General features: G+C 44.1%; 52 protein-coding genes and 1 tRNA gene (2 of these 53 only partly in view). 28 read left to right on the forward strand and 25 right to left on the reverse strand.

All coding sequences use genetic code 11. The features are described from left to right. The 5 genes from LJ658_RS06685 to LJ658_RS06705 form a co-directional block, all read right to left on the reverse strand. On the reverse strand, window positions 1-21 hold the start of the coding sequence (locus LJ658_RS06685) for an ABC transporter permease (protein ID WP_230545701.1). 1089 nt of this gene lie to the left of the window's left edge; 21 of the gene's 1110 nt are visible here — the first part of the coding sequence; it begins with the start codon at window positions 19-21; the stop codon falls past the left edge of the window. Window positions 22-149: 128 nt separating this feature from the next. Further along, the gene (locus LJ658_RS06690; protein ID WP_230545702.1) at window positions 150-1280 is read right to left on the reverse strand and encodes a glycosyltransferase; all 1131 of its coding nucleotides are present in this window, start codon (window positions 1278-1280) and stop codon (window positions 150-152) included. After that, window positions 1264-2238, reverse strand: coding sequence for a hypothetical protein (locus LJ658_RS06695; protein ID WP_230545703.1), 975 nt, complete (start codon window positions 2236-2238; stop codon window positions 1264-1266). Before LJ658_RS06695 ends, LJ658_RS06690 begins: the two co-directional genes overlap by 17 nt. Window positions 2239-2474: 236 nt before the next feature. Beyond that, window positions 2475-3614 (reverse strand): lactonase family protein, encoded by a 1140-nt coding sequence (locus tag LJ658_RS06700; RefSeq protein WP_230545704.1) that lies wholly within the window; start codon window positions 3612-3614, stop codon window positions 2475-2477. 112 nt (window positions 3615-3726) lie between these two features. Next, entirely contained in the window at window positions 3727-5220 is a 1494-nt protein-coding gene (locus LJ658_RS06705; RefSeq protein WP_230545705.1) for a pseudouridine synthase, read from the reverse strand. Window positions 5221-5452: 232 nt separating this feature from the next. On the opposite strand from LJ658_RS06705, the gene LJ658_RS06710 reads away from it, so the two are divergent. Next, window positions 5453-6226, forward strand: coding sequence for a lytic transglycosylase domain-containing protein (locus LJ658_RS06710; protein WP_230545706.1), 774 nt, complete (start codon window positions 5453-5455; stop codon window positions 6224-6226). 158 nt (window positions 6227-6384) lie between these two features. Further along, complete coding sequence (gene uvrA / locus LJ658_RS06715; protein WP_230545707.1) at window positions 6385-9228, forward strand: excinuclease ABC subunit UvrA; 2844 nt, start codon at window positions 6385-6387, stop codon at window positions 9226-9228. Window positions 9229-9319: 91 nt separating this feature from the next. Here the strand turns inward: uvrA and LJ658_RS06720 are convergent, their stop codons facing one another. Both LJ658_RS06720 and LJ658_RS06725 read right to left on the reverse strand, forming a co-directional pair. Further along, window positions 9320-9814, reverse strand: a complete 495-nt coding sequence (locus LJ658_RS06720; RefSeq protein WP_230545708.1) for a hypothetical protein — start codon at window positions 9812-9814, stop codon at window positions 9320-9322. Further along, window positions 9804-10379, reverse strand: a complete 576-nt coding sequence (locus LJ658_RS06725) for an RNA polymerase sigma factor (protein ID WP_230545709.1) — start codon at window positions 10377-10379, stop codon at window positions 9804-9806. Before LJ658_RS06725 ends, LJ658_RS06720 begins: the two co-directional genes overlap by 11 nt. A gap of 130 nt (window positions 10380-10509) precedes the next feature. On the opposite strand from LJ658_RS06725, the gene LJ658_RS06730 reads away from it, so the two are divergent. The 5 genes from LJ658_RS06730 to LJ658_RS06750 all read left to right on the forward strand — a co-directional run bounded on the left by LJ658_RS06730 (window position 10510) and on the right by LJ658_RS06750 (window position 16095). Beyond that, window positions 10510-10848, forward strand: a complete 339-nt coding sequence (locus LJ658_RS06730) for a DUF6249 domain-containing protein (RefSeq protein WP_230545710.1) — start codon at window positions 10510-10512, stop codon at window positions 10846-10848. A gap of 100 nt (window positions 10849-10948) precedes the next feature. Next, window positions 10949-13102, forward strand: coding sequence for an outer membrane beta-barrel protein (locus LJ658_RS06735; RefSeq protein WP_230545711.1), 2154 nt, complete (start codon window positions 10949-10951; stop codon window positions 13100-13102). A 92-nt stretch (window positions 13103-13194) separates the two neighbouring features. After that, window positions 13195-14334 (forward strand): lactonase family protein, encoded by a 1140-nt coding sequence (locus tag LJ658_RS06740; RefSeq protein ID WP_230545712.1) that lies wholly within the window; start codon window positions 13195-13197, stop codon window positions 14332-14334. Between the two features lie 5 nt (window positions 14335-14339). After that, on the forward strand, window positions 14340-15593 hold the full coding sequence (locus LJ658_RS06745; protein ID WP_230545713.1) for an alpha/beta hydrolase: 1254 nt from the start codon (window positions 14340-14342) through the stop codon (window positions 15591-15593). 37 nt (window positions 15594-15630) lie between these two features. After that, window positions 15631-16095, forward strand: coding sequence for a hypothetical protein (locus tag LJ658_RS06750; RefSeq protein WP_230545714.1), 465 nt, complete (start codon window positions 15631-15633; stop codon window positions 16093-16095). A gap of 216 nt (window positions 16096-16311) precedes the next feature. Here LJ658_RS06750 and LJ658_RS06755 read toward each other — a convergent pair whose 3' ends face one another. Continuing rightward, window positions 16312-16800: an SRPBCC domain-containing protein gene (locus tag LJ658_RS06755; protein WP_230545715.1), complete on the reverse strand. Its 489-nt coding sequence runs from the start codon at window positions 16798-16800 to the stop codon at window positions 16312-16314. Between the two features lie 11 nt (window positions 16801-16811). After that, window positions 16812-17117 carry a helix-turn-helix transcriptional regulator gene (locus LJ658_RS06760; RefSeq protein ID WP_230545716.1) on the reverse strand — a complete coding sequence of 102 codons (306 nt, stop codon included), beginning with the start codon at window positions 17115-17117 and terminating at the stop codon, window positions 16812-16814. A gap of 178 nt (window positions 17118-17295) precedes the next feature. Here LJ658_RS06760 and LJ658_RS06765 point away from each other — a divergent pair, with 178 nt between their 5' ends. The 6 genes from LJ658_RS06765 to LJ658_RS06790 all read left to right on the forward strand — a co-directional run bounded on the left by LJ658_RS06765 (window position 17296) and on the right by LJ658_RS06790 (window position 25306). Continuing rightward, a complete protein-coding gene (locus LJ658_RS06765) occupies window positions 17296-19404 on the forward strand; it encodes a hypothetical protein (RefSeq protein ID WP_230545717.1) in 2109 nt (702 codons plus the stop codon). A 134-nt stretch (window positions 19405-19538) separates the two neighbouring features. Next, on the forward strand, window positions 19539-20726 hold the full coding sequence (locus LJ658_RS20520; protein ID WP_230545718.1) for a GAF domain-containing sensor histidine kinase: 1188 nt from the start codon (window positions 19539-19541) through the stop codon (window positions 20724-20726). A 162-nt stretch (window positions 20727-20888) separates the two neighbouring features. Continuing rightward, window positions 20889-21683 carry a zinc-dependent peptidase gene (locus LJ658_RS06775; RefSeq protein WP_230545719.1) on the forward strand — a complete coding sequence of 265 codons (795 nt, stop codon included), beginning with the start codon at window positions 20889-20891 and terminating at the stop codon, window positions 21681-21683. A gap of 354 nt (window positions 21684-22037) precedes the next feature. Next, complete coding sequence (locus LJ658_RS06780) at window positions 22038-23393, forward strand: Gfo/Idh/MocA family protein (RefSeq protein WP_230545720.1); 1356 nt, start codon at window positions 22038-22040, stop codon at window positions 23391-23393. A gap of 3 nt (window positions 23394-23396) precedes the next feature. Then, window positions 23397-24440, forward strand: a complete 1044-nt coding sequence (locus tag LJ658_RS06785; RefSeq protein ID WP_230545721.1) for a PmoA family protein — start codon at window positions 23397-23399, stop codon at window positions 24438-24440. A gap of 2 nt (window positions 24441-24442) precedes the next feature. Beyond that, entirely contained in the window at window positions 24443-25306 is an 864-nt protein-coding gene (locus LJ658_RS06790; RefSeq protein WP_230545722.1) for an SGNH/GDSL hydrolase family protein, read from the forward strand. A 6-nt stretch (window positions 25307-25312) separates the two neighbouring features. Here the strand turns inward: LJ658_RS06790 and LJ658_RS06795 are convergent, their stop codons facing one another. The 3 genes from LJ658_RS06795 to LJ658_RS06805 all read right to left on the reverse strand — a co-directional run bounded on the left by LJ658_RS06795 (window position 25313) and on the right by LJ658_RS06805 (window position 27050). Beyond that, window positions 25313-25621: an SHOCT domain-containing protein gene (locus LJ658_RS06795; protein ID WP_230545723.1), complete on the reverse strand. Its 309-nt coding sequence runs from the start codon at window positions 25619-25621 to the stop codon at window positions 25313-25315. A 69-nt stretch (window positions 25622-25690) separates the two neighbouring features. Then, a complete protein-coding gene (locus LJ658_RS06800; protein WP_230545724.1) occupies window positions 25691-26353 on the reverse strand; it encodes an NAD-dependent epimerase/dehydratase family protein in 663 nt (220 codons plus the stop codon). 112 nt (window positions 26354-26465) lie between these two features. Further along, the gene (locus tag LJ658_RS06805; protein WP_230545725.1) at window positions 26466-27050 is read right to left on the reverse strand and encodes a hypothetical protein; all 585 of its coding nucleotides are present in this window, start codon (window positions 27048-27050) and stop codon (window positions 26466-26468) included. Window positions 27051-27434: 384 nt separating this feature from the next. Here LJ658_RS06805 and LJ658_RS06810 point away from each other — a divergent pair, with 384 nt between their 5' ends. Further along, window positions 27435-27803, forward strand: a complete 369-nt coding sequence (locus tag LJ658_RS06810; protein WP_230545726.1) for a response regulator — start codon at window positions 27435-27437, stop codon at window positions 27801-27803. A 115-nt stretch (window positions 27804-27918) separates the two neighbouring features. Here LJ658_RS06810 and LJ658_RS06815 read toward each other — a convergent pair whose 3' ends face one another. Genes LJ658_RS06815 through LJ658_RS06830 form a run of 4 tightly spaced genes read right to left on the reverse strand, consistent with a single transcriptional unit; the run spans window position 27919 to window position 31098 of the window. After that, window positions 27919-28416 (reverse strand): shikimate kinase, encoded by a 498-nt coding sequence (locus tag LJ658_RS06815; RefSeq protein WP_230545727.1) that lies wholly within the window; start codon window positions 28414-28416, stop codon window positions 27919-27921. After that, entirely contained in the window at window positions 28413-29471 is a 1059-nt protein-coding gene (locus LJ658_RS06820; protein WP_230545728.1) for an ABC transporter permease, read from the reverse strand. The genes LJ658_RS06815 and LJ658_RS06820 overlap by 4 nt, the downstream gene beginning before the upstream one ends. After that, window positions 29468-30619 (reverse strand): BT_3928 family protein, encoded by a 1152-nt coding sequence (locus tag LJ658_RS06825; protein ID WP_230545729.1) that lies wholly within the window; start codon window positions 30617-30619, stop codon window positions 29468-29470. Before LJ658_RS06825 ends, LJ658_RS06820 begins: the two co-directional genes overlap by 4 nt. Further along, window positions 30616-31098: a DUF1599 domain-containing protein gene (locus LJ658_RS06830; RefSeq protein WP_230545730.1), complete on the reverse strand. Its 483-nt coding sequence runs from the start codon at window positions 31096-31098 to the stop codon at window positions 30616-30618. Before LJ658_RS06830 ends, LJ658_RS06825 begins: the two co-directional genes overlap by 4 nt. Window positions 31099-31312: 214 nt before the next feature. Here LJ658_RS06830 and folP point away from each other — a divergent pair, with 214 nt between their 5' ends. Then, window positions 31313-32179, forward strand: a complete 867-nt coding sequence (gene folP / locus LJ658_RS06835) for a dihydropteroate synthase (RefSeq protein ID WP_230545731.1) — start codon at window positions 31313-31315, stop codon at window positions 32177-32179. A gap of 124 nt (window positions 32180-32303) precedes the next feature. Here the strand turns inward: folP and LJ658_RS06840 are convergent, their stop codons facing one another. After that, window positions 32304-33389, reverse strand: a complete 1086-nt coding sequence (locus LJ658_RS06840; RefSeq protein ID WP_230545732.1) for an MBL fold metallo-hydrolase — start codon at window positions 33387-33389, stop codon at window positions 32304-32306. 215 nt (window positions 33390-33604) lie between these two features. Here LJ658_RS06840 and LJ658_RS06845 point away from each other — a divergent pair, with 215 nt between their 5' ends. Together LJ658_RS06845 and LJ658_RS06850 are read left to right on the forward strand one after the other, a co-directional pair. Next, window positions 33605-34108 (forward strand): protease, encoded by a 504-nt coding sequence (locus tag LJ658_RS06845; RefSeq protein WP_230545733.1) that lies wholly within the window; start codon window positions 33605-33607, stop codon window positions 34106-34108. Between the two features lie 78 nt (window positions 34109-34186). Beyond that, on the forward strand, window positions 34187-35266 hold the full coding sequence (locus LJ658_RS06850; protein ID WP_230545734.1) for a DUF4932 domain-containing protein: 1080 nt from the start codon (window positions 34187-34189) through the stop codon (window positions 35264-35266). Between the two features lie 130 nt (window positions 35267-35396). Here the strand turns inward: LJ658_RS06850 and LJ658_RS06855 are convergent. Continuing rightward, window positions 35397-35470: transfer RNA gene (locus LJ658_RS06855), tRNA-Asp, on the reverse strand. Window positions 35471-35686: 216 nt separating this feature from the next. Further along, window positions 35687-35929, reverse strand: a complete 243-nt coding sequence (locus LJ658_RS06860; RefSeq protein ID WP_144246880.1) for a helix-turn-helix domain-containing protein — start codon at window positions 35927-35929, stop codon at window positions 35687-35689. A gap of 366 nt (window positions 35930-36295) precedes the next feature. Between LJ658_RS06860 and LJ658_RS06865 the strand changes: the two genes are divergently transcribed. Beyond that, a complete protein-coding gene (locus LJ658_RS06865; RefSeq protein ID WP_230545735.1) occupies window positions 36296-37435 on the forward strand; it encodes an acyl-CoA dehydrogenase in 1140 nt (379 codons plus the stop codon). Window positions 37436-37478: 43 nt separating this feature from the next. Beyond that, window positions 37479-38711, forward strand: a complete 1233-nt coding sequence (locus LJ658_RS06870; protein WP_230545736.1) for a TlpA disulfide reductase family protein — start codon at window positions 37479-37481, stop codon at window positions 38709-38711. A 10-nt stretch (window positions 38712-38721) separates the two neighbouring features. On the opposite strand, the gene pepT is transcribed toward LJ658_RS06870, so the two are convergent. Continuing rightward, the gene (pepT, locus tag LJ658_RS06875; protein ID WP_230545737.1) at window positions 38722-39972 is read right to left on the reverse strand and encodes a peptidase T; all 1251 of its coding nucleotides are present in this window, start codon (window positions 39970-39972) and stop codon (window positions 38722-38724) included. A gap of 67 nt (window positions 39973-40039) precedes the next feature. On the opposite strand from pepT, the gene LJ658_RS06880 reads away from it, so the two are divergent. Genes LJ658_RS06880 through LJ658_RS06895 form a run of 4 tightly spaced genes read left to right on the forward strand, consistent with a single transcriptional unit; the run spans window position 40040 to window position 43547 of the window. Next, window positions 40040-40768: a hypothetical protein gene (locus LJ658_RS06880; RefSeq protein ID WP_230545738.1), complete on the forward strand. Its 729-nt coding sequence runs from the start codon at window positions 40040-40042 to the stop codon at window positions 40766-40768. 1 nt (window position 40769) lies between these two features. Continuing rightward, a complete protein-coding gene (locus tag LJ658_RS06885) occupies window positions 40770-41129 on the forward strand; it encodes an MmcQ/YjbR family DNA-binding protein (protein WP_230545739.1) in 360 nt (119 codons plus the stop codon). Between the two features lie 42 nt (window positions 41130-41171). After that, window positions 41172-42914: a M14 family zinc carboxypeptidase gene (locus LJ658_RS06890; RefSeq protein WP_230545740.1), complete on the forward strand. Its 1743-nt coding sequence runs from the start codon at window positions 41172-41174 to the stop codon at window positions 42912-42914. A gap of 3 nt (window positions 42915-42917) precedes the next feature. Next, on the forward strand, window positions 42918-43547 hold the full coding sequence (locus LJ658_RS06895) for a rhomboid family intramembrane serine protease (RefSeq protein WP_230545741.1): 630 nt from the start codon (window positions 42918-42920) through the stop codon (window positions 43545-43547). Here LJ658_RS06895 and LJ658_RS06900 read toward each other — a convergent pair. Beyond that, complete coding sequence (locus LJ658_RS06900) at window positions 43516-44526, reverse strand: hypothetical protein (protein ID WP_230545742.1); 1011 nt, start codon at window positions 44524-44526, stop codon at window positions 43516-43518. The genes LJ658_RS06895 and LJ658_RS06900 overlap by 32 nt on opposite strands. A gap of 34 nt (window positions 44527-44560) precedes the next feature. On the opposite strand from LJ658_RS06900, the gene LJ658_RS06905 reads away from it, so the two are divergent. The 3 genes from LJ658_RS06905 (at window position 44561) to LJ658_RS06915 (ending at window position 48814) form a co-directional block, all read left to right on the forward strand. After that, the gene (locus LJ658_RS06905; protein WP_230545743.1) at window positions 44561-45574 is read left to right on the forward strand and encodes a dipeptide epimerase; all 1014 of its coding nucleotides are present in this window, start codon (window positions 44561-44563) and stop codon (window positions 45572-45574) included. A gap of 50 nt (window positions 45575-45624) precedes the next feature. Continuing rightward, window positions 45625-46440 carry an MBL fold metallo-hydrolase gene (locus LJ658_RS06910; protein WP_230545744.1) on the forward strand — a complete coding sequence of 272 codons (816 nt, stop codon included), beginning with the start codon at window positions 45625-45627 and terminating at the stop codon, window positions 46438-46440. A 160-nt stretch (window positions 46441-46600) separates the two neighbouring features. Next, complete coding sequence (locus LJ658_RS06915) at window positions 46601-48814, forward strand: ATP-binding protein (protein WP_230545745.1); 2214 nt, start codon at window positions 46601-46603, stop codon at window positions 48812-48814. Window positions 48815-49108: 294 nt separating this feature from the next. Here LJ658_RS06915 and LJ658_RS06920 read toward each other — a convergent pair whose 3' ends face one another. The 4 genes from LJ658_RS06920 to LJ658_RS06935 all read right to left on the reverse strand — a co-directional run bounded on the left by LJ658_RS06920 (window position 49109) and on the right by LJ658_RS06935 (window position 54882). Beyond that, complete coding sequence (locus LJ658_RS06920) at window positions 49109-49690, reverse strand: DUF4142 domain-containing protein (protein WP_230545746.1); 582 nt, start codon at window positions 49688-49690, stop codon at window positions 49109-49111. A 58-nt stretch (window positions 49691-49748) separates the two neighbouring features. Further along, window positions 49749-50708, reverse strand: coding sequence for a D-2-hydroxyacid dehydrogenase (locus tag LJ658_RS06925; protein WP_230545747.1), 960 nt, complete (start codon window positions 50706-50708; stop codon window positions 49749-49751). Beyond that, window positions 50705-52468 (reverse strand): L-lactate permease, encoded by a 1764-nt coding sequence (locus LJ658_RS06930; RefSeq protein ID WP_230545748.1) that lies wholly within the window; start codon window positions 52466-52468, stop codon window positions 50705-50707. The genes LJ658_RS06925 and LJ658_RS06930 overlap by 4 nt, the downstream gene beginning before the upstream one ends. 104 nt (window positions 52469-52572) lie before the next feature. Beyond that, window positions 52573-54882 carry a c-type cytochrome gene (locus LJ658_RS06935; RefSeq protein ID WP_230545749.1) on the reverse strand — a complete coding sequence of 770 codons (2310 nt, stop codon included), beginning with the start codon at window positions 54880-54882 and terminating at the stop codon, window positions 52573-52575. Between the two features lie 230 nt (window positions 54883-55112). Here LJ658_RS06935 and LJ658_RS06940 point away from each other — a divergent pair, with 230 nt between their 5' ends. Further along, a complete protein-coding gene (locus LJ658_RS06940; RefSeq protein WP_230545750.1) occupies window positions 55113-57407 on the forward strand; it encodes a GH92 family glycosyl hydrolase in 2295 nt (764 codons plus the stop codon). Further along, window positions 57404-57671, forward strand: the start of a protein-coding gene (locus LJ658_RS06945; RefSeq protein ID WP_230545751.1) for a hypothetical protein. It continues 974 nt past the right edge of the window; 268 of the gene's 1242 nt are visible here — the first part of the coding sequence; it begins with the start codon at window positions 57404-57406; its stop codon lies beyond the right edge, outside the window. Before LJ658_RS06940 ends, LJ658_RS06945 begins: the two co-directional genes overlap by 4 nt.

Here is a 57671-nt window from a genome sequence, read left to right on the forward strand (position 1 = left end):
TGTCGGTGTAAGTTCTGCCAAGTGTTTATTTTTCCGTTTGGCTAAATATCGGTTAAATTGAGGGCACTGGCAATCGGTACTGTTTATTTTAAAGATTATGAGATTTCGATGATTTGGGTAGCTAAATCAACCCAACTAAATCAGCGGTTCTATTTAACCATACGGCCCTTCCAATCGTATTTGCGGGTAGTGCCCATCAAACCCAGGTAGGCAAGGTAGACCATATGCAGCGGCGCTACTATTATAAGCAATGATAAAAGGCTGCGGCGTTTAAAGAAAGAGCAGATCAGGTACAAAAACGAAAACTCAATCAGGTATTTTATGATAAACTGTGCCAGGAATATTTTGAAGAAAACCACGTCAAAAAAACCAAGTATAATATTTACCAGCATAGTTATGTTAAAAAACCACATAAATATGGCTACCGCTATAATTTTTTTATCCTTGTATTTGGTTGATTTGGAGGCCCAGCGCCGGCGTTGCTGTAAAAATGCATTCAGGGTGTATTTGGCATGCGTGTAAACAATGGCTTCGCGCTGATTTAAAAACCCGATGCGGCCGGGGAAACGCTCGGCGATTTTTTGCAGCAATAATTCGTCATCGCCTGATGCCAATTCATCAATACCGCTAAAACCGCCAACTTCATAAAAAATATCTTTGCGGTAGGCCAGGTTTGCCCCGTTGCAGGTTGACGCTCTTTTATTACCGATAAAAGAAGCGCCAATACCGATAAGGAATGAAAACTCCAGCGTTTGCATCCGCTCAAAAAGCGATTTTTCCTCGAAGAATATCACCGGCGATGAGATCATGACCGGCTGTTCGGCCTCATAATAACCAACAACCGATGACAGCCATTTTGGCCCCATGCGACAATCGGCATCCGTAGCTACCATTAAATCTCCGCCCGACATACTGATAGCTTTGGCAATAGCTTTTTTCTTGTACGAATTGAGTGGCTCAGCTTCGTTTAACTGCAACAACTTAATACCCCGGTCTGCATAAACGCGTATAATAGCGGCCGTGTTATCGGTCGAGTGGTCATCTACAATGATAACTTCTGTTAAGTGTTTGGGGTAATCCTGCGCCAGGATATCATCAATGGTTAAATGTATCCGCTCGGCTTCGTTGCGAGCGGCTATCATCACCGTTACTTTAGTGCTGAGGCCACTGCTGTTAATTTTAGGCTGTTTTAAATTAACCCATCCTTTAATCAGATAGATCACCAGGGCCAGGTATCCGGCAGTAAGTATTGCGCAAATTATACTATAGGTTACGATCAAAGAATTTGAGTTTAAAGATGAAAACTGATCCTAAAATAGCGGGAATAATTAAGTTTATAAGCCAGATAGATGTAAAAGCTGCTATAATGGCTATTTGCTGATGGGTTACAAAGGCAAATAAAGTGGCTGATGCTGTAGCGCGCACCGGCACGTCCAATAAATCCAGTGACGGCAGGGCCGACTGGATAAAGAAAACAATAAACACCATCAGGATCACATCAACAAAAGGAATCTCCGGTATCAGCAAATGGATAACCAGGTAATATTGAAAGGAAAAGATAAAAAACCGGGTTAAGCAAAAGCACATGATGTTAACCAGGTCCTTAAACTTATAGGTGCCCATGATATCAAAGAACCGGTGATATTTTTTTAAGAAAGCTACACTGTTTAATAACCATACCAACCATTTTATATTAAAATAAAACACCAGGAACAAGGTCATAAACACAATCCCCAGTAGGGATATACCGATATAGGCCCAGACATTTAAATGCAAAAAGGTGAAGCAAAACCATATTAATGCTGCGGCGCCCAGCACATTGGTAATAACATTCTGTCCAAACGAGCCGACAGCCATGGCAAAAACGCCATGAATACGTTTACGCGGAGGTAGAAACATTACGCGCCCACCATATTCGCCAATACGGTTTGGTGTAAATATGGCCCAGGTTAACCCGCAAAAGACACCTTCGATGGATTTCCATAAGCTAATCGGAGATAGCTTCCGTGTTAAATGCTGCCATTTTAAACATTCAACCAGCCAGTTGGCAAACATCAACAGCACTACTACCGACATTACAACCGTAACCTGGGTATGGCTTAGCCTGTTTACTGCAAGTTCAAACTGTTTTAAGTTATCGCCTTTGGTTAAGTATTGATGGTAAATAAATGTGAAAGCCAAAACCAGTATGGCTGCCTTTAAAAAGTAGGAAAAGATTTTCTTAGCGATAGCGGTCAATAGCAATAATTTTGTGCAATGTTACAAAAAAGACTGCAAGTCGTGATTTGAATAGTACAATTACAAAATATAAGCGTCATTTGTTTTTAAGTGAACTAATAATGATCTCTGCATTAGTAAACGATAATTCATTATCAATTTATAAACCCAGCGCGGCCAATATCCGGCCAGGTTATGTCTTGAGTGTAATGTTTATTAATGAATTGATTTTTTAACAACGCGCTATTTAATCATAATTATTCAACCGGGGTCATTTTTAAACAAACGGCTGATTCCATGTTGATAACATTGCGCGTTAGCGCCAGGCGCCCCGTAGGCTTATCCACTTTGAAAATGTTAACCCGGTTGGTCGTGCCAACCAATAGATAATTACCTGTCGGATCGATTATAAAATTGCGGGGATTCTCACCACCTGTTTTGTATCGCTCAACAAAAGTTAGTTTACCGGTTAGCTGATCAATGGCATAGACCACTATCTGGTTGGCCGTCCCCCTGTTGGTAGCATATAAATATTTTCCGTCAGGCGATACATGGATGTCAGCTGCACCATTAACGCCTTTAAAATCGTCGGGCATCATCTTAACGGTTTGTAATTCCTTTAGCTCGCCATCATTATAAGCATAAGCTGTAATTGAAGCCGCCATCTCCTGTATGTTGTACATAAATTTACCATTGGGGGCAAAATCGTTATGACGAGGGCCCGAGCCACCTGCGGTGCTGATAAAAGGTATGGTTGCTGGTGTCAGAGGCGGGATTTTTGAAGCGTGGTAACGGTAAATGTTTATTTTATCGGTGCCCAGATCGGTTGTTATTAAATACTTTTCGTCGGGCGTTAACATGGCAGAATGGACATGCGGTTGCGCTTGTCTCATTTGATCGGGGCCGGAGCCTTTATCCGTAATAGTTTGGGTAGATGCACCCAGTGATCCGTCTTTGTTGATCGGGAACACCTGTAAACTACCTCCGCCATAATTGGCTATAAATACATTTTTCTGAGCTTTGTCAACAGCAATATAAGCAGGAGACCCCACAGAAGGTTGTGAATTTAGCTGCTCTATTTTTCCGCTGTTCTTATTAAATTTAAACGCGGTTACGCTGCTGGCCGTAATTTCGTTATTTTCATTTACCGCATAGATATATTGCTGGTTTTGTGATATGGCCAGATAAGAAGGGTTTGCAGTTTCTATCTCGCTTAAATAAGCAACCTCTCCCCGTTCGGCATAAAAACGATAGATGTATATCCCTTTGCTTGAAGTTGGCGTGGTGCCGGTGTAGGTCCCTATTACCAGGTCAAAAACTTTTGGTCCCGTATTTTTCTTTTGCGCCAGGCAAAATACCGGCGATATCAATGCAAATAGAAATAATAGCTTTTTCATGGCTTTCAATACTTGTTTATAATGCAAGGTAATAAAATCCACAAAAAAGCCCCGCAACCGCAGGGCTTTTCTTAATATCTGCAAACCTGCTCATTAGAGGAGGTTTGTCGGTTTACTTTATCAAATGTTTTAGCTGTATGACTTCTTTTTCATCAAGAAAACGCCAGCGGCCGCGTGGCAGATCTTTTTTAGTAAGGTTGGCATATACCACCCTGTCTAATTTCACCACTTCGTAGCCCAGGTGTTCAAACATACGGCGTACAATGCGGTTTTTGCCGCTATGGATCTGCACGCCTACTTCTTTTTTTGTACCGCCGGTTACATATGACACCGAGTCTGGCTTTATCGGGCCGTCTTCAAGCTCCAGGCCAAATAGTAATTTATTCAGGTCGCCCTGAGCCAGGCTTTTGCTTAGCTCAACATGGTACAATTTAGTAATGTTACTGCGCGGATGCGAAAGTTTATCTGCCAGGTCGCCATCATTGGTCATTAATAATAACCCCGTTGTATTACGGTCAAGCCTGCCGATAGGATAGATCCGCTCGCGGCTGGCTTTTTCAACCAACTGCATTACGGTACGCCGTTCCTGTGGATCGTCAGTAGTGGTAATGTAGTCTTTGGGTTTATTTAACAAAACGTAAACGTTCTTCTCGCGTTTAAGAGTTTCCCCGTTATAACGGATCTCATCCTTCATCGGGTCAACTTTCAAACCCAGCTCATTCACAACCTCACCATTAACAGATACCACACCTGCAATGATTAGTTCATCAGCCTTACGGCGTGAGCAGATGCCAGCATTGGCTATATACCGATTAAGGCGGATCAGCCCGTCATCCGCTGCTTTTTTTGCAGGTTTTTTTGCACGAAGTGTTTTTACGGGTGCATCCCTGTCACGGGTTATTTTATCATAAACAGGTTTTCGGGCCGGGGCATCATCATCATCCCGTTTTTTATAACCTATCGTTGGTCTCGAACTAAATTTACGGTCGCCGGCGGGTTTATCACCAAACGTACCTTTTGGTTTGTCGCCAAAATCGGCACCTGTTGGCTTCCTGTTTCTTGGTGCGTCACTGCCAAAGCTTCTTTTTGGACGATCATCGTCAAAACTCTTTTTCGGACGTTCGTCACTAAAGCTCTTTTTGGGGCGATCTTCGTCACCTGCGCTTCTGCCGGAGTAGGGTTTGCTGCGTGGTGAAAATTCTTTCTTATCACCACCAAAACTTCTTTTCGGTCTGTCTTCTTCGCTGCCGGTTGGGCGGCCAGTGTAGGGTTTATTACGTGGTGCAAAGCTTTTCTTTTCGCCGGCCGGCTCACCGCCGCCGTATGCTCTTTTTGGTCTTTCTTCCTCTCCGTTACCGGTTGGGCGGCCAGAGTATGGCTTGCGCGGACCGAAACTTTTCTTTTCGGCACCCGATGAAAAAGAACTGCGCTCGGCGGCAGGGCCGCTGCTGTATCTTTTTTTAGTGCTGTCATTGCCGGATTTGTCGGCGCTTCTTGAAGACTTGCCGCGGGGGGCAGAAGCTCGTTTATTGTCGCTGCTTTTTGAAGGACCTTTTGATTTGCCATTCCGGTCATCGCGACTGTTTGTTGGTCTTTTAAATACCATAGTTTTTTAGTTTGCGCTTTCGCAGCGTGAGGGTCAAAAGTACGTTTTTCAAGCCGTTTTTTTATAGTTTTTTCAACTTTTTTCACCGGTCTAAAAACTGCGTTTAAACCCCTTTAAACGTCGATTTTTAAACTATTTTTAAATTCTCAAAACACTAAGGGGGTCTTAAGTGTTTGACAATCTGCTTTGTATACCGTACCTTTGTACAACATTTACCAAAATGGATTGTTCTATGAATAGAAAAAAAATGATTAACAAACACTTAATTACGTGCTCCGTAATAGTCGTGCTGGCTGTCATTTTCAAGCTTAACATTTGCAGCACTATTATTGCAAAATCCAGGCCAAAAACGGCCACTTTTACCACTAAGTTTATCTCTGATAATAATGTTACCGCGGCTGGTTACAGTTTCGCAAACGAATCTATTCCGACGAGTGAGGCAGTATACCGCAAAATGCAGTATTCACTAAAAAAGCACAACTACCGCACTATTCATTCGCACATTCTGCAAATCAAGGCCGAAAGATTATTTCCAATAATTGAGCCAATTTTAAAAGCCTACGGAATTCCTGAAGATTTTAAATATTTGCCATTGGTCGAGTCGGGTTTAAAAGAAGGCACCTCATCAAAAGGCGCGTCAGGTTTGTGGCAATTTATGCCGGGTACTGCACGCACCTATGGTTTAAAGGTCGGTCATGGTATTGATGAGCGCTTAAATATCCGCAAGGCAACAATTGCCGCCTGCAGGTATATTAAAGAGCTGCACGGCGAGTTTAAAAGCTGGACCCTTGCGGCCGCAGCTTATAACAACGGCTCAATTAAATTAGCCAAAGCCATTAACAGCCAAAGCGAAGACAACTACTTTAGGATGAAGTTAAACCGCGAAACGGGCAATTATGTGTACAACCTTATTGCCATGAAAGCTATTATCGCTAATCCAAAACAGTATGGTTACAACAATTACTATAGCTATTTACAGCCTAAAAACTTTATTGCTTACAACTAACACGTAACAGTAAAATTTTATTACGGAGCACCACCAGCCCGGCCTGTCCAGATGACAGATCGGGCTTTTTTGTTTATATTTGCGTAAAATTTTAGCAATTTAAATAAAGACGAAACCAACCCCATTGGTTGGGGTTTATATACTGCCACTAATAATATATGAGCAAAAAAACTATTGATCTGGGCGAGCAAAGTGAAGTTGAAGTTTACGGAGCCCGGGTACATAATCTAAAAAACATTGATGTTTCTTTTCCGCGTAACCAGCTGGTGGTTATTACCGGTTTAAGTGGCAGTGGTAAATCATCTTTAGCATTTGACACGATCTATGCCGAAGGGCAGCGCCGTTATATGGAAACCTTTTCGGCCTACTCGCGCCAGTTTATGGGCGGTATGGAACGCCCGGACGTAGATAAGGTATCAGGCCTGAGCCCCGTAATCGCTATCGAACAAAAAACCACCAGTAAAAATCCGCGCTCTACCGTAGGTACTATTACCGAGATCTATGATTTTATGCGCCTGCTGTTTGCCCGTACAGGCGATGCCTACTCGTATGTCAGCGGTGAGAAGATGGAGCGGATGAGCGAAGACCAGATCCTGAAGACTATTTTTGAACGGTTTGACGGCCAGCCTATAAATATATTGGCCCCCGTTGTTAAAGCACGCAAGGGCCATTACCGCGAGTTGTTTGAACAGATCCGTAAGCAGGGGTATTTAAAGGTTTGGATTGACGGTGACATTGCCGACGTTGAACCTAAAATGCAGCTTGACCGCTATAAAATTCATGATATCGATATCGTGGTTGACCGCCTGGTTGTAAGCGAGGCCGATAGCAAACGATTATACACATCCATACAGGCCGCGTTAAAGATCGCCAAAGGCATTATCCGCATAGGCGATAAGGATAACAACGTAGCTTACTTTAGTAAATATTTGATGGACCCGGTTTCGGGGATCTCTTATGATGAGCCGCAGCCTAATACTTTTTCATTTAATTCGCCTTATGGCGCCTGCGAGAAGTGTAACGGCCTGGGTTATATTTTCGAGGTCGATGAAGCCTCGGTTATCCCTAATCCTAAATTAAGCATCCTGAACGGCGGGCTTGCCCCATTGGGCGAATACCGCGAAACCTGGATCTTCCAGGTATTAAAAGCATTGGGTAAAAAGTTTGAGTTTTCTTTATCCACGCCAATAGAGAAATTAGAGAAAGACAAGCTGGATATTATCCTTAACGGCACCAATGAAATGGTAACCGTTTCTGTTGAATATAACAAGTGGAATGTACAAAGCTACCAGATCACTTTTGACGGCATTATAAGGATGCTGGAAGAACAGCAGGAGCGCCGCGGTGACGAAGGCATGGATGACATGGAAAACTATCGGGTGCTAAAAACCTGCCCGGTATGTGATGGTGCAAGACTGAAAAAAGAATCGTTAAACTTCAAGGTCGATCATAAAAACATATTCGAGCTGTCCATTATGGATATCCGCACGTTGCAGGAATGGTTTGAAAACCTGGAAGACAGGTTAACAGAACGTCAGAACGTTATCGCCAAAGAAATTTTAAAAGAAATTCGCGCACGTATAGTGTTTTTGATGGATGTGGGGCTTAGTTATTTAACGCTGGACCGTACAGCAAAAACGCTGTCGGGCGGTGAAGCGCAGCGAATCAGGCTGGCTACCCAAATAGGCTCGCAGCTAATGAATGTGATGTACATTTTGGACGAGCCCAGCATTGGCTTGCACCAACGCGACAACGAACGCCTGATAAATGCTCTTAAAAACTTGCGCGACCTGGGTAACACCGTATTAGTTGTTGAGCATGATAAGGACATGATCCTGGAAGCCGACCACGTTATCGACATGGGCCCGGCGGCCGGCGTTCACGGCGGGCAGATTGTGGCACAGGGTACCCCGGCCGAGTTAATGAAGCATCACACACTTACTACGTCATATATTAACGGTGAGCGCGAGATTGCCATACCAAAAAAACGTCGCGAGGGTAATGGCAAAACATTAGCCTTAAAAAAAGCAACCGGGCATAACTTAAAAAAGGTTAGCGCTGAGTTTCCGCTGGGTAAGCTGATTGGCATTACCGGTGTATCCGGCAGTGGCAAATCAAGTTTGATCACCGAAACACTTTACCCTATCCTGAACCATCATTTTTTCAGGGCGAAGAAACACCCGCTGCCTTATGAAAAGATTGAAGGGTTAGAAAATATTGATAAAGTAATTGAGATAGACCAGACCGCTATTGGCCGTACACCGCGGTCGAACCCGGCAACATATACCGGTGTATTCTCTGATATCCGTAATTTATATGTTGCGTTGCCTGAATCGAGGATCCGTGGCTATAAACCGGGCCGCTTCTCATTCAATGTAAAAGGCGGACGTTGCGAAACCTGCCAGGGCGCCGGCATGAAAGTTATTGAAATGAACTTTTTACCGGATGTACAGGTGCCTTGCGAAGAATGCGGCGGCCGGAGATACAACAGGGAAACACTGGAAGTGCGCTACAAAGGCAAATCAATAAGCGATGTGCTGGATATGAGTATTGAGGATGCCGTGCCGTTTTTTGAGCATATCCCGTCTATCTATCGTAAGGTAAAAACCTTGTTGGATGTGGGTCTGGGTTATATCCGTTTGGGGCAGTCGTCAACCACGTTGTCGGGCGGCGAGGCGCAACGCGTAAAACTGGCCACCGAGCTTTCAAAAAAAGACACGGGCAATACTTTCTACATATTGGACGAACCTACAACCGGCTTACACTTTGAGGACATTAACGTGCTGTTAGGCGTCCTATACCAATTGGTTGATAAGGGTAATACCGTGCTGGTTATCGAGCATAACCTGGATGTTATTAAAGTGGTTGACCATGTTATTGATTTGGGCCCCGAAGGCGGATCGGGCGGCGGCAATATCCTGTTCTCGGGTACGCCTGAGGGCTTGTGTAAAGTAAAAAATAGTTTTACCGGGCAGTTCCTGAAAAAGGAAATGGGTTTGTAACTTATCTGTACCTGAGCATTGAAAAACGAGGTATAAGGAAGGAGGCTTATCGAAGAATGAAAAGATTTCTAACTAGGGCCGGGAAGATTATTTATACAGGCGAAGTATCAATACGGCCGGTTTGCCCTCTTTTTGACCGTTGGGTAATCAGGTAATCAATAAACAACAATGTACCGGCAATAATTATCGTCATAAAATATATGGGCGGTATGGCGTTGATATGATTTGACAAGCTTAAGGTAGGATTTTGGGTTGATGCCGGGCGCCCGGCCGGATTGGATAAACCAATCAATATCAAAAAGACTGCAACCATTGCCGCAATGCCATACCATGCTTTGCTGGTGATTATTGGTTTGTAAATATTTGCAGGCCGGGCTTTTATTGCTATCTGCGCCATTACAGTTATTGTAAAGTCAAATGCCGGGCTTTCAGTCGGCTGCCGTTGTAAAATGGATTTTAATACCGCTTCGCGCTGTACATCAGCGTGTATGCTGTTCATTATACTACCGGTAAAGTTAACGGCTGCTTTATCCTCAGCAGCAAGCTTTATAACTTTTTTAAAGGCGTCTTTTTTATTAGCTCTCATCAATAACTTTCATTTCACTATCCAGCAAAAACTTTAAATCCCGCTCCAATACCTTACGGGCCCTGAACAATTTTATTTTAACATTTGGCTTTGACAGGCCCGTAATTTCTTCAATTTCTTTTACCGGTAAATCATTTATGTAATACAAGGTTACCAGTAAGGCGTCTGTCTGCGGTAGTTTCTGAATGGCCGCCTGTACATATTGCTTTACCTGTTTGGCCTGTAATTGCTCAAACTGCCCGGGCAAATGGTCCGCGATCTCGTCGGTATAATCGCTCATTGTTATCGTTTCAACCCGGTTTTCCTTTAACTTGGTAACAGCCGTACGGTAAGCTATTGTATACAACCAGGTTGAGAATTTTGATTTGCCCTCAAATTTATGGATCTGCTGATAAGCTTTTACAAAACATTCCTGGGCAAGGTCCCGGGCATTATCCTGGTCACGCAGAATTTTTATAGAGATACTATAAACCATGTCCTTATATTTATCAACAAGGAATGCGAAGGAATCCGGGTTTCCATTTTTAACTTTTTCTATATAGTACCCGTCTTCGGTATGATCCATTATACATGAGACTGTAAAACGGCGAAAGTGGTTACAATAAAATTATTTTAAATATTCTGTATCCGGGTGGCGGTATTTCCGGTCATATGGGGTAAGCAGCTAAAGTTAGCGCTATAATAAAACTACGATTATGCAGGAAGTTACCAGAGACGCCATAGTATCCATTACCTTATTTGCCGCCGTGTTCGGCATGGTATATGTGTTTTTAATGACCCGCCACCGCGAGCGGATGAACATGTTAGAACGAAATTTAACTATACCCCCCTTCCCCAAAACAAACTATAATTTAGCAACCCTAAAATACGGTATGTTCCTGGTTGGGATAGCAATTGGTTTTTTAATGGGATCGGTATTACATACTTATTGCGAAATTGAAGAAGGTATAAGCTATATATCCATGGTTTGCCTCTTCGGCGGATTCAGTTTGATATTAAGCTATATAATTATCAAAAAGCAAAAGCAATCGTGATCACTTAAGATCTCAAAATCAAATAAGCCAAGTTTAAATTACCCTGTAAAAGCACCATTTAAGTGCTTGCCGGCCACTTTTTGCCTAAAAAAAATCAGCCATGAAACTCATCATCAACCTTAAAATTATATTAACAGCAACCCTTATTTTTATTGGCTTTAACCTTTTTGCCCAGGATAAGACGCTAAAAGAAGTCGCCATTAAGGCTAACAAACCCACTATTAAGCAGGAAGCTGACCGCATTACCTACGACCTGCAGGCCGACCCCCAAAGTAAATTTAGCAGCGTGCTGGAAATGATGCGCAAGGTGCCTTTTGTTACGGTGGATGGTAATGAAAACATTATGCTTAAAGGTAATACCAGCTATAAGATACTGATAAACGGCAAGCCATCAAGCCTGATGGAACGCGATGCCAAAAGCATATTACGCAGCATGCCGGCATCAACTATTCAGCGCATTGAGGTTTATACCACACCGCCGGCAAAATATGATGCCGAAGGGTTGGGTGGGATCATCAATATCATCACCAACAAAAAACTGGTTGATGGCTATAACGGCACCCTGAATATAAACGAACGTACCCCAACCGGCCCGGGCGCAGGTACATCTTTTACGGCAAAGGCCGGTAAGCTAGGGCTGTCGGTATTTGGCGGCGGCAACCTTACCGATAATCCAGCTACTACAACATTAAACACCCGTACAACAACGGGCGCTAATCCAACAAACCTGATCCAGCAGGGCAGCACCCGCTCTGATAATAAAAACGGCTACCTGGGGACGGAGCTGAGTTATGAGATAAATCCTTATAACCTGGTGTCGGCGCAGTTTAATATTAACGGCAGCCGCAATAATGGCTTTAGCGATCAAGTATCTGTATTAAATCAAACCGTGGGCCCTATTGCCTACAATATAGGCAATGACAATGATGGCCGCGGGAAGGGTTTGGATGCCGGCGTAAACTACCAGCTGGGTTTTAAAAATGACCAGAAAAAATTGCTGACATTTTCTTACCGCTATTTTAAGTATACAAACAGCAGCCATAATGATATTGCATTTAGCAATCGTGTTAATTATACCGATCCTGATTATAACCAGGATAACACCAGCAGCGCTTCCGAGCATACTGCACAAGTGGACCTGGTAAAAGGGTTTAAACAATGGACTGTTGAGGCAGGCGTAAAAAGTATTTTCAGGGATAACTCCAGCGATTTCCAGTCGAATGCGTTTAATCCTGTTACCGGCAACTTTGACCGCGTTACAGCTTTATCGAACACGTACAATAGCACCCAGAACATATTGGCGGCCTATAATACCTGGCGGTACGCTTCAAAAAAATTAGAAGTTAAAGCCGGTGTCCGGTTAGAACATACTACTACCGACGCTGATTTTATTTCCACCTCGTCGGCAGCGCATCAACGATATTTGAATTTGCTGCCGTCAATAGCCATTAATATTCCTTTGGATGTTACCAGCGGCTTAAACCTGGGTTTTAGCCAGCGCTTAAAACGTCCGGGTATCAATAAATTAAATCCATTTGTCGATCGCTCGAACCCCAACTTTTATTCATCAGGCAACCCCGGGTTAAGCCGTTCTGTAGTGAGCGATCTGCGGCTGGGTTATAGCCTGTCAAAAAAAGCCAACTTTAATGTAAGCGTATTTTATGATTTCGGTAAAAACCTTGATCTGCTGGTATCAACGCTTGACCCGGCTACCAACGTAACTTACAGCACCTATAAAAACACCGGGTCGGTTTTTGGGATAGGCAATGCAATCGCCTTTAACTACCCGATAGCTAAAGGCTGGGACATCAGCATTAACACCAATTTCATGTATTTTAAGATAGAGGGCCCGGTTGATGGCGGAACAAGTAAGCAGAACTTTGTGGTTTTTAGCAGCACGTCATCTACCAATTACAACATAAATGATAGCTGGCGCGTGGGTGCATCCGTGTCTGTTAATGGCCGCAATCCAACCGGCTTACAGGGCTCGACTAACGGTTCTTTAAGTCCGTCGGTTTATGCCAGTAAGCAGTTAATAAAAAATAAGCTGTCTTTATCGGCATCGGTCAGTAACCCATTTACTAAATACCGCAACACTATCACCGAAACCAAAGGCACTAACTTTGCACAAACGGTTACCAATCAAAACTATTTCCGGACATTTAACTTCAGCCTTAACTATAATTTTGGCAAGCTGAAGGAATCCATCAAGAAAACAAAAAGAGGCATCAATAATGATGACGGATCAAGATAAGAGGGTGATTTAATGCAGCGTTGGATATAGCCCAACTATTTTTTATTGCTGATTTTATTACCTTGCAGTATAAACCAATTATGCTGCTTATCATGAAGAAGTTACAAATAGCCTTACTGCTGCTATTGCCGCTGGCGGGCCTCGCACAAAAAAAAGCTGCGCCGCTTGCTAAAACTTACGACTTGCTGTTGGGAGGGTACACCGGAGCCAATGCAGGCAACGGGATAGCTGTTTACCGCTTTAATACAGAAACAGGCAAGGTTGCTTTTTTAAACCAAATTGAAGGGATTGAGAACCCCGACTTCCTGGCGATCAGCAATGATTATAAATTTGTATACGCCTGTAATGTAAATACAACGGGTGGGGAGGGCGGGGTAAGCGCCTTAAAATTTGATAGCGCTACGGGCAAACTGCAGTTAATTAACAAACAGCCCGGCGGGGGCATAAACCCGGTTCATATTATTTTAGATAAGGATAATAAAAATGTATTTGTATCCTATTACAGCAGCGGAAGCCTGGGTGTATTGCCGGTAAATAAAGACGGGTCATTGGGGAAGGTATCGCAAACCTTACAATACACGGGCTCCGGGCCGCATAAAAATCAAAAAGGACCGCATGTACACGCGTCAATTTTTTCAGCGGATGGTCAGTTTTTAATGGTTGCCGATTTGGGAACGGATAAGATCGACATTTATAAATACGACAATACGAGGGCGCAACCCCTAACACCGGCCGACCCAGCTTTCGAAATGACCGCGCCCGGCGACGGGCCTCGCCACCTGGAGTTTTCTCCGGATCAAAAATTCCTGTACGTAATACAGGAACTAAGTGCCTGCGTAAGGGTGTACAAATACAATAATGGTAAACTAACTTTTGTGCAAACCATTAACATGATGCCGGCAGGTTACGAACGAAACGGGGCTGCAGATCTGCATGTGTCGGCTGACGGTAATTTCTTATATGCCTCAAATCGTGGTACCGCCAATAACATTGTACAGTACGCAATAAATAAGCAGGATGGCAAATTAACGTTGGTGGACCGTTACAATGTGAGCAAGGCTCCACGCGGTTTTACTATTGACCCATCGGGCAATTTCTTATTAAGCGCTGGTCAGGATGGGAATACGATTATTATTTTTAAAATAGATAAAGCCACCGGTAAACTAACATTGACCGATAATAAAATAGATATTGCACAGGTGACGTGCTTAAAGTGGGTGCCAGCCGAATAATGAACATGAAAAAACTAACTTTCTTTTTACTTTTTCAATTAACAATATCAGCAGCCTTTGCGCAAAGCCATACTGCTAACGACGCTTATGCTGCAAAGTTTGTAAACTATTATAACGGAGCAAAGCCGGATAGTATTTATACCCTGCTTAGTGTGGCAGGCAGGGCCAAAAGTTCAACCTCATCTATAAGCACTGCAGTGCTGCAGTTACAGGGGGTGCTTGGCACAATAACAAAATGGGAATATTACCAGGGAAATAAAAATGCAGATACCTATGTAGGAGTTTTAGAGCGGTCGGGCCCGGTATTATATTTTACATTTAATAAAGACGGCAAGTTGCTCGGGTTTTATACCGATGCTGATACGCGCGAACAACCGGGAACTATTACAGTTAAAACCGCCGATGCGGTATTGAAAGGCACACTTTCGGTTCCGGAGGTTAAACAAAAAATCCCGGTAGTATTAATGATTGCCGGATCGGGCCCCACGGACCGGGACGGAAATACAAAATCGGCAGGCGTTAATCCTAATAGCTATCTCCAAATCAGCGAAGCCTTAAAGCAAAAAAACATCGCCGTTTTGAGGTATGATAAGCGTGGCGTGGGCCAAAGCACAACAACCAGGCCGATAGCTGAAGTTACTTTTAATGATATGGTGGCCGATGCCGTAGCGCTGGTGAAATTTTTAAAAACAGACGCACGTTTCTCGAAAATTATCATAGCCGGCCATAGCGAGGGCTCATTAATTGCGATATTAGTTTGCAAGCAGGAAAAAGTGGACGGTTTTATCTCAATCTCGGGATCCGGGGTACCGGCTTCGGAAATGTTGAAAACACAGTTAAAAGACAAACTATCGGTAGATAATTATAATAAGTCGTCGTTAATGATTGATAGTATAAAAGTAGGAGAGGCAGTTAAGCAAAAGCTTACGCTATGGTCCATGGGATTATTTGCGCCGTCACTGCAGCAATACCTTCATTCCTGGATGCAATATGATCCGCAGAAAGAGATAGCTAAACTAACGGTGCCGACGTTAATTGTGCAGGGAACAACTGATATACAGATTGGTGTTGAAGACGCCATGCTATTAAAAAAGGGCAAACCCAACGCGCAACTCAAACTGATAACCGGCATGAGCCATATTTTAAAAGAGGGCCCGGCAGATAAGATCCAGAATATGGCTACTTATACAAAAACCGATTTGCCGCTGCACCCGGAACTAATCCCGGTGCTGGCGAAGTTTATTGAAAGCGTTAAATAATTTAAAATGTTTTTTGCAGTAATTCGTCTGCATGGGTATGTATACAACCTTATTAGCTTTACACTCATTAATCCGCTGGCTGGTATTGGTCAGCCTGGTTTTTGCCATCCTATGGGCCTACAGGGGCTGGCTGTTAAGAAAAAGATATTTAAAATTTGATGATACCGTCAGGCACGTCACAGCTACTGTGGCGCATGTTCAGTTAATATTAGGTATTTGGCTCTATTTTATAAGCCCCATAGTAACTTATTTCCTGCATAATTTTAGCATAGCGGTGCATGAACGGGTTATGCGGTTTTTTGGAATGGAACATATCACCATGATGCTGATCGGCATAACGCTTATTACCATCGGTTCTGTCAAAGCCAAAAGAAAATCAACCGATAAAGACAAATTCAAAACCATGGCGATTTGGTTCACCATAGCATTGCTGGTTATTTTGAGCTCTGTACCGTGGTGGTTTTCGCCATTGATAAGCAGGCCCGGTTTCAGGCCGTTTTAAAGAAAAAAAAGCGGGTAGCCGGAGACCCTAAACCAACTACCCGCCAAACAATTAATATACAACAATCTATATATACAACCGTGGTATTTGTTAATATCATTACGAGACTAAATTCAAGGACGTTGCTTCAGTTATAAAATAAATTGATACAATAATAAAGCTGCATAAAAAAGGCCGCTCCTGGGGCAGCCTCACTTCTATAATAATTCTGGAACATTAAGCTTCCAGTAATTCATCAAGATTGCCCAATGCCATAGTAAAGCCTCCCTCAAAGCCCATTTCAACGATTTTTTGTAAGTCGGTTTCGCTGTCAAAAGATAGCGTAGCCTCAAGGATAGTGCCTGTAGCGGTAGCTTTAAATATATTTAGCCAGTGCATAGCCGGAAAGTTGCTGTCGATATTACCATCTTCGTCGCAAAAATTGCTGATTGCTGCAAAGCTTTGCCCGGGTGTTATTGATGTAAAATTAACACGGCACCAGGCTTTTTCGCCATTAGGGCCTGCCATACAATAAAGCCATAGGCCACCTTCCCTAAAATCCATTGTTTTAGTCTCGGCACGCCAGGGTCTTGGTGCCCACCATTTATCTAATATGCTTGCGTCGGTCCACGCTTTCCATACTTTTTCAACGGGTGCATTAAAAGCACGTATAACATTCAGTTTTTTGTTAGCCAGGTCTTTTAAAATTTCGGTTTTGTTTGTCATGATTATTGTTTTTAAAGGTCTTTTAATACATCGTCTAACTGGTCAAAGCGGTCCTCCCAGATCTTGCGGAAGGTATCCAGCCATTGGTCTACTTCTTTCATTTTATTGGCGTTTAGGTGATAGTAAATTTCCCTGCCGTTTTGCGTTTGCGTTACTGCTTCACACTCTGCCAAAATTTGGATGTGTTTTGACACAGCCTGCCGCGTGCTGTTAAAATGCTCGGCCAATGCGTTAGGTGTCATGGCATGAATAGCCAGCAGCGCTAAAATTGCACGGCGGGTAGGGTCGGCTATAGCCTGGAATATATCTCTTCTCATTTTATTTGCAACCGATTGGTTGCAAATATATACGCAGCTTTTCGGTTGCGCAAATTTATTTGAAAATATTTTTATGGAAAGTGTTGATTTAGTGCCTTTTTAATTGTTTGGAATTAAGACCGAGTTTAATAAAAATTATTTTTTACTTTTATTAGCCCGGTAAATTAACCCCCAATTTATGCCTTTATTTAGTAAACCCAAGTTTGTTTGCCTGTTTGTAATAGCGACGGCAATGCTGCAAAATGTACAAAGATCAGCGGGGCAAACCGCAGTAAATCTGCAGGAGTTTAATAAAAAAAGCGGTGTAAGTGTAAGGGTTAATGGCTCAAAAATCAACCTGAGCTGGCCGGTGGGCAACGCCGAACACGGCCGGGTTGTGTTTGATCTGGATAAAACAAAGCCCTTGTTTAAAAGCATCCAGGCTACCCGTAAAGAGCTATACAAAGAGGTAGCGGCAAACCTAAACCCGGAGTTTATCCTCACCGTTGGTAAGCGGGATCTGGTATCACAAAACGGCTGGAATATATTTTTTGACCGCGTTCCGCAAAAGCCTTTTACACCATATCTCGTTGGTTTTGATAAACAAACGGCATCCGTTAAAACCGAAGGTTCACGTACCATTGTGCGTATTGACGGTGTGAAAGCAAGTACATTTAGCGGGCAGTTGGAAATTACTTTTTATAATGGCAGCCCGTTATTTAATGTGGCCGCAGTAATGGCTACCGATGCCGACTCGACTGCTATTGTATACGACGCGGGGTTAGTAAGCACTATTGCTGCCTGGAGTAAAATAAGCTGGGCCAAAACCAATGATGAATTTTCCGGCGCTCCATTTTCGGCGGCTGATACCAGCAAGAACATTGCTGTAAAATATCGCACTATAATTGGGCAAACCACTAATGGTAGTTTGGCTATTTTCCCGGCGCCGCATCAATATTTCTATCCGCTTGATGAGGCATTTAATTTGAAATTTACCTGGTATGGTACCAATTATCGCAAAATGATACCCGGTTATGGCATCGGGATCCGCCAGGACCTGTATGGCGACCATCGTTATGTGCCCTGGTTTAATGCGCCGCCGGGTACCCAGCAAAGGCTAAACTTTTTTTGCCTGGTTAGCACCGGCGATGGCAGGAGCACTTTAGAAAAAATAAAACAGTTTACACATAGCGATAGGTTTGTACCATTGCCGGGATATAAAACCATGTCAAGCCATTTTCACAATGAATACACGACCACAGTATTGTTAAAGGGCAAACCCGTTGAGGCGGAGCCTGAATATGTACGGGTATTTAAAAACCTGGGCGTTAACATTGTCCACCTGGCAGAGTTTCACGGTACGGGGCACCCAAAAGGGCCGGACGAGCTAAGGCTTAAAGAGTTAAATACACTGTTTAAAGAATGCGAAAAAGAATCAGGCAAAAACTTCCTGTTGCTGCCGGGCGAGGAGCCCAATGAATTTTTTGGCGGGCACTGGCTGGAGTTTTTTCCCAAGCCAATTTACTGGGTTATGTCGCGCAGGGAGGGTGTTCCGTTCGTTGCTGATGACAGTCGTTATGGTAAAGTATATCATATCCGTGATAAGGACGATATGCTTAAACTATTAGAAACCGAAAACGGCCTGGCCTGGACGGCCCATGCCCGTACCAAAGGATCAACCGGGTACCCGGATCTGTATAAAAATGAGGCGTTTTATAATTCAGATCATTTTAACGGCGCCGCCTGGAAAAATATTCCGGCCGATCTGTCAACAGAAAGAATGGGCAAACGGGTTTTCGACCTGATGGATGATATGAACAACTGGGGACTTAAGAAAAAGGTCCTGGCCGAATCGGACATATTTACCATCACCCGGGACAATGAAATGTATGCGCATGTAAACGTTAATTATTTAAAAATGGCTGCGCTGCCCGAATTTAAAAATGGCTGGCAGCCGGTGTTGGACGTATTAAAAAGCGGCAACTTCTTCTCAACAACCGGCGAAGTTTTAATCCCCACCTTTAAAGTGAACGGAGCCGAAGCCGGATCGACCATAAAAATTACCGGCGACAACAGGTCAGCGGTTGATTTTTCGGTTAAATGGACCTTCCCGCTAAATTTTGTCGAACTGATAACCGGCGATGGCAGAAACATTTTTCGCGAAAAAATAGACTTAGCATATACCACCGCATTTGGCAGCCAGAGTTTCCATATACCTGTTAACCTGAAAGGGAAAAAGTGGATCCGCCTGGAAGTTTGGGATGCGGCTGTTAACGGCGCGTTTACACAAACGGTTTGGCTGGAGTAACCAGGATGATAATCCGACTGCCGGCGCGCTACGCTGTCAATTATGACACCCCCGATAAGGAAAGATTATTAACTTTTGGATAAATTCGGCCTTAACCGGGTAATATTGCGTACTTTTAAAGTAAATAATATTTTGTGAGCAATTTACCCCCGGCTATTCAGGCTGATATAAACGCAATAAGTTCAATAGACGTAATCCCTGCTATTTTAGATGTGGTTTGTCTTACCACAGGTATGCGGTTTGCCGCCATAGCCAGGGTAACCGAAGAGCATTGGGTAACCTGCGCCGTATTGGATAAAATTAACTTTGGCCTTAAACCCGGCGATGAATTAAAGCTTGAAACTACTATTTGCCATGAAGTAAGGCAGCTTGAACGGGCCGTTGTAATTGATCATGTTGATATGGACAAAGATTTTGCCAATCATCATACCCCCGCCATGTATGGTTTCCAGAGCTATATTTCTGTGCCGATAACCTTAAAAAATGGCGAGTTTTTTGGCACCCTTTGCGCCATTGATCCAAGCCCCGCCCAGCTTAATAACCCGCAAACCATAAGCATGTTTAATTTATATGCCGGTTTGATAGCGTTACACCTTTACAATATCGATCAGTTAAAATTATCAGAAATGAGGTTGGCCGAGGAGAAAAGAGAGGGCGAGTTGCGGGAGCGGTTTATGGCTATATTGGGGCATGACCTGCGTAACCCGGTTAGCGCCATTAAAGGCGTGGCCCAGCTATTACAAAGAAAGATTTTTGATGATGACAAGTTAATGCGGTTTGCCACTATCCTGCAAAATTCAACTTACCGCATATCGGGCTTAATTGACAATATGATGGAATTTGCGAGGGTCAGGCTCGGAACAGGTATTAATCTTAACCCGGAGTATATATCCTTAGCTAAAACATTAAACCATATTGTTGAAGAAATACAAATAATTTGGCCGGGCCGGTTGATTGAAACTAAATTTGAATTAGACGAGCCTGTATATTGTGATTCAAAGCGGATTGCCCAGTTGTTTTCTAACTTATTAAGTAATGCACTTCAGCACGGTAGTAAAAATGACCCTGCAGTTGTTACGGCTTATAGTAATGATTCGGTTTTTTCATTAACCATTACAAACACCGGCAAACAGATATCGCCAGAAAAAATGGAACACCTTTTTAAGCCCTTTACATTAAGCGATAATAAAGAAAGCAACGATGGCCTGGGGCTTGGGCTATATATATCGGCCGAAATTGCCAAGGCCCACGGCGGCACATTGGAAGCTGTCTCAACAGAAGCAGAGACATCTTTTAGCTTTACGATGGCCAGTCAGCGCTAATCACCCGTCTATATTAATATTTATAATCCGGCAGGGAATTTATTCCCGCAATTGCTGTTGTTAGGTTTAATCTTAAATAAAACAGATCAATAAAATCTGGCGCTGACAACAATCGGTGCAATTAAGGGTTGTATGTAACGCATATAAACGCTTATTTCGGTTATGTATTTTATAATTATAATACCCATACTTGCCCTGCTTGCCTGGATCATTTTTCGTAAGAAAAGCAATGTTGAAACCTCTCAGTTTCAAAAGCTGGATAAATCGTTGCAGAAGCTTTTAAGCAGCCAGGTAAATTATTACTATAACCTGAGCAGGGACCAAAAGAAGAGATTTGAATCGCAGGTGGCGGCTTTTCTGCATAAGGTAAATTTGGAAGGCGTAGGCACAGAAATTACGGATCTGGACCGCGTGCTTATAGCTTCGAGCGCAGTAATACCGGTTTTTGGGTTAGGCGACTGGGAGTACAGCAACTTAACCAACGTAATACTTTATCCGGATGCGTTTGATCACGCATATCAGTTTGAGGGTAATGGCCGAAACATACAGGGCATGGTTGGTACCGGCTATATGAATGGGCAGATGATCCTGTCCCGCCCGTCATTGCTCAAGGGTTTTTCATCAGCATCGGGCAAAGAAAATACCGCCATACATGAGTTTGTGCACCTGGTAGATAAATCAGACGGCGCAACCGATGGCATTCCCGAACAATTAACGGGTAAGGAGTATGCAGACCCCTGGCTAAAACTGATGCACCAGGAAATGCGCCGTATCAGAGACGGTAAGTCGGACATCAATCCGTATGCGATGACCAGCGAGGCAGAGTTTCTGGCGGTGGCCGCTGAATATTTTTTTGAAAAGCCCGATCAGTTTAAAGATAAACACCCCGAACTGTACCAGCAACTAAGTGAAATATTCAGACAACGGCCAGTAAAAGGCACCGGGTTCACTATCTGATTTTTAAGACCGTACTGTCTGTCGATGCGCCGGCAAAACAACAAGCTAATCTGTTTACTTCCTCATTAAGTGCATTAGCCAACAGTTATGTCCCGATGTTGGCCGCTTATTGTGATATCCCGTCAGAACAACATACGTGGCGGATAAGCACCACGACGTTGTACAACGGCTGGAACTGGCCCATCAACAATGGCTGGGCGAGATGTTTTCGCGATAACGTCCGTTCCGCAATCGTATGCGTAACTTTTAAGTATCAGATATCATTTTTTATTTAATTTGATGGATATTTGATAATAGCCGGTTTCCGATATCGGCCAAACCAATTGACCATTTTAAATAAATCATTTATATCCCATGGAAAAATCCCGTCGTACTTTTATAAGGCAGGCATCAATAGCTAGTGCCGGTGTAATGCTGGCCAAAACCAGTTTCAGCGCTAAAAGTTATAACCGCATCATTGGGGCCAATGACCGTGTACGGGTTGGTGTCGTTGGGTTTTCTGACAGGCACCGCAGTTCGCATATCCCCAGCTTTATGAACCACTACAAAGAATTAAATTTTGAGGTGGTTGCGGTATCAGATATCTGGAACAAACGCCGTGAAGAGGGCGCCGCTATCTGGAAAGGTAAAATGCAGAATGACGTAAAAGCCTATCGTAATAACGAAGAATTATATGGCAGTAAAAGTATAGACGCGGTATTTATAAGCACTGCCGATTTCCAGCACGCGCGCCATGCCATTGAGGCTGTGAAAGCGGGCTGCGATGTCTATGTGGAAAAACCGTTTGCCGAAACCATGGAAGATGCGCGGGCGGCATTAAAAGCGATAAAAGAAACAGGTAAGATCGTGCAGATAGGGTCACAGCGCCGCAGCGGTGCAAATTACCATGCAGCCGATGATTTTATTAAATCGGGCAAGTTTGGGCCGATAACCATGGTTGAATTAACCTGGAACGTTAACCAGCCCGGGCGCTGGCGCAGGCCCGAACTGCTAAACGTATTAAAAGAAAAAGATACCGACTGGAAACGCTTTATCATGAACCGTCCTTATGAGCCGTTTGACCCGCGTAAATACTTGGAATTCCGTTTATTCTGGCCCTTCTCATCGGGTTTAGCGGGGCAGTGGATGAGCCACCAGATTGATACCGTACACTGGTTTAGCGGCCTGAAGCATCCGCGCAGCGTAGTTGCCAATGGGGGCATTTATATGTGGAAAGATGGCCGCCGTAACTGGGATACCCTGATGGCTGCTTTTGATTACGGCCCGCTGGACGATCCGTCTACGGGTTTTCAGGTAACATTTGGTTCGCGCATGCATAATGGCGATGAGAACCCGGCCGAGATCTATTACTCGAACGGTGGCGAACTAAATTTGATCACCAATAAAATATCACCAAGGGGCGGGCTTACAGAAAAAATGGCTGCCGCAATGGGCATGAAAGCTAACCTGTTGCCAGAGATCAGCCTGAAAGATACCGAGCATGTAGTTGCCTCGGCCAATACCGGTGGCGACATCTTAACTTCAAACCATGTACGCAACTGGATGGAATGTGTGCGCAGCCGTAAACAACCCAATGCGCCGGTTGAAGCGGGCTACAGCCACTCTATAGCCAACATCATGACCAATGCCGCGGTACATACCGGTTACAAAGCTACGTTTGATGAAAGTACGCAGGAGGTAATGGCTAATGGTAAGGTATTTAAGTTTTAAATCATGAAACCGGGTAGCAAAATATTTATCGCGGTAACGCTGGCCGTTGCCTCGACCACCGTGGTTGCGCAGCAGCAGCCGGTAAAGTTTGTAAAATCGGCAAAAGACAGGAAAATTGAAGTATGGGTAGGCGGCGAACCCTTCACTGCTTTTTTATATCCTGATTCGCTGGAAAAGCCTGTGCTGTATCCCATACGGGCAGCTAATGGCACCGTGGTTACGCGTAGTTTTCCTTTGGAAAAAAGGGCTGGCGACCCAACCGATCATCCCCATCATATCGGCCTTTGGTTTAATTATGAAAACCTGAACGGGCTTGATTTTTGGAACAATAGCTACGCGATACCGGCGGCTAAGAAAAGCCAGTACGGCTGGGTCCGCACCGATAAGATTTTAGAAACTAAAAATGGCACCACCGGTGTATTGGTTTATCATGCTAACTGGACCAACCAGGCCAGAGAGGTGATACTGGAAGAAACCACCAAATTTGAAATCAGCGGTACCGCCAATCAACGCATTATAGACCGGACAACAACTTTAAAAGCTAAAGTTGATGCCAGGTTTACCGACGCTAAAGATGGTATGCTTGGCCTGCGCCTGGCGCACGAATTGCAGATGCCAACCAAAGAGGACCAGAAATTTACCGACGATAAAGGCATTGTCACTATAGTTAAAGGTGGTACTGATAATTTGGCCAACGGCAACTATATAACCAGCGCCGGCAAAACCGGCGATGCTGCGTGGAGCACACGTGGCGTATGGTGCAAAGTTTATGGTAAAATGGGTAAAGACTCGGTAAGCATTGCCATTATAGATCATCCGCACAACCCTAATTACCCCACGTTTTGGCATGCGCGCGGTTACGGCCTTTTTGCCGCAAACCCGTTGGGCGAGAAGATTTTCACCAACGGTAAATCAGAAAAGAACCTCACTTTAAAAAAGGGCGAATCGGTTACTTTCCGTTATCGAATTATCATCAACAATAATAAAGGCAATACATTATCTGCTGCTCAGCTTAATCAGTCAGCAGCCGATTTTGCGAAAAACTAGCTATGGCGACTTCTTTAAAAAAATACTTCCAAACTAATGTTAAACAGTCACTGGTTTTATCGCTGCTATTGATCCTGCTGGTCTCTTTTTCGCAAAAAAAAGAATTGAAGTGGATGGCCATCGGCGACTCGATCACCTATCTTAACGACAAGCCTGAGCTAACCAGGAACCGAATAACCAAAGGTTATATGAGCAGGGTGGTTGATGAGTTACCTTATATCCATTTCGCCAACCACAGTTTTGGCGGGCTTACGGCTAAAAACATTGCAGATAATATTAATAACCTGGGACTGGAAAAGGCAGACTTTTATTCGGTTTTTTTGGGGACCAATGATTGGTGGACATCATTGCCTATAGGAACTTTTGCCGATTACCAAAATGATACCGGCAACCAAACCGCTTATGGATCGTACCGCACCATCGTCAATAAAATCCGCAGTCTTAATAGTGACGCAGTTATTATATTTATCACACCATTTCAGCGTACCGATTATGTGGATATTAATAACTCGGCAAGTATAATCTATGGATCTTATAAGGCAAAGAACGGCCACTTCCTGTCGGAATATGCTGATGTTATGAAAACCATTGCCAAAGCAGAAAATTTTAAACTGGTAGACCTGTATTATAAAAGCGGTGTAACACCCAAAAACGCAGTTAAATACCGCCGCCTGCGCGATCCGAAGACCGGCGGGTATAAGAATTACAAATATCCCGAATATATAGGCATGCCATTTAACCCGGCCACTGATGATTATCCGTACCCTGTTGATGCCATGAACTACACCTATGACGGCCTGCACCCGACAGATAAGGGCCATGCGTTGATAGCCAAAATGCTGGTTAAGCTAATGAAGAAATATTAAACGGATTTAATTGATCAGTTTAGATTTCAAACGTTCGTATTCTTCATCGCTAATTTGGTTTGCGGCATGCAGTGCTGCAAGTTTCTGTAATTCATCGGCCGTTGAAGCAGTGGCCGCCGGTTGTTGAGACATGGCCTGCAGCATCGCGCTTTCCATAGCCTGGTCTTCTAATTTCTTAGAGGACAGCACAATTATTAAACCGATTAAAGCTAAAAATAACCCGAGAAAAAATCCGGCTACGGCCCCGATTTTCCGCTTGGAACCTACTATTGCACAAATAATGGCAAAAAATAAACAAATGATGGCGAATTGCATAGTGATAAGATTAGACAATAAATCTATCCGGTTTAATTGAAAATTGCAAATTTATGATTTAGCCGCGGCTCATATTTTTGACAGCGCCCGGATATCTTCAATCTCCAAAACAGACTTGGGATATCCTTTTAACACAGCGTTTACCATGGCTTGCGCTACTTCATGCAAGGTAAGCAGCTGTTTAGGAATAAAAATATTTAACAGCGGATACAGCGGCGCAATGAACTTATAAAATGTCTTCAGGCTTTTTTGACCTTCAACCGGTTTCATAAAGCCGGGACGAAAGTTGTACGTCTTTTTAAAAGGCAAAGCGATTAACGCGTTTTCAGTCCGGCCTTTTACGCGGGCCCACATGATGTTTCCTTTTTCAGAAGCATCAGTATATGCCCCGGATACGTAGGTAAATACCATATCCTTATTAAGCCTGGCTAAGGTTTCAGCAAAATGCAGGGTAAGATCATAAGTAACATGCGTGTACGCCGGCTCCTTCATCCCTATGGAGCTGACGCCGGCGCAAAAGAAGCAGGCATCATAGCCGACTAACTGACCGGTCACTTTATCCAGTTCAAAAAAATTAGGTACCAGTAATTCCTTGAGTTTTGGATGTTGCTTTTGATATGGTTTGCGGTTAACCATCAACACTTCTGCAACCGCCGGGTTATCCAGGCAATCTAACAATACACCTTCGCCTACCATGCCGGTAGCGCCAGTAATTATGACTTTAATTTTCATGGTCCGCTTATATGTGATGTTAGTGTAGACGAACAACAATATAAAACATTTTAAATTATTTTATTTAAGTAGCGTTCAGACCCGGATCAAATTTACCACGCGGCCGGCGAAACTAATCTCTCACTGCATCAACTATTAATGAAGTATAACCCAGTTTACCGCCCTGATTGCGCGGATCATACCGGCGCGAACGGTGGATCATACCGCCGTCAAGTGTCCAGTCGGTATAATTAAATTTTCCATTCTCATCCCAGTATTCAAGCAGTTCAACCCTAAAACCTGCTTTTTCAAGGCGACTTTTCATCACATCATAGGTGTATAATATTTTATGATCATCGGCACCAACACCGCTGCCGCCAACACGTACCCATTCAATATATTCTTTATCCGGGTTATTACCGTCGGGCACAGCAATTCTTAACCGCCCGCCCTTTTGTAGGTAATCATAACAGTTTTGGTTTGACAGGCGGGTCTCTTCATCAGGGATATGCTCCCAAACGTGCTCGGCCAGGATATTGGTTAGGCGGTTATCGCCAAAAAGGCGTTGCCAGTCTGATGCCTTACTGGCGTCCAGCGCATCATATTCAGACAGGATCCACTCTTTCCCCAGCTTGATTTTTGACGAGCCAATGGTCAGCTTTCTTTTTTTTAAGATATAAAAGTTAAACCTGATCTCTAAAGATCCTATTACTCTCATTAAAGCATGCTTTATCATAAGGGATACTGTTTTTCTGTGCCGCGGTTTTGCAGGTTCAATTATAGGCATTTTTATCACCCTTTTGAAACAGAAAAACCACTTTTAACGATAGGTTTGTTTTACTATAGATTACGTAGTTGTGCTATACCAAAATATTGTTAACCATTACTGTATTTGTTAAACAAGTTATAACTATTTGCCAGTTGTAAATAGAACAAACGCAAATAAGGCTCTTTTCATTTATCTGTATTTGTCCATTATTTGTCCACAGGTAAAATGGTGTCAGCAGCTTTTAAAGATGTAGTTTTACGTGGGTTGTTTTGAGTAAACTTGTGTAAGGCAATGGCTTACGCGCCTTACTTAAATTAATCGATACATGAACATATGGCCAAACTCAACATCTATATTGTGGAAGACTCGCCGATAATTGCGGCTGCTCTTAAGCAGCTCATTATTAAGCTTGGCCATACGGTCGCAGGTGTTTCAGAGTCATATGAAGATGCCGTTGAGCATTTATCTAAGGCTGCTATAGATATGGTTATTACTGATATCATGCTAAGTGGTAAAAAAAACGGCATAGACTTGGGCGCTTATGTAAAAGAGCACCTTAATGTTCCGGTTATTTATCAGTCATCAATCACAGATACCGGGATTGTATACGATGCTATGCGTACCGGGCCGCTTGCTTACCTGGTTAAGCCGGTTGGCCGGCAGGAATTATCAACCGCGTTGTTAAGCGTAGAAGCCGTCTAATTAATTTATATATATAATATATACCCCCTGCCTGATTCCTTACGGGCCACTATGCAGTTATTGTAATTAAAGCACCGGTAGCCTGTGCAAATAAACCGGTCAATAGGGTTGCCGGTTAAGCAATAATGCCGGCCAACTTTTCAACCGTTATATCAATACCGTTAACGATATGGGTGGCCTGTTGGTAAAAACCTTCCCGCTCTGCCAGTTTTTCAGCAATAAAAGCCACCAGTTCGTCACCATGAAGCCCCTGTATTAAGGGTCGGGTTGATTTTCCTTTATCCAGCCGCTCAGCAAGGGTTTTCGGCGATAGCTTGATATACAACGTCTGGCCATTGGTATTCATCCACTCCATATTATCAAAAAAGCATGGCAACCCGCCACCGGTTGATACAACTGCATTTTCAGGGTAATCTGTTTCCTTTAATATGGATGATTCTAATTGCCGGAATGCGTCCTGCCCGTATTGTGTAAAATAATCAGCTATACTCATACCAGCTTTGGCTTCCAGTATATGGTCAAGGTCCAAACACTCATAACCCAGGTAGTTAGCTAATTTGCGGCTCCAGGTGGTTTTGCCGCAGCCCATAAATCCTATAAAAAATATTCTCATTGTAACTTTACTCTCGGGTCTATCCATACATAAACAACATCAACCAGCATATTTATCACCACAAAAATAAAAGCGATAAACAAAATAGCGCCCATTACCACCGGAAAGTCTGACATCTCCAACGCATTTACGGTTGTTTTGCCCAGCCCGTTATAGCCAAACACATATTCTACAAAAAACGATCCTGCCAGTAATGAGGCAAACCAGGTAGCAATGGCTGTGATAACCGGGTTTAGTGCATTTTTTAAAGCATGACGGTAAATAATAGTGCTGTTGCTTAACCCCTTGGCCCTGGCGGTGCGGATATAATCCTGGCCCAAAACGTCGAGCATGGCATTGCGGGTAAGCTGTACAATAATGGCCAGCGGCCTAAGGCCCAGGGTTACCATGGGTAAAATTAAATTCTTCCAGGTAATAACTTCGCCTTTAAACGGATCATAACTGTATAAACTGCCCGACATATTAAGACCAGTATACTTACTCAATACAAAGCCAAATATCCAGGCAATGATAATACCTGCAAAAAAAGACGGAGCCGAAATGCCCAGCGTTGAAAATGCAAGCGCAGAGCGATCGATCCAGGTGTCTTTATGGACGGCACTTAATATCCCCAAAAATATACCGATAACTATAGCAAACAACATGGCTGTGGTGGCCAGTATAAGGGTGTTGGGCACAACCTCAAGCAGCATTGAAGCAACATCCTTGCTGGTTTGGTAGGACCGGCGCAGATAAGGCCATTTTAATGCCACTACCTTTTGCTGCGAAACTGCAAACAGCGGGATGTAGTGATACCTTAGTCGTTCGGCAGGTGTGTTAAGGTGGATACCAATTGCCGACAGATCATTCATATAGTACAGAAATTGCACCGGTTTTGGTTTATCCAGTCCAAACTCCTTACGAATGGCTTGTAATGATTGTACATCGGCCCGCTGGCCCTGCGTCATCCGGGCCGGGTCAACCGGTAAAATATTGAACAGAAAAAAAACCACTACCACAATCCCCAGCATTACTGCCGAGCCATAAAAAAACTTGCGGATAAGGTAGCCGATCATTGCTGTTGCAGATGTTTTTTTACCAGGTGGTCATAATCAGGTACTGTGTGGTAATGCCACTTATTAATAATGGTTCCGTTTTTAAGCAACATAACGCCCGGATTTGATCTGACCATTGATTTTAACGGAACGCCATCGGCATAAAATATTTCGCTTACCAGGTGATATTGTTTGGCAAATGCTGCCGCATCTGCCGGCGATGCCGAAGTCAGCAATATCGTGCGCATGTTAAAGTTTTGTGTCAGATTGGTTGCCAGGGCATTCAGGCGGTTAATAGCCGGGCCATCGGTTTTCTTTAAATCATAAGCTACAATTACCAGGCTATAAAACGGGTTGCTAAGCAGTTCTTTGGTATAGTCATTACGTTGCGCATCCTCCAGGGTAAGGTCTGCTATTTTTGGCGAAAAGCCTTTTTTTACCAATCTGCTTTCGGGTGTGCCTACTACCTCCCAGTTGTTGTCCTTCCAGATACCTGTTTTAAGGTATTCTTTATCGGTCATAGTTTTGGCGGCACCCGTTTTTTTGTTTTTAAGGTTGTAGGTTAACTCAAACTCATCCGGCATGGCGCCCGGCGGGATCATCATTTCGTTTGGGATATTGGCGCCGACTTTATAAGGTAAAAAATCAACAACCGGTAAAAAGTTATAAGTGAAGAGACCAAATCCTATCGAGAACACAATGGCAATAACCAATAATCTTTCGTTGGTTTTGGGACTGAACACCGGGGTAAGGCTTTCTTTGTTTTTAAACAGCACTACAATCAGCAACAACAACACCAGGTCCTTGCTAAACGATTGCCAGGGGGTTAGTGGAATAGCATCGCCAAAACAGCCGCAGGTTTGCACCACTTTAAAAAACGCCGAATAAAAGGTTAAAAAGGCAAAGAAGATAATAATGAGCAGCAGGCCCCAGGCTACCTGTTTGGCCCTGGCGCCAATTAATAATGCAAAACCCAGGATCATTTCCATCGCGCAAAGCAAAATAGCAAAGCCAAGCGCCAGGCTATTTAAAAAGGTAATATGAAATACCTCGAAGTACTCTTCCAATTTATAGGAGAAGCCCAGCGGGTCATTAGCCTTGATCAGGCCCGAAAAGATAAACAACAGGCCCACGCTGATTCTGCAGAACCATAATAATCCGTTTTTCATTTTACGCCCAGTTTAATCAACGCAAATACCGCGTAATTCAAAATATCCTGGTAGTTGGCTTTTATCCCTTCTGATGCCAGGGTCAGGCCTTTATTATCTTCTATCTGCTTTACCCGCAACAGCTTCATCAATATCAAATCGGTTAATGAACTTATGCGCATATCCCGCCAGGCCTCGCCATAATCATGGTTTTTAGCAAACATCAAATCCTTTGTTTCTTTTACTTTATCATCAAACATGCGGCCTACATGATCCGGAGCCAGTTCAACAGGTGTTTCGGCGGTGCACTCCAGCTGCATCATCGCGATAACGCAGTAATTAACTATGCCTATGTATTCGCCGGTAATATCTTCGCCCACTTTTGAAATTTTCTTTTCTTCAAGCGTGCGGATGCGCTGCGCTTTGATAAAGATCTGGTCGGTGATTGATTCCAGGCGGAGGATGCGCCAGGCGGTACCATAATCATGGGTTTTCTTCATGAAAAGCCCTTTGCAAATATTAACTACGGCTTCGTATTCGGCTGATGTATTGTTCAAATGTCGTAATATAATGGAATACTTTTTATTACATAAATCATGTGGTTGCAGGGCTAATTTTCCATCCCATTATTGCTCCTTGTTCGGGGGTCACAGATTCTAATTCGTCTACTGTTATGATTTTGTTCAAAGTAGCTTAACTTTATCAATTATAACAATGGCTAAAGATACGGTTTTTCATAAAAAGGCAACGCTAAATGCGGGCGGGAGGCTCATTGATTTGAGTACGCCCCAAATAATGGGCATAATTAACCTTACGCCTGATTCTTTTTATGGCGGCAGCCGCCAACCCGCTGTAGCTGACGCATTGCAGCAAGCCGAAAAAATGCTGGCAGCCGGCGCCGCTTTTCTTGACCTGGGTGCGTACTCATCCCGGCCGGGCGCAGCTGATATTTCTGTACAGGAAGAAACAGAACGGTTATTGCCGGTTGTCGAAGCTTTGGCAGACGGATTTCCGGAGGCTGTTTTATCGATAGATACTTTTCGCGCGCAGGTTGCCGAAGCCGCTGTCAGGTCGGGCGCGCATATCATCAATGACATATCGGGCGGGCAACTGGATACGGATATGTTTGCCACTGTCGCCCGGTTAAAAGTGCCGTATGTTTTAATGCACATGAAAGGAACCCCCCAAACCATGAACGGCCTGGCTGATTACGACGATGTGTTTAACGAAGTATTGGATTATTTTACAGAACGCTACCAGCAGTTAAAAAATCTGGGCGTTGCTGATGTTATTCTCGATCCCGGATTTGGGTTTGCCAAGAAACCGGTGCAGAGTTATGCCTTATTAAACCGGTTGGAAGAGTTTAACCGGCTGGAGCTGCCCCTGTTGGTGGGCGTATCACGTAAAAAAATGATCTACAACCTGTTGGGCATTACTGCCGATGACGCCTTAAACGGCACCACCGTAATAAATACCATAGCGCTAACTAAAGGCGCTGACATTTTAAGGGTGCATGATGTTAAACAGGCTATTGAAGCGGTTAAGCTATGGGAGGCCGTAAATCAGCTGCATCCGTTGTAAAAAGAGGGCAGGTAGGCGGTTGCCGTGTAGAAGATAAATAATCAGGTCTTATACCTTCTATTATTCTAAAAAGGGCAATATATAACCGTCCGGGTTGGCTATATACAATTTGCGCCAAAAAAAATTAATTAAAATTCCACCAAACTGCTTTTTTAGGCGGATCACCCAGCGTATAAGGCTCGCCGATACGCGGAACATTCACCTGCATCCCCAGCTTTTCGGCAGCGGGCAGAAGCTTTTCTATAGGTTCGTTCCAGGGCTGATCAGCTTCTTCAAACTTGGCCCAGTGAACAGGCTGCAGCAAGCGTGCCTGCAGGTCAACGGCGGCCTGGGCGGTTTGCCCCAGCCAAAGATGTGTCCATGGCCAGTTGGGACTGTACTGCCCGCATTCCAGTAGCGCCAGATCGAACGGGCCGTATTGCAGGCCTATTTGTTTAAACAGCGGCCCATACCCGCCATCACCACCGTAGAACATCCGGTAACGGCCCGCCTGTATCACGTAAGATGCCCAAAGCGTTTTGTTTTCCTGGCTGTAAGTACGGTTGCTTTTGTGCTGTGCCGGCGTAGCGGTGATCTGCAGACCGCCGGGTAGCGTGGTGGATTGGTTCCAGTTCAGCTCGATGATCTTTTTAGGATCATATCCCCAGTACACCAGATCTGAACCTACACCCATTGGCACTACGGCCAGTTTGATCTGATCTTTTAATTGCACCAAAGTATGGTAATCCAGGTGGTCATAGTGGTCGTGCGAAATGATCAGCACGTCAATCGGTGGCATATCCTTCGCGTGATAATGCTTAGTGCCGGGAAATGCCGTAATCAATCCGGGTACCGGCCCTGCATGGTTGCTAAAAATAGGATCGATGAGTATATTACCCTGGCTGGTTTTGATCAGTACAGATGAATGCCCGAACCAAACGACGGTTGGCGCAGGATCAGGCAGTGTGTTCAAATCGGTTTTTACCCATGGCAGTGCATGAGACGGACGGATGGTTTCAGGACGGGACTGGAATATAAGATTGTGTTTGATCGTTTTATCAGCACGTTCAGCTAAATTTTCGAAGCTGCCATTTTTATAATTAGGCAAAGCCTCTAATCGCGCCAGCTCATCGCCGGCTGGGTCTTTACCCATTGATCTTACAATACTACACCCAGCTGCCACCGTCAACAACAGCACAACCATCCCAATCCCCACATATCTGTATTTCATACCGTTAAAATAACGCTTAAGTTTCATTGATATTTTATCAAAGAGCAAAATTAATAATACGCTGGCAACAGTAAGCCGTTCAGGTACAATCGTTAACATAATTTCCTCCTGTTAGGAAACACGCAATACTCATCCAATTGCTTTCGCCGCTTTCGCGAAGGATTCAGGTTAAGTAACCTTGTTTGCTTATCTTAGCGACATATACTATCTTGAACATGAAAAAACCAGTCTATTTCTCTATTGCCTTATTACTTATCGTAAGCACATCTTGTCGCATGCGGAATAATCACGTTAAAGAAACTCAATCTGCTACCAGCCAGCCAAGCCCGCAAAAGGCTTTTTTTGCTACTATGCAAATTCGGGATACGATAAGAACAGGCGCCCCGGTTGAGCTGGTTTTCACCGTCTATAACCATACGGACAGCCTGGTGAAATTCCTTAGGTGGCAGACACCTTTCGAACCATTGATGAGCCAATATCTGGAGATCAAGGATGAACAAGGAGAAGAAGTGCTTTATAAAGGGCCCATGGCAAAAAGGATGATGCCCCCGCCGGCGTCGAGTTACCTGGCGCTGAATCCTATGGATAGTTTGGTAGCTAAGGTGGATATTTTAAAAGGCTATGCATTGACCCGGCCTGCAAAATATACCATCACTTATACCAGTGAAAATGTCAGCGGTCTTAAAGTGCGGAAACAGGTATCATTCGTATACCGGTAATCCGCTTTAATATTTCCAAATGGCGAACACAAGGATATTTAAAATAATACTTTTGACGCTTACTATTATAATTACCCTATGAAATACAGAATCGGCTTTTTGTTGATTTTTATTTTTTCAACAGCTAATGCGCAACAAAAAGTTCAGTCGACAGTAGACCGGCGTGTGGAACTGTTCAGCATTATCTTCAGGCTGGCCGGAAATCCGGAGTATAATATGAAGCTGGATAAAATTTACGTAAATGATATTCAAACTTATTTCGAAAAATATAAACAGCTGCCGGTAGTGGATTTCGCAAAAAAACTTGCCCGGGAAAAAAACATGGGCTTCTCAAAGGTGATGTTTCTTGCGGTAGCCCTGGAGTTTAAAAACAACCGGTTTTCGCTGATTAAGGGAGCGGAGAGCACGCTAGCAGGAAAATGGGACATGAAGGATGCCGCGAAATTTGTTGGTCTGGCAAATGACTTTTACCAGCTGTCCGGCTTTGAAAATTTCCTGTCCGCCCATCAGGCATACTATTCAGCAGCTACCAGCCGCTTCGATCAATCTGTAACTGAGTTTGACCAAAACTGGTACCTTAACTACTACGGTGAACACGATATAGCTTACCAGGTAGTTTTAGGCCTTGGTGATGGCGGGGCCAATTATGGCCCATTCGTAAAACCAAATAAACAACAAAAGCTGATTTATGCGGTGATGGGCTCCTGGACATTTAATGAAAGTGGGCAACCCATTTTCCCTAAAGAGATATATTTAACTTACCTGATCCATGAATTTAACCATTCGTTTGTTGATCATCTGCTGGAAGATAATGACAGCCTTGAAAGGCAGTTGAAAACCAGCGGCGAAGCTTTATTGAAGGCACAGGCCGCGGCGATGAAACTGGAAGGCTATGAAGACTGGCACAGCCTGATCAATGAATCCTTAGTAAGGGCTTCAGTGGTGAGATACATGATGGATAACCACCAGGATAAGCAGGAAATTGAGGCTGAGATTTTGAAGCAAACGAAAAAAGGATTTTTATGGACAAATGAACTGGTTTTTTTGTTGGGGGAATATGAATCCTCCAGAAGCAGATATCCTACTTTAAAAAGCTTTTATCCGCGGATTATTTCTTTTTTTAACACCACCACCCGACAGCTTAATCAGGGAAAATAACGGGGAATGGGATCCCGTTCCGGTCGATGATTTGATGCCACAAAACCGGATTGGCTTGAGATTTTTTGAGCAAAAAAAACGCTTAAACCAGATGATTTAAGCGTTTTAAAGGGAAGTGAATCCTCTTTAGCGGAATGGACGGGACTCGAACCCGCGACCCCATGCGTGACAGGCATGTATTCTAACCAGCTGAACTACCACTCCGTTTGGGATGGCAAATATACCCTTCATTTTTTATTACACAAGTTATTTTTTGAAAAAACTTTTAAAACGCAATTAATCAGTGTTTTAACTGTGATAAAGCATTCTCCGGGTACTGTATTATTTATCCGCAATACAGATTGTTGCGCTTAAAGGGATACAAACAGCACGCATAATAGCTGCAAGTCATCTGCCTTTTATTCAGTATTTGTGTTTTTTCTAATATATTCCTCTAAAAAACCCGGATAGAGATACATCAAAGTAATAACATACTTTACGCAGGGTTTCTATCCTAATATCAATTTTACCTGATTCAAGCCTGGCGATATTGATATTGGTATCAGAGTAAAATTTTTCTTGGGTAACCTGGTTTTGCCTTCGTAACCGCTTTATCTGAAGCGAAATTTTACGTTTAAAGGCATTGTCAGAGTTATCAAGATATTCAAAATCAGTTAATAACATGATGTGATGGGCTGCTAAAGATTAATATCCAAACAATAATTCAACTTTATTAAAAGCTAAAATAGAAAAAAATCTTAAATCTTTATTTTTTAATTCTGACGAATAAGTCATTGTTGCTATGGTTTAATGACAATACATTTGTTCTGTTATCACCGCCCTACATCTACCTATGAAAAATAACGGCGTGATAATACATCAAAGTGAATTCTCAGACACCCAAGCTGAGGTTTTTTGTTCTTTGTTTTGGGTTTAATCAATAGTTTAAATTAATTAGGGGAAAGGGAGCTTCAAAAGAGCTCTCTTTTTTTGGCCCAAATTTTTGCTATGCATGCATAATATTATATCTTTACTTTTTATCGTCCTTATATGTATTTTGAACTATCGGAAGAACAATTAATGATACGCCAGGCCGCACGCGATTTTGCCCAGGCAGAATTAAAACCAGGTGTGATTGAGCGTGATGAGCAGCAAAAGTTTCCGGCAGAGCAGGTGAAGATGATGGGCGAACTTGGCTTTTTGGGAATGATGACATCTCCGCAATATGGCGGCAGCGGTATGGACGCTATTTCATACGTATTAGTAATGGAAGAGCTTTCAAAGGTTGATGCATCGGCATCGGTAGTAGTATCGGTTAATAATTCATTGGTCTGTTATGGCCTTGAAAAGTATGGAACCGAGGCGCAAAAACAAAAATACCTGGTGCCTTTAGCCAAAGGCGAAGTAATAGGCGCGTTCTGTTTATCTGAACCTGAAGCCGGCTCTGACGCCACAGCACAAGCTACTACGGCTGTGGACATGGGGGATCATTACCTGCTCAATGGCACAAAAAACTGGATAACCAATGGGGGCACAGCATCTACCTACCTAGTAATGGCACAAACCAATGCAGGTAAGCGGCATCATGGTATTAATGCTATAATAGTAGAGAAGGGGATGCCGGGCTTCACTGTAGGCGCCAAAGAGAATAAGCTGGGCATACGGGGTTCTGACACCCACTCGCTGCACTTTAATGACGTTAAAGTACCTAAAGAGAACAGAATAGGTGAAGATGGCTTTGGCTTTAAGTTTGCCATGAATGTTTTGGAAGGCGGGCGCATTGGCATTGCTGCGCAGGCTTTGGGTATAGCATCGGGGGCCTATGAGCTGGCTTTAAACTATGCCCGCGAGCGTAAAGCCTTTGGTAAAACACTGGCCGATCTGCAGGCCATACAGTTTAAACTGGCTGATATGGCTACAGAAATTGAGGCGTCCCGTTTATTATGTTTAAAGGCCGCCTGGTTAAAAGATAATGATCTGCCCTACGCCCAGGCAAGCTCAATGGCAAAGCTGTATGCATCACAAACTGCTATGAAAACTACGGTTGAGGCAGTGCAGATTCACGGCGGCTATGGCTTTGTTAAGGAATATCACGTAGAGCGTTTAATGCGCGACGCCAAGATAACCCAGATTTATGAGGGCACTTCCGAAATTCAACGGATTGTCATTTCGCGCGAGGTATTGAAATAACCAGCTGATTTTATTTAGTTTTGGTTGACATCAATTTACCGCAATGAAAATCAGACCCTTATTAACAGCATTTATCATCATCCTGACTTATAATGCCAGCTACGCACAATCGTTACTTAAAACTGGCGTTTGGCGCGGAGTAACTCAAACAGCGTCGGGTGTTGAAATTCCTTTTAATTTTGAGGCGAGCACCGTTGCAAAGCATAGCCAATTGGCTATCATAAACGGAAATGAACGCATTAAAGTAACTGATGTAAAATACCAGGGTGACTCTGTTTTTATAAAGATGCCTTTGTTTGATTCAGAGTTTAGACTAAAGCACGCCGGCGGCAAACTTACCGGCAAATGGATAAAAAACCTGGGCGATAAATATGTTGCCATGAATTTTAACGCAACGCCCAATACGCCGTGGAGATTTAAGGCACCAAACAAACCGGCATTTAATGTTACCGGCAGGTGGGCAGTTCCGTTTGTCAGCGATGGCAAAACTGATATGACGGTGGGCGAGTTTAAACAGGTTGGCTCAAAACTTACCGGTACCTTTTTGTCAACCACGGGCGACTACCGTTACCTTGAAGGCGTGGTTAGCGGTAACAAGTTGTACTTATCATGCTTTGATGGCGGCCATGATTATTTATTTACGGCAAAAATTAACGGCAACCGTATAACCGGCGGCAAATTTTATGCAGGCTTAACCAGCATTGATACCTGGACCGGCGTTAAAGACCCTAATGCTAAACTACCGGACGCCTTTTCGCTTACAGCACTTAAGCCCGGCTATAAAAAACTGGCTTTTACTTTTAAGGATATCAATGGTAAAAACGTTTCTTTAACTGATGCACGTTACAAGAACAAAGTTGTAATCGTACAGATATTGGGTTCATGGTGCCCTAACTGTATGGATGAAACGGCGTACCTGGTTAACTTCTATAAAAAGTTTCATCCAAAAGGTGTTGAAGTAGTTGGCCTGGCTTATGAACGTACCCGGGATTTTGCAAAATCACAAAGAACCGTAAGGCAGCTAAAAAACCGTTTTAACATACCGTACCCGATTTTACTAACCGGTTATACGCCCGCCGCAGGTGAGCCGGCCAAAAGCTTGCCGATGATGGCAAAGGTTTTGGGTTTCCCTACTACTATCATGATTGATAAAAAAGGGAATGTGCGTAAGATCCACACTGGCTTTAGCGGGCCGGGCACGGGCGAACATTATACTGATTTCATTACCGAGTTTGAGCGCCTGACTATCCATATGCTGGAAGAACAGGGGTATTAAGATCTTAACATTAGCTTTTTTCTTCCCAAACCATACATAAATGTAAAATGGTTTCGACAGCCTTTTGCATGTCCTGTACAGATACCCACTCCTGTTTGCCATGAAAAGCGTGTTCGCCCGCAAAGATATTAGGACAGGGAAGGCCCATAAATGATAGCCTGGATCCGTCTGTGCCACCCCTTATGCTACATAATTTGGCATCAAGCCCGGCGCGCCTGATGGCCTCCATGCCATATTCAACAATCTGCGGGCGCTCATTTAGTTTTTGCTTCATATTACGATATTGCGGCTTAACCTGTAGTTCGTAACTTGAGTTCGGAAAATCTTCTAAAACTTCCTCCGTTGCCTTCCTTATCTCGTTAGCATAGCTAACCAGCATTTCTTCGTCAAAATCACGGATAATAAAATCAACTATAGCCTGCTCTACATGCCCGTTTATCCCAACCGGGTGTATAAAGCCTTCCCTGCCCTCTGTATTCTCGGGCGAAAGCTCATATGGCAACATTGCCACAATTATAGAAGCGATTTTTATAGCGCTTTCCATTTTATCCTTTGCAAAGCCCGGATGAGCGCTTATCCCTTTTATAATCAGTTTAGCACCATTGGCGCTAAAAGTTTCATTTTCCATGTTCCCGGCGCTCTCGCCGTCAATAGTATAGCCGGCATAGGCACCCAGTTTTTTAATATCAACCTTATCTACGCCCCGGCCAATTTCTTCGTCCGGCGTAAACAAAATCCGGATCGTGCCATGTTTAATTTCCGGATGATTGACCAACTGGTAGCAGGCATCCATAATTTCGGCTATGCCGGCTTTATTATCGGCGCCCAATAACGTCGTTCCGCTGGCTGTAATAATATCATTATTTAACTGGTTCTTCAGGTCGGGATGCTCACTTATCTGCAATACCTGCGCTGGGTCATCCGGTAATATGATCGCGGCACCCTGGTAATTTTTATGAACAATAGGTTTAACGCCGGCTCCGCTGCAATCGGGCGAGGTATCCATGTGCGAGCAAAAGCAGATTACAGGTACGTCCGGCTTATCGCTATTAGCCGGTATAGTGGCGTATACATACCCAAATTCGTCCAGATGTGCATCATTTACACCTATCTCCAAAAGCTCATCTACCAGTAATTTCCCCAGGTTTTTTTGCTTTTCAGTTGATGGACAGGTTGTTGATTCCGGATCTGATTGGGTATCTATTTTTACATAGCGTAAAAAGCGTTCGGTAACAGTAAAATTCGTCGATTTAAAGTTCATTTATTTGTGGTCTTTTAATATATTTGGCTAAGTTAAACAGTTATTATAGAATTGATTAAGATTGATTTTGAGAAAGCTTATATTATTTTTTATTTTGGTAGGTGCAGGAGCAGCTGTTAGAGCCCAAACCAGCTACAACTATGGTAAGTATGGAATCGGTTTTTTTGCCAGTTCTAACTTTCCGTATGCCGATTTAAAGACTGCCAATAAAGGTAAAACCTATAATATAACGGGTTATTATAATTTAACACCATACGTGCCTTTGGGGTTAGAGTTTCAGTTCGGCGGCCTTTCCGGCGGCAGCATTGTTACTGATGAAAGCAGGCGGCAATATGACAATCATTACAAAGCTTTTATTTTTCATGGTGATTTTGCGCTGGGCCAAATAATAGATTATGACCGCGACCCTTTTATGAAGGTTATAAAAGATTTTTATATGGGTACCGGCGTAGGTATTATAAATAATAATATGGCCTTTATACAACGGACCAATCTAAACGGATCACCCAATTTGCCACCAGGCACCTATACTTTCCCGGGCCAAAACTCAAGTACCAATTTGGTAATACCTATCCGCTTCGGCTATGAGTTTAAAATATATAATGGTTATGATGAGCCTTTTATGGGAATAAATATTGGTTATATACACAATGTAACCCTGGGCGAAGGGTTAGACGGCTATTCAGACCCGGGAACCGGTTTTAAAAACAACTCGCCCGATCAATACCGCCAGATAATAGTTGGTGTAAAAATTAATTTTGGCCAATCTGTACCTTACACCAAAGCAATAAACTAAATTGAATTTAGAAGAACTACGTGATCATTGCCTGGAAAAACCGGGCGTAAGCGAAGGCTTTCCCTTTGGCGAGGATACTTTGGTTTTTAAAGTGGGCGGTAAAATATTTTTACTGACAGGGTTAGAGCAGGGAGACCGTTTTAATGTAAAATGCGACCCCGAGCTTGCGATTGAGCTTCGTGAACGTTATACCGAAGTTCAGCCCGGCTATCACATGAATAAAAAAATGTGGAACACGGTTTTGATGACCGGTACGCTTACCCGTAAACAACTGCTTGATATGGTTGATCATTCTTATGAGCAGGTTGTTAAAAGTCTCCCTAAAAAAATCCAGGCCGAAATTACCGGCGCTACCCAATAATTATTACTTTAACGGCCATTATTATTTTTCCGGGAACCCGTCATGAAAACAATACTGCTTTGCCTCTTTGCCTGTTTACTTTTTGGCCCCGCTAAAGCACAGTTAACCCCTTTTGAGTTAAGCAGGGATAAAAACTATACCGCAACTTATCCCGAGGTTATTGATTACTATAATAAACTGGCCAGGAATAATCCCCAGCTTAAACTGATCAATTATGGGATTACTGATATTGGTAAGCCGTTAACATTGGTGGTTTTATCGCGTGATAAGGTTTTTGATCCGGCGCTGATAAAGAGGCAAAACAAACGGGTACTGTTAATTAATAACGGGATCCATCCCGGCGAGCCGGAAGGGATTGATGCCAGCATGATGTTTGCGCGCGATCTGCTCAAAAAAAATGCGCTTCCTAAAAACGTGGTTATTTGCATAGTTGCCCTTTATAATATAGACGGTAGCCTTAACCGGGGCCTGAGCCGCATTAATCAAAACGGGCCGGATGCTTACGGCTTCAGGGGCAACTCGCGCAACCTGGATCTTAACCGCGATTTTATCAAAGCCGACAGCCGCAATACACTGGCGCTCGAGCAGATCATCAATACCTGGAAACCCGAAATATTTTTAGACAATCATACCAGCGACGGCGCCGATTACCAGTACGTAATGACGCTGATTGAAACACAGAAGGATAAGCAGAACCCCATACTTGCTGAATACACATCCAAAACGCTCTCGCCCGAACTTTATAAACGCATGAAACAAAGCGGCTTTGAAATGATCCCTTATGTTGAAAGCGAAGAAAACATACCAGACTCAGGCATTGTAAGTTTTTTAGAAACGCCCCGGTTTGCAACCGGCTATACGTCGCAACATAACATTATCAGCTACATTACGGAAACGCATATGCTGAAAGCTTTTAATAAGCGAGTTTATGCTACCTATAACTTTATGCAGGCCCTGGTTGATGTTAACGAGCGCGACGCCAAACTGATTGGCGAGGTGAGGGCCCGCGCCGACGAACAGGTGAAACAACAAAAAATTTTTGCCTTAAACTGGGATGTTGATAACAAACACTATGATACACTTGTATTTAAGGGTTATACGGCCCGCTATAAACCCAGCGAGGTTAGCGGCCTTACGCGCTTATATTATGACCGCGGTGAACCGTATACAAAAACCATCAAATATTTTGATAACTACGTAGCCACCGCGACGGCAGACAAGCCCATCGCTTATATAATACCCCAGGCCTGGGGAAAGATCATCGACTTGTATAAGCTTAATAAAGTAGTCATGCACCCGCTGGCGCATGATACCACCCTTGAGTTGCAGATGTATTACCTGGCCGATTATAAGACCGCCACGCACCCTTACGAGGGGCATTATCTGCATACTAATGTGAAGCTGACCCCGGCTATAATGAAAATTAAATGTTATGCGGGCGACTATGTTGTATTTACCAACCAGCCGCTCAACCGGTTTATTGTTGAAACACTGGAGCCCCAGGGAGTTGACTCCTATTTTGCGTGGAACTTTTTTGATTCGGTGCTGGGTTCAAAAGAAGGCTATTCGCCCTATGTTTTTGAAGACGTTGCTGCCGGATTATTAAAAACGCATCCTGATATACGTAAAAAGCTGGACGATGAAAAAGCAAAAGATCCGGCAATAGCCAACAGCGCGTCGGCCCAGTTAAATTTTGTTTACCGCAATTCGACGTATTTCGAAAAAACCTATCTTCGTTACCCGGTAGGGCGCCTGCTGGTAACTGCCAAACTTGATCTAAAATAAATAATGGAATATTTAAACCAGGCTCCAGTAGCTTCTATCATACTTGTAATTACCGTTCTGACGTCTGTTCTGACTTTTAGCAATGAAGAGTGGTTTGGCAAATTAATGCTGCATCCGTATAGCGTTTACCGCGGCAAAAATGTCTATACGGTAATAACAAGCGGGCTTATCCACAAAGACTGGATGCACCTGTTTTTTAACATGATCTCTTATTATTGTTTTGCTTTTACGCTGGAGGGTGTTATTGGCCACTGGCAGTTTGGCTTGCTGTATGTAGCCAGTTTAATATTAAGCGATATGCCATCAGTAGCCAAACATAAAAATGATTTTTGGTACAACAGCCTTGGCGCATCGGGTGCGGTTAGTGCGGTAATATTTAGCTATATCCTGTATGACCCAATGGCAAGTATGTATATCATACCCTTTCCGTTCCCTATTAAGGCCATAATCTTTGGTGTATTATACCTGGTTTATTGTAATTATGCCGCTAAACACTCGCGTGATAATATCAATCACGACGCGCACATGTTTGGCGCCCTGTCGGGAGTGGCTATTACTTTAATCCTTAATCCGGCGGTTGCGCCCGAGTTTATTCATAAAATCACCGCGGGAGTTCAATCAATGCTGCATTAACAAAATTGCCGTCAGCATCAAACAAAAAGCTCATAGGCTCTTCCGGATTTTTGATGATCTCCAACAGGAGGAAACCCCAGTTTTTCCAGAAATTTTCAAGCACCTGCCCGTAAATTTTGTTTTGCCAATCGTCAAACAGCGGTTTGCTGCTTATCCCGCGCAACGGCATAGCTTCTATAAACAGCTCTTCACCAACAGGCAAAAGATTGTATTCGGGCAGGCGGTTAAATAAGTAGGCCGAATAAAAAATCCTCCCGCTAAACTCCTCAAACTGTATCGGGTGCAAAGGCTGGTTATTTATCTTATCAATAGTTTCCCGGTGATATTGACGATTGGCGCCATTATCCTGAAAACAAATGATCAGGCCAAAGTCCTTAATCCGCAACGCAAGCGTAAGTGTATTGATCTCATCGCGGTAGCCAAATTCTTTTTCATCATTATCAACCTTAAATAAAAACAGGCTGAAGGGCTTAAATTCTTCGAAAAAAACCGGCAGATTGATGCTTTGCAGCATTAAATGCAGGTTGCTAAACTTATGGATAATGGATTGCGAAATGTTAAACTCCTCGCCCTGCGCATACTGCTGGCGAATACCTGCCTGTATCTCGTTAAAGATTATCCCGTACAGCAACTTGCCGGCCCACTGAAAAAGCTGCAGCTCATCAACAGCCTTAACAGCGTCATAGCCGCCATTAAACGCCGCAGCTATCCGGGCCTCGAGGGGCTCAAGGTAAGTTTCATTAACGCTGGCAGCGCAGGGCAACTTAATATCTTTGTAGGTGGCCATGCTTTCGTCCAGCAATTTAAACGGCTTTTCCTCCAGCTCATAAAGGCTCATTAACCATTGCGGAAAAACCTGTATTTTTTCTTCTTCACTGTTAAGTGTTTGTCCGGTTAAAAAGCAAACCTTGTTGCTAAAGTTTGAAGACTCAAATGGTGCGTATAATTTTACGGGCATGGCCGCAAAGATAGCCATCATTTTAAAAAGAATAATTTAGCTTTGGGATTATAACATGAAACTGACTTATCAACCATTTGAGCTTGTGCTTAAACATCCGTTTACAATAGCCAGGTTCTCGCGCACGTCAACACCTGTTATGCTGGTTAATATAGCGCACGAAGGCTTTACGGGATATGGCGAAGCCTCAATGGTGCCCTATATGGGCGAAAGCCATGAAAGTGCGGCAGCCTTTTTAAATAAGGTAGATGCCGGCCGGTTTAAGTTTCCTTTTGATTTTGACGAGATCATTAATTACCTGGATAGCCTTGTTCCCGGCAACCCGGCCGTTAAAGCTGCGATAGATATTGCCTTACACGACCTGGAGGGCAAATTATTAAACCAGTCCTGCTGGCAACTGGCCGGCAGCAATCCTGCTTTAATGCCCGTAACCAGCTATACCATTGGTATTGACACGCCGGATATTTTCCGCGAAAAAGTAAAAGAAGCAGCAGGGTTTAAAGTGATTAAAGTGAAGCTGGGCCGTGACAGCGATAAAGAATTGATCAATATTATCCGGTCGGTGACTGATGTCCCTATTTATGTTGATGCCAACCAGGGGTGGACGGACCGGAACCAAAGCCTTGACCTTATTTTTTGGTTACAGCAACAGGGTGTAATGCTTGTTGAGCAGCCCATGGCCAAAACAGACATTGACGGCAATGCCTGGCTAACCCAGCACAGCCCGATACCCATTATTGGCGACGAGGCCGTACAGCGGCTGCCCGATGTTGAAAAAGCCAAAGGTGTGTATCATGGCATAAATATTAAACTCATGAAATCTGCCGGGCTGTACGGGGCACAACAAATGCTGCAAAGAGCCCGGCAGCTGGGGCTAAAAGTACTTATAGGTTGTATGAGCGAAACCAGCTGCGCCTCGTTAGCGGCGGCGGCACTTGCCCCGCAGTGCGACTGGGCCGATATCGACGGGCCGTTTTTAACCACCAACAACCCGTTTAAAACGCCTGATTTTGCAGCTGGAAAATATGTATTAAGTGATACTGCGGGGTTAGGCGTGACATTTAAATAAATTTAGTGTTATATTTTTATCGCCGCTCAAAAACAGGTTAATTTGTAGTAATGTCATTATTTGTAGCCTCATTAAATTCCGGAAGCAATGGTAACTGTTATTACATTGGTAATGAGCAGGAAGCGGTATTGATTGATGCAGGCATTTCATGCCGCGAAACAGAGACAAGGATGGCGCGCCTTGGCTTGTCCATGCGTAAAGTAAAGGCAATTTTCATTTCGCATGAACATTCAGACCATATACGCGGGGTAACGGTATTGGCTAAAAAGTATCAGTTGCCGGTTTATATTACCCCGCTTACCCTGCAATATGGCGGCTTAAGGCTGGATGACCTGGTAGCGGAGTTTATGGCAGAGCAGACCATCAGCATTGGCGGGTTGCTGATAACCGCATTCGCTAAAATACATGATGCCGCGCATCCGCATAGTTTTACGGTTGCCTGCGGCGATATCAAAGTAGGCGTGTTTACAGACCTTGGCGCGGTTTGCGAAAACCTTATCCAGCACTTTCAGCAATGTCATGCTGCTTTCCTGGAAGCCAACTATGACGAAGAAATGCTGGATAGCGGCAGCTATCCCTATCACTTAAAACGCCGGATCCGGGGCGGCATGGGCCACTTGTCCAATAAACAGGCGCTGGCTTTGTTTATAGATTATAAGCCGGCTTACATGAGCCACCTGTTTTTATCGCACCTGTCTAAAGACAACAACGACCCCGCTTTGGTTCATAACCTGTTCAATACGCATGCCCGTGGCGCCGAAGTTATAGTGGCCTCGCGTTACCATGAAACTGCCGTTTACCATATCAGCGGGGCATCTGCCCCGGCATACGCCCCGCTGGCGGGCCTTCAAACCACCTTGTTTTAGAACCGGGTGTTGCTCTCCTTTTTCTTACATTTTTTTACTTTTAGTTGAAATAACTTACCGAAATGTTTTGTAGCTTAGCTTCAGAGGATCTTCTGCATATAATCCTTTAATCCTAAATAATTCAAACGGTAAACCCGTAACTTTATCCGTATAGCAAGGTATGAAACTACCCCTGCAGCAAGATGACCACCAACGCGTAATGTCTTTATTAGACGAAGCGTATGCCTGCAGAACCAATAATTTAAAACGAAGCACAGCCCTGGCCCGGGAGGCGCTTAGCCTTAGCCAAAAACTTAATGAAATCGGTTTGGTTGCCAAAAGCCTTAGCCACGCTGCACTTTTTGCCATGATACTGGGCGAATATGAAAGCGCTTTGGATATGTCGGCCCAGGCTATCAAGATCTATGAATCCTTAAATGACGATAAAGGAATAGCCGACGCCAAGTATAACATTGCCGGCGTATACTATAAAACCAATAACTATCACCTGGGCCTGGTTAATTTGGTTGATTGCATTAATACCTATCGGAAATATAATGATTACCATAATCTTGCCCGTTCACATAAATCATTAGGTACCGTTTATGAATATTTTGGCGATGAAAAAAACGCCATTATCACCTATGAAGATTCCATAGACGCTGCAAAAAAAGCGGGCGACCTTAACCTCGAATCAAATGCCTATAACCCGTTATCAGGGATCTATCTGAAAAAACAGGATATAAAGATGGCCTCCGAACTGATCGAGATGTCTATAGCCATGAAAACCCAAACCAGCGATATCCGCGGTCTGGCATTTGCTTATTATGGCCGGGGCAAAGTTTATACGGCGAAAAAACAATTTGCCAAAGCTGAAGATGATTTTAAAGCATCGATAAATATTCATCTGGCAATGGGTGAAACCCTGGGACTGGGCATGGCCTACCATAAGCTGGCATCATTATATGTTTTAATGGGCCAACTGGCGCAGGCAAAAGAGGTATTGCAAAAAGGGCTTGATTTTAGTACCGAGTATCACCTGTCAATGGTGAAATTTAAATGCTACCATTTATTTTATGATATTTTTAAGCTGGAGAATGACCCCATAAACGCGCTTAAATTTTTAGAGTTATACCTCAAAGAACGCGAAAGTGTTATTAACGCCCAAACATTAAAGGTGATTGAGAATTATGATCTCATCAATAAAATGGAGGCCATTAAAAAGGAGGCGCAATTACAACTGGAAAAAGCGGAGATCATCGAAAAAAAGAACCTTGCCGAGCAGACAGCGATTGTAAAACAGGAGTTCCTTTCAACCATGAGCCATGAAATACGCACGCCTTTAAATGCGATCATTACCATTGCCTCATTACTATCTGACAAAACCGACAAGGAGGAGCAGGAATTGATCAATGCCTTAAGGTTTGCCTCAAATAGCTTATTGCTGTTAATAAATGATATCCTTGACTTTACCAAGCTGGAAGCCGGCAAAACCAGCCTTGAAATGCGGCCGGCCGATTTTAAACAGCTGTTAAATAATATAAAGAAAACCTACGAGAGCCTTGCCCGTGAAAAGGGGCTGGTGCTTGATCTGAAGATAGACAACCGCCTTGCCGATTCATATGAGCTGGACGAGAACAAGCTGGGGCAGATATTGGGCAATTTAATAACCAACGCTATCAAGTTCACTTATTTTGGGCAGGTGGATATCATTACCGAAAAAATAAGCACTACGGGTTATAAAGACACCATCCGCTTTAAAGTAAATGACACGGGTATTGGCATAGCGCCAAATTATCTCCAGGATATTTTTGAGAGTTTCTCACAACCCCAATCCATTACTACAAAAAAACAAGGGGGTTCCGGGCTTGGCCTGGCTATTGTTAAAAAACTGGTTAACCTGCACGGAAGCGACATCCTGGTGACAAGCACCGAAGGCATCGGATCGAGTTTTTATTTTGATTTGAGGTTAAAAAAGGCCGAGAGCCCTGATAAGCCCTTTTCAAAACACACAGAAAGCCTGAAGGGTAAAACGATATTACTGGCTGAAGATAACGTGATCAACGCCATGGTGATAACTAAACTGCTCTCTAACTGGAAGGTAAAAACCGAACACGTTAAAAACGGGTTTGAAGCTGTTGAAAAAACAAAGCAAAAAGCGTTCGACTTTATTTTGATGGACATACACATGCCTGAAATGGATGGTTTTCAGGCTACAAAAAATATTATCTCGGCTGCGGATAACCCTAATAAAAAGACGCCAATATTTGCGTTAACCGCAGATGTAACCGCCGAATACCAGACGGAATTCCATTCATACTTTACAGGGTTTTTACGTAAACCTATCGAAGTGGAAAAGTTATACGATGCTTTGCTTGACAGCATCCGGAGATAGCGGACACGAGGTGGTAGTAGTAGTTTATTTAAGAGCAATTACATAAAAAAAGGAGAAGTCCGCTAAAACTTCTCCTCTAAAATTAACTGATCTCATTATTCTCATAAAGAACGAATTGGTTTAGTCCGATTGTAATAAGGCCACAAATGTATATAATCCTACCGACTTGGTAGAATAAATTTTGGTTTTATTGAATTTTTGCGATTTTTTCGATGTTTTTATCCCTTTTTCATCAAAAAAGCACATAAATGATCCATTTATGTGCTTTTTTTGCTTTTTTTTCAATAAAACGGCTTATTTCAAGCTTGATTTAATCTTATTGATGTTATCAAGGTGCCCTTTTATAGTTGGTAAGGTCTTGTCAGCAAACGCTTTAAGGTCCGCATCTTTTACATCTTTAGACGCTTTTTCAAACAGGTCAACTGTCGCTTTGTGATCAGATACCATTTTGCTTACGTAAGCCTTATCAAAATCGGTTGTTGATTTTTTTGAAAGATCTTCAATAGCCTTTTTTGAGTCGGCATTAACAGAATCAGGCAGCGTTATATTTTTAGTTTTGGCAATTGCTTTTAACTCGTCGGCTGCTTTGGTATGATCCATGATCATCATGTTGGCAAACTCTTTTACAGAAGGGTTAACCGCTTTGGTAGTAGCAAGCTGGCTTAACTGGATCTCAGTCATACCGCCGTTGGCCGCGTCAACAGCAAATTTAGCGTCGTCAGCAACTACGGCAATACCTGTTTGGCCGGTAGTGGTAGTATCTTTAACTTTGTTTACGCTGTCGGCAGATTCTGTACTGTCTTTTTTAGTGTTGTTACAAGCCTGGAACATTAATCCGGCTGCTGCAATCATTACAATTGAACTTAACTTTTTCATAGGTTTACTTTTTTAATTTCTAACTAAACCCATTGAAAACTAATATGTTTCAAGAAATTTAATTATTTATAACATTAACCGGTTGCCCCGCTATAAACGCATTAAGATTACTGATAACCGTGGCCATTAACCGGCCCCGCGCTTCTTTGGCCGCCCAGGCAATATGCGGCGTAACGATGCAGTTTTTGGCGGTAAAAATGGGGTCATCGGCAAGGGGCGGTTCTTTTGACAGCACATCTATACCGGCACCGGCAATGATATTATTATTTAATGCATCGGCCAGATCGGCGTCATTAACAATCGGTCCGCGCGATGTATTAATTAAAAAAGCGGATGGCTTCATCTTCTTTAAATTTTCAGCATTGATCAATCCCTGGGTTTCGGGAGTTAGGGGGCAATGGATGCTGATCACATCGGCCTGTTGCAGCAGCTCATCCAAATTTACCCATTTAAAATTTTTGCGGTGCGACTGATCTGTTTGCCGCCTGCCGGTTGCCATAACATTCATGTCAAATGCGGCGGCAATATCTGCAACCTTTTGGCCGATGGTGCCAAAACCGATAATGCCCAGGGTCTTGCCCGCCAGCTCAACTAGCGGGTAATCCCAAAAACAAAAATCAACCGAGCGGGCCCACTTGCCGTTCATCACTTCGTCGCTGTGTTTTTGCACGTGCAGGCACAGTTCCAATAACAACGCAAAAACAAACTGTGCCACCGCGCCGGTACCATACCCCGGCACATTGCTTACCACAATGCCTTTTTGTTTGCACACGGCGGTATCAACAATGTTATAACCGGTGGCCAGTACGCCAACGTATTTAAGGTCAGGAAGCTGGTTAAGCGTAGCTTCATCAAGCGGGGTTTTGTTGGTTAACACCACAGCGGCCCCCGCGCAGCGCGCGGCTATATCATTATAGGGCGTGCGGTCATGGATCGCAACTTCGCCCAATTGCGTTAAGGCATCCCATGACAGGTCGCCGGGGTTAAGTGTATATCCGTCCAGTACTACTATCTTCATAAGATCTTTTTTTGCCGGTCCTTTTCACCAGTTAGCTTAAGCAAAATAATAAAAACAGCAATGATCAAAGCTGTTAGTATTAGCCATACATAACCCGGCAAAGCCGCTTTTAAAGGTAAAGCATTTAACGCACTAACCGGCGCAGCTACCGGGATTATCCCCGTAAACCAATACGCCTGTCCTAAAACCAGCAAACTTAAAAACAACAGGATAATAAAGCTATGCTTTAGGGTAAATCTAAATAGTGCCGATTCTTTACCTACCAGGTTACCGGCCGCTGCCGCAACTGCTATAGATTGCGGGGATATCATTTTACCAACCACCCCGCCCGAGCAGTTGGCCGCTACGGTAACCACCGGCGCTACACCTATCCGGGTTGCGGTTACGTATTGCAGCCTGGCAAATAAAGCGTTCGACGCCGTATCTGATCCCGTGATAAAAACGCCCAGCCAGCCTAACACCGGTGCAAAGAAAGGAAATAACGGGCCCGTATTGGCGAGCAATAACGCTATGGTTGTAGTAATGCCCGAATCATTAACCATATAGGCAAAGCTTAAAACCGACATGATGGTAACAATAGGCAACTTCAGTTGGTTCATCGTTTCGCCAAATACTTTTAATCCCCGGCTAAAAGTTAAACCCACTACCGGTATAGCTGCCAAGGCCGCCAGAAATACCGCGGTGCCCGCTGCCGATAAATAATTGAATTTAAAAATGTGCGATAAGGGTATGCCTTTTGAATCGGCTATAGCATTATGTAAACCGGGAAATGCAAACTGCCATTGCCCCCTGGCGTTTAAAAATTCTTTTACAGGCGGTAGCCCCCAGGTAAGGATAATGATGGTTAACAATAAAAATGGCGCCCAGGCGGTAATGATCTGGTTCAATGAATAGGCGTCTTTTACGATTGCAAGCGGCGGCTTCTCGTTTTTGAAACGCCAGATAGTTGTTGGTTTCCAGAACCTTAAAAACACCACTAAAACTACTATGGAACCAATACCCGCGATAATATCCGGCAACGCCGGGCCAATAAAATTAGCCGTAAAAAACTGCAACAGGGCAAATGACCCGCCCGAAATAAGAATAGCCGGGAACACTTCCATGGCTTTTTTAAAGCCGGACATCAGTATAACAAGATAAAGCGGCGTTATTAATGATAACAGGGGCAGGGTTCGGCCAATCATTTGTGAGATCTGCATCTCGGGCAAACCCGATACCTGCGAAGCCACAGCAATAGGGATCCCTACCGAACCAAAGGCCACAGGTACAGTGTTGGCAACCAGGCATAAACCAGTGGCATACAAGGCGTCAAACTCCAGGCCAACCAACATGGCGGCCGTAATAGCCACGGGTGCACCAAAGCCCGCGGTACCCTCTAAAAATGCACCGAACGAAAACGCAATTAAGATGGCCTGCAACCGCCTGTCGGCAGTTATGGTTGCCATAGAATGTTTAATGATTTCAAACTGGCCGCTTTTAACGGTGAGGTTAAACAGGAATACCGCGCTTATTACAATCCAGCAGATGGGAAAGAACCCGTACAGCGCGCCATTGGCTATTGATAGAAACGCCAGTTTTGCCGGCATGCCATAAACCGTTAATGCTATCAGGGTGGCAACAGCGCAAGCCATTAAACTGGCTTTATAGCCCTTTGTTTTTTTGATGATGAGCGCCCAGAAAATAACCAATACGGGCACTATCGCAACCAGTGCGGACAGCGTAAGGTTATGAAGGGGATCAACGGGCTGTATCCAGGTCATGGTAATTGGTGAAATAAATCTAATAATTATTTAGATCATAATCACCTATTCACACTTTGCATTGCGGATCAGCCGCCGTTAAAACAGCAGCGTTGTTTGGTTGCTTAGTTTGTTTTTATCGACGGATCAGCTTTTGCGGGTGTAACCAGTTCATCTATAGTAAATGATTTTTGCCTGGCCGCTAATCTGGTGCGCGTGGCTTTTACATCGGCGGAGGTAACCTTGTCGCCCTTGTTTTGCCATGAACGGCGCACAAAATTCATCACCTGTGCCAGGTCATCATCCGTAAAATCCTTATTGTCGGCAAAGCCGGGCATTTCGCCGCCAATTTCGGGGGCCTGGTATAAATGGCCTGCAACCTTAACCGGCCCGGTTAGCCCTTTTAACAAGATAGAGATCATGGTGATCTTGTTGCCGTTCACAATTTCTGATTTATTTAATGGCGGGGCCAATGATTTTATACCGTTCCCGTCGTCGCCATGGCAGGTTTTACAAACGGTGCCATACATGGCCACCCCTTTGGGATAATACTTGGCCATTAGTTTAGGGTCGCTGTTTAGTTTGGCCTCCTCAATGGCTGTAACTACCCGGTCTATCCGTTTATTAATAGTAAGGCTGGTATCGGGCAGATAGGTTAGCATTTGTTTTTGGAAAGCCTCTTCCCGGCCCTGCAGGTTTGACACAATGGCATCAGACACATAAATATTTTTAGGATGTTTTTTTGCCAGGCTAAACAGGATATTGTCGGCAGCTTTCCTGTCAAACGGCTGGATAGAATTGGTTACAAAGCCAACGTAAGGCGCGGCGGTGGTATCATTAACCATTTGCGCTAACAGGCCTGCAAACTCCCGGTAATTATTTTGGCCGATCACGGTTGGCGATACGGTTAATGCCTGCATGCGGATATTCCATTGCGCTGATTTTAGCAAAGCCAGAACCTCGCCGGCCTGTAGGGCGCCAAAACCCTCTAATGTCCATAAAGCATGCGTAACCAGCAGCGGGTTGGTTGATTTGAGCGCCCCGCGCAACGCGGCGATTGCCTGCTGTGGTTTGCTGTCAACCAGTAGTTGCTGCGCTTTGTCGCGTACATAGCCGTTAGGGTTTCCCAAAAGGTCAACCAGCTTTAAAGGGTCATCCGGGAAAGTAACATTTACCGGTTTTTTTCCTGCCGGATAAACTTTATACAGCCTGCCGCATGAAAGCGGTTTAGTTAACTGCCGTTTGTCTATCTCGTTTTTTAAATAGGGTGTTAAGTAGGTGCGGTGCTGTATTATCCCCCGGTACATATCAACGATGTATAATGCGCCATCCGGTCCGTCGTACAAACTTACCGGGCGGAAACGCTCATCAACACTGGCCAGGAATTCACGGCCATGATAAGCTTCGCGGCCCTTAACCACATTGCCTTTTTCTGTCAGGATATCCCGTTTGATCAGGTTGGCAGACGGTTCGGCAACAAAGGCATTGAAAGCGTAACCGGGCCCGAATAACCCACCGCGATAGATCATCGGCCCGCAGGCTGCGGTAAAGTTTACCAGGCGCAGGCTGTCATCCAGAATGCCTTTCATATAACCACGGTTTACCCCCGGTGTAGGGCGTATGGGGAAAGTGCGGTTATCTGCAACCGTGCGTTCGTTAAAACCGGCCAGGCTTTTTTGGTTTTTATTGGTCAGGCCCAGGCCGGGCGGAAAATAATCGCCGTCGAGATTGGTTGAGTTATCATTGGCATACATGCGGCCCTGGTCGTCCTGCGTTATGCCCCACTGGCCCTTTTCATGTGCGGTTTCTATCAGCCATTTATCACCCTTTTTGCGGTATCTTTTGGCCGAGTTGGCATTGTAGATCCAGTTATCCAAACCGCGATATAAACCATTTGGCTGATGCTCTACATTACCGCCGTCGGTATATTTTGCATCTACCAAAGTTCTTTTAACCGGTTTGTCGTTAGCCAGTTCATAGTAGTAAAGGCGGGGCGGCTCTGCAACCAATATGCCGTTTTCAATCAAACAGAAGGCGCGCGGCATCACCAGCGAATCAATAACCACTTTACGGGTATCCATCACGCCGTCTTTATTTTTATCGGTTAATATAACCACTTTAGCGTTGGGTACGTCTTCACCATGGCCGGCGGTGTCCGGCATATAATCCTCCATCTCCAGTGCCCAGATACGGCCCTTTTTATCAAACGTAATGGCAACGGGGGTACTGATCAACGGTTCTGAGGCGACCAGCGAGATGGCCATGCCAGGCTCAAGTTTCATTTTGCTGATCGATTGATCGGCGGGTACAACCGGCGAGGAACTGATATCGGCCTTTGGCGGATTAGTAGCAACGGCCAGCAACTTATGTGTTGTACATTGGTACAAAACACCGGCCGCAAGCAGTAGTAACATGATATAACTATACTTTTTCATGCGTGTGGGTTAATTGGTTATGTATACAGGTTGTATACACAAGCTCGGAATAAATAACGCTTAATTTTTTATAAAAATGGTTCTATTTTATCACTAAAACAGAAATTTGGCCGGGAAATTAGTTTCGTAATAATTATTTTACTTTGCACGGGTAAGACCAGCAGCCTTTTGGCTGATTTTTTTTACCGACATTAGCACTAATCAAACCTATCAGTACAAACCAATTATAAATGAAAAAAGTAATCATTTGCGCTATCGCGATAGCTTTCACCATGCGTTTATCGGCACAAACAAAAACGCCTGCCGACTATGTTGACCCGTTTATTGGATGCAGCACCAGCGCTGCTGAAGCAGGCGTTTTACATGGCCTGGGCAAAACCTTCCCCGGCGCCGCTACGCCTTTTGGTTTGGTGCAGGTAAGCCCCAATACCATAACCGGTGGCGATAACGGCCCGGGCTACAGCTACGAAATGGAATATATAGAGGGCTTTGCCTTTACGCAAATGAGCGGCATTGGCTGGTACGGCGACTTGGGCAACTTTTTAGTTACGCCCACAACCGGCCCGTTGCATGTTGTTGCCGGCCGGCATACAGAACTACCGGGCTATCGCTCAAAATACAGTAAGAAGGATGAGGTGGCCAAGGCAGGTTACTACGCCGCCACCCTTACCGACTATAAGATCCGTACCGAGGTTACTGCGGCGCCGCATAGCGGCATTATGCGGTTTACGTTCCCCGCAAACCACCAGTCACGCATCCAGATAGATCTGGCGCGCCGGGTTGGGGGCACATCAACTGAACAATATATTAAAGTGGTTGATGACCATACCATTGAGGGCTGGATGAAATGCACGCCCGACGGCGGCGGTTGGGGCGACGGAGCAGGCAAAGCCGACTATACCGTTTATTTTTATGCGCAGTTTAGTAAACCGCTTAAAAACTACGGGGTTTGGCGTGCCGATATCCCGGATGGTATTTCGCGTAAAAGCGAGAGCGTTACCAGCCTGAAATATGATTCGCTGATTGCAAAAGCGGCAATCCTGCCCGGCATTAAGCAGCAACAGGGCAAGCACCTTGGTTTTTATACCGAATTTGCCACCAGCCCCGGAGAGGTTGTATTGATGAAAGCCGGCATATCCTTTTCAAGCACGGCCGGTGCCAAACTTAACTTAACCACTGAAATACCTGCCTGGGATTTTAATAAGACACGCGCGCAAACCAAAGCTTTATGGGACAAAAGCCTGTCGCAGATTAGCATAGCCGGCGGTACCGAGGCCCAGAAGACGGTTTTTTATACTGCTTTATACCATACCATGATTGACCCGCGCGCGACAAGTGATGTGGACGGCACCTATATGGGCGCCGATATGAAGCCGCACCATACCAGCAAATTTACCAAGCGGTCGGTATTTAGCGGCTGGGACGTATTCAGGAGCCAGTTTCCGTTGCAGACCATTATCAATCCGTCAGTAGTGAGCGATATGGTGAACTCATTGATTGAGATTGCCGGCCAAAGCGGCAATAACTACCTGGAAAGGTGGGAGCTTTTAAATGCTTACTCCGGGTGCATGGTGGGTAACCCCGCGCTGCCGGTAATTGCTGATGCGTACAGCAAAGGCATCCGTAATTTTGATCTGCAGAAAGCTTATAAATATTCGTGCAATACGGTTGAGAAGTTTGGTAATAAGCCCGGGCCGCATGCCATGGATATTTCAACAACATTAGAATATGGGTTTGATGAATGGTGCATGTCAAAACTGGCAACCTGGCTGGGGCACCCGGAGGACGTTAAATTGTATGCCGACAGGGGGCAAACCTATAAACAGATCTTCGACCCTGAGAAAGGCTGGTTCAGGCCGAAGAATGCCGACGGTACCTGGGCGCCATGGCCGAAGAGAGGCCGGCTGCAACAGGACTATGGCACGGTTGAAAGTAACCCGTATCAGCAGGGCTGGTTTGTGCCGCATGATATTGACGGGATGGCGGAACTAATGGGTGGCCGCGAAAAAACCATAGCCGACCTGAACTCGTTTTTTGAAAACACACCAGAAAATTTTACGTGGAACGATTACTATAACCAGGCCAATGAACCGGTGCATTTAGTGCCTTTCCTGTTTAACCGGCTGGGTACCCCGTGGCTAACCCAAAAATGGGTGCGCAAAATTTGCGTTAACGGCTACACAACCGGGGTTGAAGGATTGGTTGGTAATGAGGACGTGGGCCAGATGTCGGCCTGGTATGTTTTGGCAGCCAGTGGCCTGCACCAGGCTACGCCGGGCGATCCGCGATATGAGATATTTAGCCCGACGTTTAGCAGGGTTGCTATCCGCGCAGGCGCTACGGGTAAAATATTTACCATAGTTGCCAAAGGCAATTCGCCGGCCAATGTTTATATTCAATCAGCCAAACTAAACGGCAAACCTTATAACAAATGTTATATCAGTCATCAGCAGATATTGGCCGGCGGTGTTTTAGAGTTTGTTATGGGATCGAAGCCGAATAAACAGTGGGGGATAGGATCATGATCAAGGAAACCGGACCGGCTTTAAGAAAACTATTTGTCTTTCTGCTTTGCCTTACCGGATTTACCGTGGCTTTTGCCCATACCCCCAAACCGGATTATAAATTCAGGAAAACGATTTCGCGCGAAGTGCTTGAAAACTACCTGGACCGGTCCGTTACCATGCAAAGCCTGTTGATTGGCCAGGGCAATTTTGATGATAATTTAAGGATGATCAAAAACATCGGCGCCAAATTTATTGGCCGGGCCGTGTGCCAGTGGGGCCAGG

It is taken from the genome of Mucilaginibacter sp. UR6-11 (genome assembly GCF_020880695.1).
GTDB lineage: Bacteria > Bacteroidota > Bacteroidia > Sphingobacteriales > Sphingobacteriaceae > Mucilaginibacter.

What these genes read in the sequence shown, in the direction of transcription:
- LJ658_RS06765 (WP_230545717.1), top strand. Translation starts at nt 17,296, where the DNA reads ATGCCTTTATTTAGTAAACCCAAGTTTGTTTGCCTGTTTGTAATAGCG.
- LJ658_RS06745 (WP_230545713.1), top strand. Translation starts at nt 14,340, where the DNA reads ATGAAAAAACTAACTTTCTTTTTACTTTTTCAATTAACAATATCAGCA.
- LJ658_RS06850 (WP_230545734.1), top strand. Translation starts at nt 34,187, where the DNA reads ATGAAATACAGAATCGGCTTTTTGTTGATTTTTATTTTTTCAACAGCT.
- LJ658_RS06800 (WP_230545724.1), bottom strand. Translation starts at nt 26,353, where the DNA reads ATGAAAATTAAAGTCATAATTACTGGCGCTACCGGCATGGTAGGCGAA.
- LJ658_RS06820 (WP_230545728.1), bottom strand. Translation starts at nt 29,471, where the DNA reads ATGATCGGCTACCTTATCCGCAAGTTTTTTTATGGCTCGGCAGTAATG.
- LJ658_RS06755 (WP_230545715.1), bottom strand. Translation starts at nt 16,800, where the DNA reads ATGACAAACAAAACCGAAATTTTAAAAGACCTGGCTAACAAAAAACTG.
- uvrA (WP_230545707.1), top strand. Translation starts at nt 6,385, where the DNA reads ATGAGCAAAAAAACTATTGATCTGGGCGAGCAAAGTGAAGTTGAAGTT.
- LJ658_RS06905 (WP_230545743.1), top strand. Translation starts at nt 44,561, where the DNA reads ATGAAACTGACTTATCAACCATTTGAGCTTGTGCTTAAACATCCGTTT.
- LJ658_RS06825 (WP_230545729.1), bottom strand. Translation starts at nt 30,619, where the DNA reads ATGAAAAACGGATTATTATGGTTCTGCAGAATCAGCGTGGGCCTGTTG.
- LJ658_RS06935 (WP_230545749.1), bottom strand. Translation starts at nt 54,882, where the DNA reads ATGAAAAAGTATAGTTATATCATGTTACTACTGCTTGCGGCCGGTGTT.
- LJ658_RS06725 (WP_230545709.1), bottom strand. Translation starts at nt 10,379, where the DNA reads ATGGATCATACCGAAGACGGGTACTATATAGAAAAAGTTAAAAATGGA.
- LJ658_RS06870 (WP_230545736.1), top strand. Translation starts at nt 37,479, where the DNA reads ATGAAAATCAGACCCTTATTAACAGCATTTATCATCATCCTGACTTAT.
- LJ658_RS06760 (WP_230545716.1), bottom strand. Translation starts at nt 17,117, where the DNA reads ATGAGAAGAGATATATTCCAGGCTATAGCCGACCCTACCCGCCGTGCA.
- LJ658_RS06700 (WP_230545704.1), bottom strand. Translation starts at nt 3,614, where the DNA reads ATGAAAAAGCTATTATTTCTATTTGCATTGATATCGCCGGTATTTTGC.
- LJ658_RS06750 (WP_230545714.1), top strand. Translation starts at nt 15,631, where the DNA reads ATGTATACAACCTTATTAGCTTTACACTCATTAATCCGCTGGCTGGTA.
- LJ658_RS06915 (WP_230545745.1), top strand. Translation starts at nt 46,601, where the DNA reads ATGAAACTACCCCTGCAGCAAGATGACCACCAACGCGTAATGTCTTTA.
- LJ658_RS06740 (WP_230545712.1), top strand. Translation starts at nt 13,195, where the DNA reads ATGAAGAAGTTACAAATAGCCTTACTGCTGCTATTGCCGCTGGCGGGC.
- LJ658_RS06720 (WP_230545708.1), bottom strand. Translation starts at nt 9,814, where the DNA reads ATGAGAGCTAATAAAAAAGACGCCTTTAAAAAAGTTATAAAGCTTGCT.
- LJ658_RS06775 (WP_230545719.1), top strand. Translation starts at nt 20,889, where the DNA reads ATGTATTTTATAATTATAATACCCATACTTGCCCTGCTTGCCTGGATC.
- LJ658_RS06815 (WP_230545727.1), bottom strand. Translation starts at nt 28,416, where the DNA reads ATGAGAATATTTTTTATAGGATTTATGGGCTGCGGCAAAACCACCTGG.
- LJ658_RS06840 (WP_230545732.1), bottom strand. Translation starts at nt 33,389, where the DNA reads ATGAAATACAGATATGTGGGGATTGGGATGGTTGTGCTGTTGTTGACG.
- LJ658_RS06830 (WP_230545730.1), bottom strand. Translation starts at nt 31,098, where the DNA reads ATGAAGAAAACCCATGATTATGGTACCGCCTGGCGCATCCTCCGCCTG.
- LJ658_RS06860 (WP_144246880.1), bottom strand. Translation starts at nt 35,929, where the DNA reads ATGTTATTAACTGATTTTGAATATCTTGATAACTCTGACAATGCCTTT.
- folP (WP_230545731.1), top strand. Translation starts at nt 31,313, where the DNA reads ATGGCTAAAGATACGGTTTTTCATAAAAAGGCAACGCTAAATGCGGGC.
- LJ658_RS06810 (WP_230545726.1), top strand. Translation starts at nt 27,435, where the DNA reads ATGGCCAAACTCAACATCTATATTGTGGAAGACTCGCCGATAATTGCG.
- LJ658_RS06730 (WP_230545710.1), top strand. Translation starts at nt 10,510, where the DNA reads ATGCAGGAAGTTACCAGAGACGCCATAGTATCCATTACCTTATTTGCC.
- LJ658_RS06865 (WP_230545735.1), top strand. Translation starts at nt 36,296, where the DNA reads ATGTATTTTGAACTATCGGAAGAACAATTAATGATACGCCAGGCCGCA.
- LJ658_RS06705 (WP_230545705.1), bottom strand. Translation starts at nt 5,220, where the DNA reads ATGGTATTTAAAAGACCAACAAACAGTCGCGATGACCGGAATGGCAAA.
- LJ658_RS06900 (WP_230545742.1), bottom strand. Translation starts at nt 44,526, where the DNA reads ATGATGGCTATCTTTGCGGCCATGCCCGTAAAATTATACGCACCATTT.
- LJ658_RS06805 (WP_230545725.1), bottom strand. Translation starts at nt 27,050, where the DNA reads ATGAGAGTAATAGGATCTTTAGAGATCAGGTTTAACTTTTATATCTTA.
- LJ658_RS06735 (WP_230545711.1), top strand. Translation starts at nt 10,949, where the DNA reads ATGAAACTCATCATCAACCTTAAAATTATATTAACAGCAACCCTTATT.
- LJ658_RS06925 (WP_230545747.1), bottom strand. Translation starts at nt 50,708, where the DNA reads ATGAAGATAGTAGTACTGGACGGATATACACTTAACCCCGGCGACCTG.
- LJ658_RS06795 (WP_230545723.1), bottom strand. Translation starts at nt 25,621, where the DNA reads ATGCAATTCGCCATCATTTGTTTATTTTTTGCCATTATTTGTGCAATA.
- LJ658_RS06920 (WP_230545746.1), bottom strand. Translation starts at nt 49,690, where the DNA reads ATGAAAAAGTTAAGTTCAATTGTAATGATTGCAGCAGCCGGATTAATG.
- LJ658_RS06895 (WP_230545741.1), top strand. Translation starts at nt 42,918, where the DNA reads ATGGAATATTTAAACCAGGCTCCAGTAGCTTCTATCATACTTGTAATT.
- LJ658_RS06785 (WP_230545721.1), top strand. Translation starts at nt 23,397, where the DNA reads ATGAAACCGGGTAGCAAAATATTTATCGCGGTAACGCTGGCCGTTGCC.
- LJ658_RS06930 (WP_230545748.1), bottom strand. Translation starts at nt 52,468, where the DNA reads ATGACCTGGATACAGCCCGTTGATCCCCTTCATAACCTTACGCTGTCC.
- LJ658_RS06940 (WP_230545750.1), top strand. Translation starts at nt 55,113, where the DNA reads ATGAAAAAAGTAATCATTTGCGCTATCGCGATAGCTTTCACCATGCGT.
- LJ658_RS06710 (WP_230545706.1), top strand. Translation starts at nt 5,453, where the DNA reads ATGAATAGAAAAAAAATGATTAACAAACACTTAATTACGTGCTCCGTA.
- LJ658_RS06790 (WP_230545722.1), top strand. Translation starts at nt 24,443, where the DNA reads ATGGCGACTTCTTTAAAAAAATACTTCCAAACTAATGTTAAACAGTCA.
- LJ658_RS06890 (WP_230545740.1), top strand. Translation starts at nt 41,172, where the DNA reads ATGAAAACAATACTGCTTTGCCTCTTTGCCTGTTTACTTTTTGGCCCC.
- LJ658_RS06845 (WP_230545733.1), top strand. Translation starts at nt 33,605, where the DNA reads ATGAAAAAACCAGTCTATTTCTCTATTGCCTTATTACTTATCGTAAGC.
- pepT (WP_230545737.1), bottom strand. Translation starts at nt 39,972, where the DNA reads ATGAACTTTAAATCGACGAATTTTACTGTTACCGAACGCTTTTTACGC.
- LJ658_RS06780 (WP_230545720.1), top strand. Translation starts at nt 22,038, where the DNA reads ATGGAAAAATCCCGTCGTACTTTTATAAGGCAGGCATCAATAGCTAGT.
- LJ658_RS06910 (WP_230545744.1), top strand. Translation starts at nt 45,625, where the DNA reads ATGTCATTATTTGTAGCCTCATTAAATTCCGGAAGCAATGGTAACTGT.